Source organism: Streptomyces sp. NPDC051211 (assembly GCF_040689505.1).
GTDB lineage: Bacteria > Actinomycetota > Actinomycetes > Streptomycetales > Streptomycetaceae > Streptomyces.
In genome coordinates, this window is record NZ_JBFBAV010000027.1 from 1 (window position 1) to 57,671 (window position 57,671).

The following is a 57,671-nucleotide window of genomic DNA, read 5'->3' on the forward strand; positions in this document are numbered from 1 at the left end:
TTCCACCGCCCGTGCGTACGACCGCTCTGGCTGGCTGGACCACGTCTCCTACGGCCTGCGCAGCGACAACCTGTTCGCCTCCGCGCCCGCCGAGGCCCGGTTCAAGGTCGAAGAGCGCTGCCTGAAGACCGCGACGTTCGACTGCGACCCGGCCAAGCTGAAGCCCGAGGTCGACTGGACCATCGCCAAGGAATGGCCCGACACCCCCGGCGACCAGCTCTGCGCCGCCGGCGAGGAATGCAAGGGCCGGTTCACCCCGACCTTCTTCACCCGCAAGCGGCTGACCGAGGTCAACACCTTCGTCTGGAACGGCACCACCCACAAGCCCGTCGACACCTGGGCTCTCACGCAGTCGTTCCCGATGACCGGTGACGGCACCGACTACCCCCTGTGGCTGTCAGAGATCCGCCACATCGGTAAGAACGGCACCGCGATCGAGCTCCCGCCGGTGAAGTTCCGTGGCAAGCAGCTCGACAACCGTGTCGACGGCCAGGGCGACGGCAAGCCGCCCTACCGCCGCTACCGCATCGAAGCGATCGACACCGAAACCGGCTCCACCATCCGGGCCAACTACGCGCCCACGCAATGCAAGGCTGCCGACCCGCGCGTGATGCCGGCCTCGCCGGAGACCAACACCCTCCGCTGCTACCCGGTCATCTCCGAGCTCCCGGACCCGACGGATCCCGAGCGTGAGCGGAAGATCTACTCCACCGACTGGTTCCACAAGCACATCGTGGACTCCGTCCAGGAGGAAGACCGCAACGGCAACTCCCCCACCCGCCGCACCGAATACCAGTTCATCGGCGACCCCGCGTGGGCGTTCGACGACGAGACCGAAATGATGCGCCCCAAGACGCGCACCTGGTCCCAGTGGCGCGGCTACGAGCGAGTCCGGACCTACATCGGAGTCGCCCCCGACAAGCGCTCGAAGACAGAAACCCTGTTCTTCCGCGGCCTCGACGGCGACCGAGCTGGCCCGGACGGCGGCAAGAAGTCCGTCACGGTCAAGGACTCCGAAGGCAACGGCATAGCCGACCACCGCCTCTACGCCGGCCAGACCCGCGAGGTCCTGGCCTACAACGGCGAAGGCGGCGCCCTCGAAGCAGCCACCACCTACACCCCCTGGCTCCACGGCCCCACCGCCACCCGCCTCCGCAAGGGCGAAACCGCGGCGGAGGACATCGAACCGCAGCAGGCGTTCGTCCAGCAGACCACGGGCGTCCAGTCCCGGATCCTGCTCTCCGACGGCCGCGGCTGGCGCCGCACCGCGATGAAGACGGACTACGACACCCGGGGCTTCGCCCAGCAGGTGTCCAGCCTCGGTGACATTGCGGATCCTTCCGATGACAGCTGCACCCGCTACGAGTACGACGCGGACGAAACCCGCTGGATCATCGCTCGCCAGAAGCGGATTGAGACAGTCGCCAAGGCCTGCGACACCACCGTCCAGCGTCCCGCGGACGTCATCTCCGACGTCAAGATGTCTTACGATGCCGCCGGCAACCTGAAGTCGACCGAGTCGCTGACGGGCTACAGCGGTAGTACTCCGCAGTATCAGGTGGACGGCAGCGCGACCTTCGACGTCTACGGCCGTCCGAAGACGAGCACGGATGTGTTCGGCAAGGTCAGCAAGGTCGACTACACCCCGGCCTCCGGCCAGATCGTCACCAAGGTCGTCACCACCAACCACGCCGGCCACACCGAGACCACGGAGACTGATCAGGGTCGTGGTTCGATCCTGGCCAAGCAGGACACCAACGGCCGCCGCCAGGTGATGGAGTACGACGCCCTCGGCCGCCTCGCGAAGGTCTGGTCCCCCTCCAGGAACCCGCTGACCAAGTCGCCCAACGGCATCTTCTCCTACGACGTCCGTACCGACGGACCCGTCGTCATCACGAACAAGGCGCTGCTGGACGACGGCACTTACCGCACCAGCTACGACATCTACGACAGCAGCCTGCGGATCCGCCAGACCCAGATGGAAGCCCTCGCCGGCGGCCGCATCATCAGCGACACTTTCTACAACAGCCTCGGCCAGGTCTGGAAGAGCAACGGCGCCTACTACACCGCAGGCACCGCCTCCGGCGTCCAGTTCGCCCCGCTCGACAACCAGGTCCCGTCTTCGACGGTGACCGAGTACGACGGCTCCGGCCGCTCCACCGCCCAGATCAGCCGCAAACTCGGCGAGGAAACCTCCCGCACCACCACCACCTACGGCGGCGACAACATCACCGTCGACCCGCCCACCGGTGAAACCCCCACCCGAGCCTTCCTCGACGGAGCCGGCCGCAAGACCGAACTCCGCTTCTACCGCTCGGACTCTCCGACCGGCGCCTACGACAAGACGACCTACGCCTACAACCAGCGCGGCGCGCTGGAATCGGTCGTCAACCAGGCCGGCGACAAGTGGGCCTTCGAATACGACATCCGCGGTCGCCAGACCAAGCAGACGGACCCCGACAAGGGCACGGCGACCCTCACGTACGGCCAGGGCGACCGGCTGGCGGCCATGACCGACGCCCGCGGCATGACCGTCGCTCCCGAGTACGACGCGCTCGGTCGGGTCGTCGCCACGCATGAGGGCTCGGTGACGGGGCCGAAGCTGACCTCCACCACGTACGACACCCTGCCGGGCGCCGTCGGCCTGCCGGTGGCATCGACGCGGTACGTGGACGGCAAGGCCTACACCCAGGAGGTGACCGGGTACGACACCGAGTACCGTCCGACCGGGACGAAGATCACCATCCCGTCCTCCGAGGGTGCCCTCGGCGGCTCGTATGAGTTCACCACCGGGTACCGGGAGAACACCGGTCTGACCGAGTGGACGGAGCAACCGGCCGTGGCCGGTCTGCCCATCGAGCTGATGACGATGAAGTACAACCACTTCGAACTGCCCACGGTCATGGGCATCGAAGGCAAGACGTTCGTCGACAAGGTCGACTATTCGCCCATGGGCGATGTCCTGCGCACGTATGCGGGTCCTGCCGGAGCCCAGGTCTACACGTCGAACTTCTACGACGAGCAGACCCGGCGCCTGACCCGTAGCGTCAACAGCCAGGAAAGGTCGCCGAGCGCAATCAACGACACGTCGTTCAATTACGACGCGGTCGGCAACATCCTCAAGATCACGGACAAGGAAGGTACGGCCGCCACTGCCGACGTGCAGTGCTTCGCCTACGACTACCTGCGCCGGATGAACGAGGCCTGGACCGCCACGGACGACTGCGCGGCCAAGCCGAACGCAGCCGGACCGGGCTCCAAGCCGCTGGTCGGCGGACCGAACGCGTACTGGAGCTCCTACAGCTTCGACGCCGCAGGCAACCGCACCAAGGAAGTCCAGCACTCCCCGACCGGCGACCTCACCAAGGACGTCACCCGCACCTACACCTACGGCACCCCCGGCCAGACCGGCGCCAACGGCCTCAAGAAGGTCGACACCACCGGGCCCGGCGGATCCCGCACCGAGTCCTACACCTACGATGCGGCCGGCAACACCAAAACCCGCACCATCCAAGGCGACACCCAGACCCTGGACTGGAACGTTTCAGGCCAGCTGGAAAAGGTCACCAAGGGCACGGACACCACGGGATTTGTCTACGACGCCAGCGGCAACCGTCTCATCAAGCGTGACAAGACCGGCACGACGCTGTACCTGCCGGGTACCGAGGTCAAGCTGACGGCGGCGGGCAAGCTGGAAGGCACGCGGTACTACGCCCACCCGGCTGGTCCCGTGATGGTCAAGACGGCCAAGGACGGCGTGATCACCACGTCGTACCTAATGGGTGATCACAACGGCACGGCAACCACCGCGGTGGACACCAAGACCGGAGCCGTCACCCGCCGCAAGTTCACCCCGTACGGCGAGGTCCGTGGCACCGCCCCGTCGGTGTGGCCGGGCAAGAAGGGCTTCATCGGCGGCGAGGTCGACGAGACCATCGGTACCGTCCACCTCGGCGCACGCGAATATGACCCCGCGACCGGCCGATTCCTTTCCGTCGACCCCGTCGTCGACTACAGCGAGCCGAAGCAGCAGAACCCGTACGCCTACGCGAACAACTCGCCGGTCACGTACAGCGACCCCAGCGGCCTCTCCATCGCGCCTCCCACGATGCCGGTCAAGGACTTCACGGACGCCGAAGCCGCCTGGGCCCGCATGATCCAGGGCAAGAGCGCCCTGGACGTCGCACTCGACATCGCCCTCGGCATTCTCAAGGACGCCTCCGGCTACAACGACATCCGCGACTGCCTCAGTGGATCCTGGGGCGCCTGCGCTGGTCTTGCACTGGATGCGGCACTGCCCTTCGCGGGCCGCGCCAAGCGCATCATCAAGGCACTCGACCGAGCCTGGGAAGCCTTCAACAGCTGGTCCCAGAAACTCGCCCAGGCTCGCGACATCCTGAACCGCGTCGAGCGCTACCAGCAGGCGATGGCCAAGTACGCCGAAGACCTGGCCGAGTGGAAACGCCAGATGGAAGAAGCCGCCGAACGAGCAAGAAAACTCGAGGAAGAAGCAGCAGCAGCAAGAAGAGCCGCACAAGAAGCAGCAGCCGCAGCCGCCAAGCGAGCCGACGAAGCCAAGGCAACCGCGGCCAAGCAGGGCAAGGCATCCGCCTCCAAAGCCAAGAAGGCCGATGGCGACGGAAAGTCGTCGAAGGCCTCCGAGACAAAGAAGTCCGACGGCCCGAAGAAGTCCGCAACCAAGGACACCGACAGCGGCAGTTCGGAAGGCGCCAGCTGCAAGATCGGGAACAGCTTCGTCCCGGGGACGAAGGTCCTCATGGCGGACGGGTCCTCCAAGTCCATCGAAGATGTCGCGATCGGCGACAAGGTGGTAGCGACGGATGAGGAGTCCGGGACGACAACACCCCGGTCGGTCGTTGCACAGATCGTCGGTGACGGCCATAAGAAGCTGGTCGAGCTCACGATCGACATCGACGGCAGAGAGGGCGACGCCTCGGAGAAGCTGACCGCGACCGACGGCCATCCCTTCTGGGTTCCCGCTCTCGACAGCTGGGTGAAGGCCACGGACTTGACGGCCGGCCAGTGGCTTCAGACGTCGGCTGGCACCTGGGTCCAGGTCACCGAGGTCAAGCGCTGGACCCAGCAGAAGCGGGTTCACAACCTCACCGTCGCCAGTGATCACACGTATTACGTTCTCGCAGGCACCACGCCCGTCCTTTCCCACAACTGTGGGGAGGACCCGCAGAGCGCGCCCGGAGGAAAGAACGGCGCTGCTCTCAGCATCAAGCAAGTGAAGATGGCGCTGGGCCGAGCCGGCATGAGTGTTGCCCGGTACGACATCGTGCACGTGCCGGAGATCAACACCAGCGGAGATGGCGTCCCCTCGTTCGGCAACAGCCCCCACGACGGTAAGGGGAAGCCGAACCTCGGCCCGCGCAAACGTCCAATCATCCAGATCTCCAACATGGGGCTGGCTGATATGGATACGGCCGTAGCCACGATCTTCCACGAGATCTATCATCACCGAATGTTCGCCACTTGGCCGAAATCCATGGGCGGAAAGGAGTCCGCTGCGGAGGAATACGGACAGGCTATGCTGGGGGTCTTCAGGCGCAGAACAGGGGGATGACTCGGATGAAACGTTTCGAGCCTTCCGAGATCGCAGCTATGGGGCGAGACCGCAATTTCCTCCGTGATCAGTCGGAGTGGCCCTGCCCTGCGTGCGGTGCGGTATCGATCCGCACCTACCTCAGGGAAACGGCGCGTGGCGATCGGCCAGTCGTCATCAGCTACACATGGTGCGCTGCTTGCCGCAAGATGTGTGGCTCGACCGGCCCTCTGCCACCAGGCCTGCTGATCTCCGACCCATGGCGGGAATTGGATCCAGCCGCATGGCAGGAGTTCGACACGAGCTTCACCAGGTTCTTCGCCAGGCTGGACCGATTGTGGGACAGCGGCGTTCTGCCTCAGCGGTTCGACTGGACCAGAGGAAAGAAGACTGGGAGGCCGTGAACCGGGTGCCCTGCCCGAATCAGTTCCATCGGAAGGCGATTTCGCGAAGATCACCCATGTTGGTTCTTGAGTCGGATGTAGTGCGAAGCTGAAATACAGATGCCCTTCCGGGCCTCCCGGAAGGGCATCTGCCTTGGACGAGGTTGCCGGCTCGATGGCCACCCGCCGAGGGTGCCGTCGGATGCCCTTCAGCGGCATCCGAAGGTGACCCGAGCAATCCGACGGCTACTCACCGCCGCCGCAAGTCCGCCACCCGCACCCGTTCCCGTTCCCCCGCCTCCGACAGCACCGGCGCGCTCCGTAGCTGTGCGCTCGGCCCGCCCCGGCGCTGGACCGGCAGCGGGGATTCGCGGCGGGTCTGGCGGCGGCCCGGGAGGGGGTCGGTTGAGGAGCTGGGGTGGGTTGAGCCGGCGACCGTGACCTGGACGCCCTGGTCCGCGAGGGCCTGGAGTTCTGCCGCGGCGCGGTCGTCGTGCGGCGGGGGTTCGTCCGTGACCAGGCGGGTGATGACGTCCGTCGGGACCGTCTGGAACATGGTGTCGGTGCCGAGCTTGGTGTGGTCCGCCAGGACCACCACCTCCGCGGCCGCCTGGACCAGGGCCCGGTCCACGCTCGCCGAGAGCATGTTGGACGTGGACAGGCCCCGCTCCGCGGTCAGGCCGCTGCCCGACAGGAAGGCCCGGGAGACCCGCAGGCCCTGGAGGGACTGCTCCGCTCCGCTGCCGACCAGCGCGTAGTTGGAGCCGCGCAGGGTGCCGCCGGTCATCACCACTTCGACCCGGTTGGCGTGCGCCAGTGCCTGGGCGACCAGCAGGGAGTTGGTGACGACGGTGAGCCCGGGCACCCGGGCGAGCCGGCGGGCCAGCTCCTGGGTCGTGGTGCCCGCGCCGACGACGACGGCCTCGCCTTCTTCGACGAGGCCGGCCGCGACATCGGCGATGGCGGTCTTCTCCGCCGTCGCGAGATGGGACTTTTGCGGAAAGCCGGACTCCCGCGTGAAACCGCCCGGCAAGACCGCACCGCCGTGCCGGCGGTCGAGGAGTCCTTCTGCCTCCAGTGCCCGCACGTCCCGCCGTACGGTCACTTCGGAGGTCTGGACGACGCGGGCGAGCTCACGGAGCGACACGGCTCCGTTGGCGCGCACCATTTCGAGGATCAACTGGCGACGTTCTGCAGCGAACACGAAACAGACGGTAACGCGGACGACCGTCTGCTTTCAGCTCTTTGCGCCGGAATACCGAAGTTGTCCGCAAGGTGGGGTGACTAGTGGTATACGCGGCCCGAGATGTTCGTGAACATCCGGGGCCGCCCCGACCGCCCGCCCCAACTCCCCTGCGGCAGGCGGTCGTTCCGGTCGGTCAGCCCTCGCCCGACGCCTTGCGGGTGTGCAGCTGGCGGGCCACCTCGGCGATCGAACCCGACAGCGAGGGGTACACCGTGAACGCGTTTGCGATCTGCTCGACCGTCAGGTTGTTGTCGACCGCGATCGAGATCGGGTGGATCAGTTCGCTCGCGCGCGGGGACACGACCACGCCGCCGACCACGATGCCGGTGCCCGGACGGCAGAACAGCTTCACGAAACCGTCCCGGATGCCCTGCATCTTGGCGCGCGGGTTGCGCAGCAGCGGCAGCTTCACCACCCGGGCCTCGATCTTGCCCGCGTCCACGTCCGCCTGGGTGTAGCCGACGGTGGCGATCTCGGGGTCGGTGAAGACGTTCGAGGAGACCGTCTTGAGGTTGAGCGGGGTGACCGCGTCGCCGAGGAAGTGGTACATCGCGATCCGGCCCTGCATGGCGGCCACGGAGGCCAGGGCGAAGATGCCGGTGACGTCGCCGGCCGCGTACACGCCGGGCGAGGAGGTGCGGGAGACCTTGTCGGTCCAGATGTGCCCGGACTCCTTGAGCCGGACCCCGGACTCCTCCAGGTTCATGTTCTTGGTGTTCGGGATCGCGCCGACCGCCATCAGGCAGTGGGTGCCGGTGATGACCCGGCCGTCGGAGAGGGTGACCTCGACCCGGTCGCCGACCCGCTTCGCGGACTCGGCGCGGGACCGGCCGATGACGTTCATGCCGCGGCGCCGGAACACGTCCTCCAGGACGGCGGCCGCGTCCGGGTCCTCGCCCGGCAGCACCCGGTCCCGGGAGGAGACGAGGGTGACCCGCGAGCCGAGCGCCTGGTACGCGCCGGCGAACTCGGCGCCCGTGACACCCGACCCGACCACGATGAGCTCCTCGGGGAGCTCCTCCAGGTCGTAGACCTGGGTCCAGTTCAGGATCCGCTCGCCGTCGGGCTGGGCGTCCGGGATCTCGCGCGGGGTCCCGCCGGTCGCGATCAGGACGGCGTCGGCGGTCAGGATCGTTTCCGTGCCGTCGGCGGTGGTGACGATGACATCGCGGGTGCCGTCGATGCCCTGCGGGCCGCCGAGCTTGCCGCGGCCGCGCATGACCTTGGCGCCGGCCCGGGTGACCGAGGCGGTGATGTCGTGCGACTGGGCGAGCGCGAGGCGCTTGACCCGGCGGTTGACCTTGCCGAGGTCCACGCCGACGACGCGGGCGGCCTGCTCCAGGTGCGGGGTATCGTCGGCGACGATGATCCCGAGCTCCTCGTAGGAGGAGTCGAAGTTCGTCATGACCTCGGCGGTCGCGATGAGGGTCTTCGACGGCACGCAGTCGGTGAGCACCGACGCCCCGCCCAGACCGTCGCAGTCCACGACGGTCACCTCCGCGCCGAGCTGGGCGCCCACGAGCGCCGCCTCATACCCGCCGGGTCCGCCGCCGATGATCACGATCCGGGTCACGAAAAGTCCGCCTCACGTCTACCCGGTCGGCTGCCGCCCCGGCCGGTGTGTCCGGGGGGTCTCCCCGGGGGATGCATTCCGTGCTCCATTGTCCCGCACGCTTCAAGGTGCTTCCGCCCGGGGCGCCCCCATCCGGGAACCTGACCGGGGAACCGGCCGGGCACGCGTACACCGGCAGCCCTCCCGTACCCTCGACCTCATGTCGCTCTACGCCGCGTACGCCGGCAACCTCGACCCGCGGCTGATGACGCGCCGCGCTCCGCATTCGCCGCTGCGCGGCACGGGCTGGATCAACGACTGGCGGCTGACCTTCGGCGGCGAGCAGATGGGCTGGGAGGGCGCCCTCGCGACCATCGTCGAAGCCCCGCGCCACCAGGTCTTCGTCGCCCTCTACGACATCGCGCCGCTGGACGAGGAGTCCATGGACCGCTGGGAGGGTGTCGGCCTCGACATCTACCGCCGGATGCGGGTCCGCGTGCACACCCTGGACGGCGAGGAGGCGGCCTGGGTGTACGTCCTGAACGGCTACGAGGGCGGTCTGCCCTCCGCCCGCTACCTGGGCGAGATCGCCGACGCGGCCGAGTCCGCGGGCGCCCCGCACGACTACGTGATGGAACTCCGCAAGCGGCCCTGCTGACCCGGCACCCCGCCGCGGAGCACCACGCGCCCGAAACGCACTCCGCCGCACTCCGGCCCGCACTCCGGCCCCGCCGGCAGCGGTCCGTCCCGGCGCCGGGCAGACGCAAATCGTCGGAAACGACAAGGCAACGATCCGAACACCGTGAGCTGTGCCATCTACGCGCGTAGGCCATGAGCGGCTACGCTCGTCTGCGTGAACGCATCTGTTACCGATCCCCACGCCGCCGCCGACGCCGCGGCCGCGCGTCTGCGTGAGCTCACCGGCGCCGAGACCCACGATGTCGCCCTGGTCATGGGCTCCGGCTGGGCCCCGGCCGCCGAGGCGCTCGGCACCCCCGACGCCGAATTCCTGATCACCGAGCTGCCCGGCTTCCCCGCAGCCGCCGTCGCCGGACACGGCGGCAAGGTCCGCTCGTACAAGATCGGCGACAAGCGCGCGCTGGTATTCCTCGGCCGCACCCACTACTACGAGGGCCGCGGCGTCGCCGCGGTCGCCCACGGCGTCCGCACCGCCGTGGCCGCCGGCTGCAAGACGGTCGTCCTCACCAACGGCTGCGGCGGCCTGCGCGAGGGCATGCGCCCCGGCCAGCCGGTCCTGATCAGTGACCACATCAACCTCACCGCGACCTCGCCGATCGTCGGCGCGAACTTCGTGGACCTCACCGACCTGTACTCGCCGCGCCTGCGCGCGATGTGCAAGGAGATCGACGCCACCCTCGAAGAGGGCGTGTACGTCCAGTTCCCCGGCCCGCACTACGAGACCCCGGCCGAGATCAACATGATCCGCGTCATGGGTGCCGACCTGGTCGGCATGTCCACCGTGCTGGAGGCCATCGCCGCCCGTGAGGCCGGCGCCGAGGTCCTGGGCATCTCCCTGGTCACCAACCTGGCGGCCGGCCTGTCCGGCGAGCCGCTCAACCACGAAGAGGTCCTCCAGGCCGGCCGCGACTCGGCCGCCCGGATGGGCGAGCTGCTCACCCAGGTCCTCGCCCGGATCTGAACCGAGTGGTAGGACGAGGCGTACGCGACGCGAGAGGTTAGGCGGAAGTAGTGCAGGACGATCTGATCGCACGGGCCGAGGCATGGCTGGCCGAGGACCCCGACCCCGAGACCGCCGCGGAACTCCGCGGGCTCATCGAGGCCGATGACCTCGCAGAGCTCGCGGACCGGTTCGCCGGCACCCTGCAGTTCGGCACCGCCGGACTGCGCGGTGAGATCGGCGCGGGTCCGATGCGGATGAACCGCTCGGTGGTCATCCGGGCCGCGGCCGGCCTGGCGGCGTACCTGAAGGCGAAGGGCCACGAGGGCGGCCTGGTCGTCGTCGGCTACGACGCCCGCTACAAGTCGGTGGACTTCGCCCGCGACACCGCGGCCGTGATGACCGGCGCCGGGCTGCGCGCGGCCGTCCTGCCCCGGCCGCTGCCGACCCCCGTGCTCGCGTACGCCATAAGGCACCTGGGCGCCGTCGCCGGCGTCGAGGTGACCGCGAGCCACAACCCGCCCCGGGACAACGGCTACAAGGTCTACCTCGGCGACGGCTCCCAGATCGTCTCCCCGGCGGACGCGGAGATCGCCGCGGAAATCGCGGCGGTCGACGCGCTGGCCGACGTACCGCGCCCCTCCGACGGCTGGCTCCAGCTCGACGAGGAGGTCCTGGAGGCGTACCTGGCGCGTACGGACTCCGTCCTGAGCCCCGGGTCCCCGCGGACCGTGCGGACCGTTTACACGGCCATGCACGGCGTCGGGAAGGACGTCGTGACGGCGGCCTTCGCCCGGGCCGGGTTCCCGCCGCCCGCGCTCGTCGCCGAACAGGCCGAACCGGACCCGGCCTTCCCCACCGTGGCCTTCCCCAACCCGGAGGAGCCCGGGGCGATGGACCTCGCCTTCGAGGCGGCCCGGGCGGTGGCCCCCGACATCGTGATCGCCAACGACCCGGATGCCGACCGCTGCGCGGTGGCCGTGCCGGACGACGCCGTCGAGGGCGGCTGGCGGATGCTGCGCGGGGACGAGGTCGGCGCGCTGCTGGCCGCCCACCTGGTGCACAAGGGGGCCCGCGGCACCTTCGCGGAGTCGATCGTCTCCTCCTCCCTGCTGGGGCGGATCGCGGAGGCGGCGGGCCTGCCGTACGAGGAGACCCTGACCGGCTTCAAGTGGATCTCCCGGGTCGAGGGCCTGCGCTACGGCTACGAGGAGGCGCTCGGCTACTGCGTGGACCCCGAGGGCGTCCGCGACAAGGACGGCATCACCGCCGCCCTGCTGGTGGCCGAGCTGGCTTCCGAGCTCAAGGAGCAGGGCCGCACGCTGACCGACCTGCTGGACGACCTGGCGATGGAGCACGGCCTGCACGCCACCGACCAGCTGTCGGTCCGGGTCCAGGACCTGTCGGTGATCGCCAACGCGATGCAGCGGCTGCGGGACGAGCCGCCGACGGCGCTGGCGGGCCTGCGGGTGACCTCCGCGGAGGACCTCACCCGGGGCACCGACACGCTGCCGCCGACCGACGGCCTGCGCTACTACCTGGACGGCAACTACAAGGCCCGGGTGATCGTCCGCCCGTCCGGCACCGAGCCCAAGCTCAAGTGCTACCTGGAGGTCGTGGTCCCGGTCGCGGACGCCTCCGACCTGGCCGCGGCCCGCAACCGCGGCGCCGACGTGCTGGCGTCGATCAAGAAGGACCTGGCCGCGGCCGCCGGAATCTGAGTTCCGGCCCGCTCCGCCGAAGGCCCCCGGACCCTCTCGGTCCGGGGGCCTTCGCGTGCCCGGCCCCGTCCCGGCCCCCGGTCCCGGACCGCCCCGGCTGCGCCCCGGCGCGCCGGGTGCGGCCATTCGTGCTGTGCTCGTAGAGGGAACGAGGGAACGAAGGACCGAAGGAACGAGGCAACGAAGGAGGAGCAGCCATGACCAAGAACATGCGGTCCCGGGACATCATGAGCAAGGGTGTGCAGTGCGTCGGTGAGCACCAGTCCCTGCTGGAGGCCTCGCGCATGATGCGCGACCTCAACGTCGGCTGTCTGCCCATCTGCGGCGACGACCAGCGCCTCCAAGGCCTGATCACCGACCGCGACATCGTGGTGAAGTGCTGCGCGGAGGGCAAGGACCCGGCACAGATGCAGGCCGGCGAGCTCGGCGGCACCCTGCACTGGGTGGATTCCGAGGCCGACGCGGCCACCGCGGTGGACACCATGGAGATGCACCAGATCAAGCGGCTGCCGGTGATCGACGTGAAGAACGGGCACCGGCTGATCGGCCTGATCACCGAGGCCGATCTCGCGAAGAACCTGTCCGACGAGCAGATCGCGGAGTTCGCCGTCCGCGTGTACGCGGCCAACTGACCCCGCACCCCCCGAACGCCCGGTGGCGGAACCTGAGCGGCCCCGCCATCGGGCCCGGCGGCATCGTCACGTCGTCGCGTCGCCCGGCATCCTCGCTTCATCGGGCGACGGGGTCACGCCTCAGGCGCGGGCCGGCACCGGGGAGACCTCCCGGACCACCCGGTAGGTGGGCGCCCCGGTCATCCGGGGTTCGGCCGTGCCCGACAGCCCGGTCAGGGCCGCCCGGATGGCGGCCATCCGGCCCTCGGTGTCCGAGTTCTCCACGAAGTGGCGGTAGTCCGCCTCGCTCGCCCAGGTGACCACGTTGTAGACCCGGGTGCCGTCGGTGCTGGTGTGGAACCGGGCCGAGAGGTAGCCGGGGTAGTGCGCCACCCACTGCTCCAGCAGTGGAGCGAAGGCCTCCACCAGCTCCTGCTGGGTCCGCGGTCCGTCCACGGTGTAGTCGATGATCGAGGCGAACTCGGTTGCGCTGCTCATGGCCTGGCCCCTGCTCTCGTACGCGGTGATGTGCTGCCGCGTACGATCCTGGAGCCCCAAGCGCACTTGAGGTCAACCCCGGATCGACCCCGCTCGGCCCCCGGTCGGCCCCCGGGGCGTCACGGCGTCGGCGTGGCCGACGGCGGGGGGGTCGGGCGGGCGATCTCGCCCAGGGTCGGGACGGATTCCGGCCGGGCCCGCATCGCGTCCGTGCACTCCCACTTGCGCGGCGGGTCCGCGTCCGGGCCGCCCAGGATGATGGGGCCGGGGCCCGCCGAGACGGCCTCGCTGCCCGCCAGCGTGCACACGATCTGAGCCAGGGCCACCGGCGGCAGGTCCTCCGGCCGGCGGCTCAGCCGCAGGGTGCCCTGCGGGTCGCCGGTCCGGGCCCGTACGGAGGTCAGACCGGCCGGCACGCCGGTGGTGAAGCCGGCCTCCCGCTCCTCCGCCGACGGATTGCGCTCCAGCGCCTCCAGCAGGGCCTGCGCGACCAGCGCCTCCGGTTCCTTCACGGGCCGCTTCTCCGGGACCGGCACCACCCGTTCCACACCGACCAGCTGCGATCCGCAGACCAGTTCCACGGTGGCCCGGAAGCCCTGCACGGGCGCGGAGGCGGACTGCGCGGGGGTGTCGCAGGACACCCGCGAGGGCGCCGCGCCCACGTCCACCGGGACGGTGGTGGCCCGGATGCCGCAGCCGGAGAGCAGCAGCACCCCGCTCAGCGCCAGCACCCCGGTCACGGCCGGCATCCGTACCCGCATCGGCACCGGCACCGGCATGCGCATCCGCATCCGCATCCGCATCGGCATCCGCGTCAGCGCCCGCATCGGCATCCGTTCCTGCATCCGCTCACGCATCCGTATCCGCGCCCTCGCCACCGGCGTTCACCCTTCCCACCTCGACCGGCAGCCGCAGCGTGAACAGCGCCCCGCCCTCGGGCGAGTTGGCCGCAGTGATGTCACCGCCGTGGATGTGCGCGTTCTCCATCGCGATGGACAGTCCGAGCCCGCTGCCGTCCGACCGCGGCCGCGAAGCGCTGGCCTTGTAGAACCGGTCGAAGACGTGCGGGAGCACCTCCTCCGGGATGCCCGGCCCGTTGTCCTTGACCGCGATCACCAGCCACTGCTCGTCCAGCCGTACCGAGACCCGGACCGGGGATCCGCCGTGCTTGAGCGCGTTCCCGATCAGGTTGGCCAGGATCACGTCCAGCCGGCGCGGGTCCAGCCGGGCCACGATCCCGCGCTCCGCGTCGAGTTCGACCGCGTCCAGCCAGGCCCGCGCGTCGATGCAGGCCGTCACCTGGTCGGCGACGTCCACGTCGTCGACCACCAGCCGGGCCGTGCCCGCGTCGAAGCGGGTGACCTCCATCAGGTTCTCGACGAGGTTGTTGAGCCGCCGGGTCTCGCTCACCACCAGCGCCACCGCCGGCGCGATCATCGGGTCGAGGCCGTCGACCTCCTCCTCCAGCACCTCGGTCACCGCCGTCAACGCGGTGAGCGGGGTCCGCAGTTCATGCGACATGTCCGCCACGAACCGCCGGCTGGACTCCTCCCGGGCGCTCATGTCGGCGACCTTCTTCTCCAGCGCCTCCGCCGTCTTGTTGAACGTGTGCGAGAGGTCGGCGAGTTCGTCGGTGCCGGACACGTCGAGCCGGGTGTCCAGCTCGCCCTCGCCGAGCCGGCGCGCCGCGTCGCCGAGGCGCTGCACCGGCTTGAGGACGGTCCGCGCGGCCGCCTGCGCCAGCAGCGCCGAACCCAGCAGGGCCAGGGCCGTCGCGATGCACAGCGACCAGGCCAGCGCGTTCAGGTCGTCCCGCTCGGTGGCCAGCGACTTGTACATGTATCCGGTCGGCCCGCCGCCCACGATCCGGGTACCGCCCACCAGGTACGGGTTCCCCTCGGGCTTCGTCCGCTGCCAGTACATGTGGTACTCGGCGTCGTTGGCCGCGGTCACCTTCTGGCGGTCGTTCACCGCGTGCTGGAGCGACTTCGGTACGTCGTCCAGGGTGAACGCGTCGGGCCCGGCCGAGCCGGACACCTTCTGCCCGTTCTTGCGCTCGTCCACCAGCAGCACGCTGTAGCCGGGGGCGCTACCGGCCATCAGCTCGGCGGTGCGCTGCAGTTCCTGCGGGGTCGGGTCGCCGGGCAGCGCGGCCGCCCGGTTCTGCATCTCCTGCCGGAAGTCACCGAGGGCGGCGTCCTGGGTACGGGTGAGCACCGCTTCCCGGTTCAGCCAGTACGCGATCCCGGACGCCGACACGGCGGCGGTCAGCGCGACCAGCGCGAACACGATCAGGAGCCGCAGCCGCAGGCTGGTCCAGCGCCGGCCCGCGAGCAGCGCGCGGATCACTGCGGGGAGTCCAGGCGGTAGCCGACGCCGCGCACGGTCCGGATCAGGGTCGGCGAGGAGGGCACGTCCTCGACCTTGGCGCGCAGCCGCTGCACACAGGCGTCCACCAGCCGCGAGTCGCCGAGGTAGTCGTGCTCCCACACGAGGCGGAGCAGCTGCTGCCGGGACAGGGCCTGGCCGGGCCGGCGGCTGAGCTCCAGCAGCAGCCGCAGCTCGGTCGGGGTCAGCTGGAGGTCCTCGCCGTTCTTGGTGACCGTCATCGCGGCCCGGTCGATGACCAGGGACCCGAAGCTCGCCGAGTCGCTGGCCTCGCGCTCTCCGCGGCGCAGCACGGCCCGGATGCGGGCGTCCAGCACCCGGCCCTGGACGGGCTTGACAACGTAGTCGTCGGCGCCGGACTCCAGCCCGACGACCACGTCGATGTCGTCGCTGCGGGCGGTCAGCAGGATGATCGGCAGCTGGTCGGTGCGCCGGATCCGCCGGCACACCTCGAAGCCGTCGATCCCGGGCAGCATGACGTCCAGCACGATCAGGTCCGGCCGCTGCTCGCGCAGCAGTTTCAGGCCGTCCTCGCCCGTCGCCGCGGTGGCCACACGGTGGCCCTGGCGTGACAGGGAGAGTTCGAGGGCCGTGCGGATGGCGTCGTCGTCCTCGATCAGCAACAGGAAAGGCACGCGCTCATTCTGTCCCATGGCCCGTTCCGACTTCGACCGTCCGACCGCACCGATCGCCGGACCCGTCGCCGGACCCGTCGCCGGACCGTCACCGGACCGGCAGGCGGGCGACGGGCGGGCGGGGCCGGCCGGGGATCGCAGGCGGACAGGGGAGGGCGGCTGTGACAGCCCTGTGACAGTCGGCGGACACCGCGGTTATGTCGGCGGGGCAATCTTTTTCGTGTCGGACCGAAGACCTAGCAGACTCCACGACGGGGGGCGCGAGATGAACACGCTGAACAGCACCACGACCAGCGCGGTTGTCACGCGGCTGCACGATGTGAACCGCCGGGCGGGTGTCCGTACGGTCGCCCGGCCGCGTCCGGTACACGTCACAGCCATTGACGCGAACCAGTACCAGGCGGTTCCCGCGCAGCGGACGCCGGCTCCGGCCGCCGCCGCTCCGGCCGCGCCCTCCGCTCCCTCCGCTGCTTCCGAAGCCGAGTTCACGGCGTACGTACAGGAACGCCGGGCCGCGCTCTACGCGACCGCGTTCCACCTGACCGGCGACCGCTACGAGGCCGAGGACCTGCTGCAGAGCGCGCTGTTCTCGACGTACCGGGCCTGGGACCGGATCACCGACAAGGCTGCGGTCGGCGGCTACCTGCGCCGCACCATGACGAACCTGCACATCAGCGCCTGGCGCCGGCGCAAGCTGAACGAGTACCCGACCGAGGAACTGCCGGAGACGGTGGGCGACTCGGACGCGATGCGCGGCACGGAACTCCGCGCGGTCCTCTGGCAGGCCCTGGCCCGGCTGCCCGAACCGCAGCGCACCATGCTGGTGCTGCGCTACTACGAGGGCCGTACGGACCCGGAGATCGCCGAGATCCTGGACATCAGCGTCGGCACCGTGAAGTCGAGCATCTGGCGCTCGCTGCGCCGGCTGCGCGAGGACGAGGTGCTGAGCTTCGGCCGCGACGAGGCGGAGTCCTTCGAGGAACTCGTCGCCTGAGGACCACCGGCCACGGGGGACCGTCCTGCGGGGGTGGGACGGCGGCCATGGGGGAACGCGCGGGATCAGTTGGCCGGGGGTCCGACTGATCCCGCGCTGTTCCGTTTCCGGACGCCGGACTCCGTCCGTCGGCCGGCGGGCGAGTGGCGAGTCCACTGCCCACCTGATGCACGTCCGTATCCGGGCACGGGTTCAACCACGTACGGCCCCACGGGCGATGGAGGCGCGGCAGCAGGGCCCGGGGGCGGAGCCCCGGGGCTATGCCGTGGCGGCGGTCGGCGTGCGGTGGCGGCCTGCGGCTGCCGCCGCGAGGCGGCCCAGCGCCTCGTCCCGGCCGCACGCGTGCGCGCCCAGCGCGACGTGCCGGGCCACGATGCCCCGCTCGGCCCGCATCAGCCGCCAGCCCCTGCGCAGCAGGAACAGCACGGACTTGCGGCCCTCGCGCAGGTCGCGGGCGAGCCGCCGCCGGAAGGTGGTGGACGGCCGGCCGCGCAGGCAGATCGCGTCGGCGAGCAGCCCCAGCTCCTGGCAGCGTGCCGCGATGTCCGCCGCGAAGATCCCCTCCGCGATGAACAGCGGGGTGCGGGAGATGTCGAGGGCCTCGGTGCCGGTCCGGGAGCTGGTGGCGATGTCGTACACCGGCACCTCGGTCCGCCCGGCCCGGCACAGCTCGGCCACGGCGGCCACGGCCGCTTCCGCGTCCCAGGACAGCGGGGAGTCCCAGTCGATGTCGGAGCTGCCGTCGACCAGCGGGAGGGTCGGGTCGGACCCTTCCTTGTAGAAGTCGTCGAGGCGCAGCACGGGAAGCCCGGACCGGGCCGCCAGGGAGGACTTTCCGGAACCCGAAGGACCCGTCAGCAGGACGACGCGCGTCGGAAGGGGAGATGAACAGCTCACGGGACACCAGTCTGAACCATTCCCCCGGGTAGGGGATCCCCACGGAGGCCCATTGGTATTGAGCATCACACCTCAACTACGCTGAGTGCATGGGACGTCACGCATCTTCCGCACCCCGGCAGCCGCTCCGTACCGCCGGCCTCACCGTTTCGATGGCCGGCGCCGCCCTGGCGATGGCCGCGGGCGGTGCCCAGGCGAGCGAGGTCTCGCTGCCCCACGCGCTGGCCGGGGTCACCGAGCCGATCGCCGATCTGAAGGTGAATCCGCTCGCCAACACCGGCGTGGATCCCCTGGACAACGGCATCGGAACCCAGGTCGCGGACTTCCCCGCGGTCGGCACCACCATGGTCACCGGCACCCTCACCCAGGGCCCCTCGGTCGGCGAGCTCCCCACCGCCGCCGTCTCCTCCCTGCTCGGCCCGCTCACCGGCGGCCGCTGACCGGCCCCGGGGTACGCGAAGGCCCCGGCAGCGCGGGGGTTCGCTGCCGGGGCCGGTCTCGCCGTGGCTCGTCCTAGTAGGAGGAGCCGGACGCGCCCAGCGAACCCGTGGGGTGCCAGACGGTCTTGGTCTCCAGGAACGCCGTCATGCGGTGCGTGCCCGGGTCGGCGGTCCAGTCGTCCACAGGCTGTGGACGCAGGACGCGCTTGAGGTTGTCGGCCGCCGCGATCTCAAGCTCCTTGGCGAGCGCGGCGTCCGCGCCGGCCAGGTCGATCGCGTTGACGTCCTGGTGGGACGCCAGGTGCGGGCCCATCTCGGCGGCCTTGCCGGACAGGATGTTGACCACGCCGCCCGGCAGGTCGGAGGTCGCCAGTACCTCGCCCAGGGAAAGGGCGGGCAGCGGGGACTTCTCCGAGGCCATCACCACGACGGTGTTGCCGGTGGCGATCACCGGGGCGATCACCGAAACCAGGCCCAGGAAGGACGAGGCCTGCGGGGCGACGACCGTGACGACACCGGTCGGCTCCGGTGTGGAGAGGTTGAAGAACGGGCCCGCGACCGGGTTGGCCCCGCCCACGACCTGGCCGATCTTGTCCGTCCAGCCCGCGTACCAGACCCAGCGGTCGATGGCGGCGTCCACGACGGCGCCGGCCTTCGACTTGGACAGGCCCTCCGCCTCGCCGACCTCGCGGACGAACTGGTCGCGGCGGCCCTCGAGCATCTCGGCGATGCGGTAGAGGATCTGCCCGCGGTTGTAGGCGGTGGCGCCGGCCCAGCCGCCGAAGGCCTTGCGGGCCGCGACGACCGCGTCACGCGCGTCCTTGCGGGAGGACAGCGGTGCGTTGGCCAGCCAGTTGCCCTTGGAGTCCGACACCTCGTACACCCGGCCGCTCTCGGAGCGGGGGAACTTGCCCCCGACGTACAGCTTGTAGGTCTTGAAGACGTTCAGGCGCGTCGCAGAAGACTCAGACATCGAGGTAGCCCTCCAGGCCGTGGCGGCCGCCCTCGCGGCCGAAGCCCGACTCCTTGTAACCGCCGAAGGGCGAGGTCGGGTCGAACTTGTTGAACGTGTTGGCCCAGACGACGCCGGCGCGGAGCTTGTTCGCGACCGCCAGGATGCGGGAGCCCTTCTCCGTCCAGATGCCGGCGGACAGGCCGTACTGGCTGTTGTTGGCCTTGGCGACGGCCTCGTCCGGCGTACGGAAGGTCAGCACGGACAGCACCGGGCCGAAGATCTCGTCGCGGGCGATGGTGTGCGCCTGGGTGACGTTCGTGAAGAGCGTCGGGGCGAACCAGTAGCCGGCGGACGGGAGCTCGCAGGCCGGGGACCAGCGCTCGGCACCCTCGGCCTCGCCGGTCTCGGCCAGCGCGGTGATCCGGGCCAGCTGCTCGGCGGAGTTGATCGCGCCGATGTCGGTGTTCTTGTCCAGCGGGTCGCCCAGGCGCAGGGTGGACAGGCGGCGCTTGAGGGAGTCCAGCAGCTCGTCGTGGATCGACTCCTGGACCAGCAGGCGGGAGCCCGCGCAGCAGACCTGGCCCTGGTTGAAGAAGATCCCGCCGACGATGCCTTCGACGGCCTGGTCGATGGGGGCGTCGTCGAAGACGATGTTGGCGCCCTTGCCGCCCAGCTCCAGGGTGACCTTCTTGTCGGTGCCGGCGATCTGGCGGGCGATGGCCTTGCCGACCGCGGTGGAACCGGTGAAGGCGACCTTGTTGACGTCCGGGTGCGCGACGAGCTCCGCGCCGGCGTCCCCGTAGCCGGGAAGGATGTTGACGACACCCTTGGGCAGGCCGGCCTGGCGGCAGATGTCCGCGAAGAACAGGGCGGACAGCGGGGTGGTCTCAGCGGGCTTCAGAACGACCGTGTTGCCGGTGGCGAGCGCCGGGGCGATCTTCCACGCGAGCATCAGGAGCGGGAAGTTCCACGGGATGACCTGGCCGGCCACGCCCAGCGGCCGCGGGTTCGCCCCGTAGCCGGCGTGGTCGAGCTTGTCGGCCCAGCCCGCGTAGTAGAAGAAGTGCGCGGCGACCAGCGGGAGGTCCGCGTCGCGGGTCTCCTTGATCGGCTTGCCGTTGTCCAGGGTCTCCAGGACGGCGAGCTCGCGGCTGCGCTCCTGGATGATCCGGGCGATGCGGAAGAGGTACTTGGCGCGCTCGGAGCCGGGCAGCGCGGACCACTTCTCGAAGGCCTTGCGGGCGGCCTTCACGGCGCGGTCGACGTCGGCGGCGCCGGCCTGGGCGACCTCGGCCAGCACCTCCTCGCTGGAGGGGCTGACGGTCTTGAAGACCTTGCCGTCGGCCGCGTCGGTGAACTCACCGTCGATGAACAGGCCGTACGAGGGCGCGATGTCGACGACGGAGCGCGACTCGGGAGCCGGTGCGTACTCGAAAACAGATGCCATGGTGATCAGTCCACCGTCACGTAGTCAGGGCCGGAGTAACGCCCGGTGCTCAGCTTCTGGCGCTGCATGAGCAGGTCGTTGAGCAGGCTGGAGGCGCCGAAGCGGAACCACTCGTTGGTCAGCCAGTCCTCGCCCACGGTCTCGTTGACCAGGACCAGGAACTTGATCGCGTCCTTGGTGGTCCGGATGCCGCCGGCCGGCTTCACACCGATCTGGATTCCAGTCTGCGCCTTGAAGTCGCGGACGGCTTCGAGCATGAGGAGGGTGTTGGCGGGGGTCGCGTTGACCCCGACCTTGCCGGTGGAGGTCTTGATGAAGTCGGCGCCCGCGAGCATGCCGATCCAGGAGGCGCGGCGGATGTTGTCGTAGGTGGACAGCTCGCCGGTCTCGAAGATGACCTTGAGCCGGGCGGCGGTGCCGTCCTCCCGGCCGCAGGCCTCCTTGACGGCCTTGATCAGCTCGTACGTCTCCAGGTAGCGGCCGGCGAGGAAGGCGCCACGGTCGATGACCATGTCGATCTCGTCGGCGCCGGCGGCGACGGCGTCCCGGGTGTCGGCCAGCTTCACGGGGAGGGCCGCGCGGCCCGCCGGGAAGGCGGTGGCCACGGAGGCGACCTTCACGTCGGCTCCGCCCAGGGCGGCCTTCGCGGTGGCCACCATGTCCGGGTAGACGCACACGGCGGCGGTCATCGGGGTGGTGCGGTCGGTCGGATCGGGATGGACGGCCTTGGCGGCGAGCGCCCGGACCTTGCCCGGGGTGTCCGCGCCTTCCAGCGTCGTCAGGTCGATCATCGAGATGGCCAGATCGATGGCGTACGCCTTGGCCGTGGTCTTGATCGAACGCGTGCCGAGGGCGGCCGCGCGGGCCTCCAGGCCGACGGTGTCGACGCCGGGCAACCCGTGCAGGAAGCGGCGCAGCGCACTGTCGGACGTCGTCACGTCAGCGAATGCGGTGAGGGTGGTGGGCATGGTCACCAGATGAGCATATCTACGCGCGTAGCGACCTGTCACCCCCTCCACCGGATCCGAGCTCGGAATTGGTGGTTCCGCCGATGGCCACCCGTGTGCAGCGAGTAACCGGAGCGGGCCCCCGGGGGCGCGACGGCCGCCGGGGCGCAGCGGCCCGCCGCGCCTCCGGCGCCCCGGGCTGCGCCACGGGCCCATGCCGATCTCGTGGGCTGAGACGGCGTGGGGCACAATCGGCGGCATGACGAGCCCCTCCCCCGCGTCCTCCTCCGACGAGCCGGTCTACCAGGACCGCGTCTACCGCTCCCCGATGGCCATCGTCGGCGGGGTGCTGCTGCTCGCCCTGCTGGCCTGGCTGTGCGGGGACGCCATCGTGCGGGGCAAGGGGAACGCCCCCTGGTTCGGGGTGGCGGGGGCGCTGCTCACCGTGCCGCTGACCGTGGCGTTCACGCTGCGGCCCGCCGTGTTCGCGGGCCCCGACCGGATGCGGGTGCGCAACCCCTTCCGGAGCATCGAGCTCCCCTGGGCCGCGGTGGACACGGTGCGCTCCGGGTACTCCGCCGAGGTGCTGACCGAGAACGCCAAGTACCAGCTGTGGGCGATTCCGGTCTCGCTGCGGGACCGCAAGAAGGCCAACCGGCAGATCGCGCGCCGTGAGGCGCTGGCCCGGAAGGGCGAGACCGATCCGGAAGTGCTGGGCACCGGGACCCCGCGCGCGCAGGCCGACCGGCACGTGGACGAGCTCCGCGAGCTCGCCGAGCAGGGCGCGAAGCGCGAGGGTGCGCAGGGTCCCGCCACGGTCCGCTGGGCGTACGAGATCATCGCGCCGGCCGTGGCCGGGGCCGTCCTGATGATTGTGCTGCTCGCCACCCGGTAGAGGGCCGACCGACCGGAACCGGAGCCACCGGGGACCGCGTCATCCCAGGTGTGCAGCGTCATGAGGCCGGCGGCAGCGCCGCCATCGATCACCGGCTCCGAGTGCTGGGCGGCGTACTCCTGGCCACCCATCTCCTGCTCGTCGGCTGGCTGACCCTCCGGCCCCTGGACGTGCCCTGGGCCGCCGCGCCCAATCTGACCCCGCTGGCCGGGATCCGGGTCGATCTGGCGTACGGGCCGCTGGAGGCGGCCCGCCGGATCGGCTGCGCGCTCGCGCTGCTGGCCCCGCTCGGGGTGCTGTTGCCGCTGGTCAGCGGCCGGCTCGCACCCTCTCCACTGGCGGCCTGGTCCTCGCTGGCCCGGACCACCGCGGCGGGCACGCTGGTCTCCCTGGTGATCGAGCTGCTGCAGACCGCCGTGCCGGGGCAGGTGGTGGACGTGGATTCGGTGCTGCTGAACACGGCGGGCGTGGCGCTGGCCCATCTGGCCGTCGTTCCGGCCCTGCGGGCCCGGTTGCGGCGGGCCCGGGTGGCGCGGGATACGGCAGTGAAAATGGAGGCGCCGGGATCTCAGGGACGGACCCCGAGAATTCCCAGGGTCGGGCTCGATCCGTGGACCGAGGTTTTGTCGGCGGTACCGCGGGAGTATTGAGGCATCGCAGAAAGCGGTCCTCGATAAGGAGAAATCATGAGCGCGCTGGTACGCCCCCGGGAAGGACGAATGATCGGCGGAGTCTGTGCCGGTCTCGCGCGGCGCTTCGGAATATCGTCCTTCATGATGCGGACGATATTCGTGGTCTCGTGCCTGCTGCCCGGGCCGCAGTTCCTGATCTATCTGGCCCTGTGGGTACTGCTGCCGAACGAGAAGAACGCGAAGAGCGAGTCCACCGCCTGGTGATCCGGCCGCGTCGTCAGCCGATTCGGCGTCGGCGGGTACGTCGTCAGCGGGTACGTGGTCAGCGGATGTTCTGCCGGACCTTTTCCAGCTGCTTGTCCGCGACCTCGTGCGGGACTTCGGCGGCGGTTTTCGCGCCGGCCACGTTGAGGGCCATGAGCCGTACGACGGTCGACCCCTGGCGTACGACGACCAGGTGGACCTGCGCCGTGACGCCCTCGGCGGCGGCGACGGTGGTCCAGCTGACGCTCTCGTCGCCGCCCGTCTTGTAGGCGGCGGGCTTGACCTGGCGGTAGCTGCCGGACTGCTTCTCGACCGTCGCGGTGAATCCCGCCCCGCAGGCGGCCACGGCCTGCCGGAGCCGCGACATCAGCTTCTTGGCGTCGCCCTCGGTGTACCCGCTGAGCGACGCGGAGACGGCGAGGCCGATCTGCTTCTGCGAGCCGATGCCCCGGTTCACGGTCTCCTTGGCCGCCGGGTCGGGCTTGTCGCCCATGATGTCGGCGAGCGGCTGGCAGGGCTTCTTGTCGGCCTGCGGCTGGCCGTCGGGGGCGTTCGGGTTCTTGCCCTGGGCGGAGATCTGGTAGTCGGCTAGGTCGCCCTGGGCGAGCGCGGCCTTCTCCAGCGGCGTGCGGGGAGCCGGCGGTGCGCCGGGGGCTCCCGGGACGGCCGCGGACCCCTTGGGGTCGGGGCTCTTGTCCGCGGCCGAGCCGCTGTCCGAGCCGCCGCAGCCGACCGCGCCGAGCAGCAGGACGGGCACCAACGCGGCGGCCGCCGCCTGTGACTTCACTTGCCTGACGTGCACGACTCGCATGACCGAGACCTCGTACCCCGTGTAGTAGAGCGGAAGTTGGGGTGATCGTGGCACACGCCACGGCGGGGCGCCCACCCGATCGAAAAGGCGTGCGCCGCGCCGAGCGCGCGTACGGATCTCCGGACGGGTCAGCCGCCGACCGGGACCGGGAGCGGCAGGCCGCCGAGCACCTGGGTCACGCCGCCGAGCGCCTGGCCCGGGTCGCTCGCCTCGCCCTCCGCCGCCGCGCTCTGGTTGGTGATCGACTCGGCGGCGCCGGCGACCACGCCGAGCGCGTCGGCGGCGCCGATCGCGGGCACGGCGGCCGAGGCGGAGCCCGCGGCGGCAGCGGCGAAGGCGGCGCCGAGAACGGCGACACCGAGGGTCTTGGCAGCTGACTGCTTCATGAAAAATCGTCCTTGCGACAGGGAATTTTGAGCGGCTCCGCAAACTAGCCACTTAAAACGCCGCCCCGCAAACATCCTTAAATATGAGAAGGCGCCCGGTGGATGATCCAGCCGGGCGCCTTCTCTTGTGTGATGCTGTGGCCTAGACGGCGACAGAACCGCTGGTCGAAGCGGTCTGGCGGAACAGCCACTCGGACTTCAGCTCCGCATAGCCCGGCTTGATCACGTCGTTGATCATCGCCAGTCGTTCATCGAAAGGAATGAACGCGGACTTCATCGCATTGACGGTGAACCACTGCATGTCGTCGAGCGTGTAGCCGAAGGTCTCGACCAGGTGCTCGAACTCGCGGCTCATGCTGGTGCCGCTCATCAGCCGGTTGTCGGTGTTGACCGTGAGCCGGAAGTGCAGCTTGCGCAGCAGGCCGATCGGGTGCTCGGCGTAGGAGGCCGCCGCGCCCGTCTGCAGGTTCGAGGTGGGGCACATCTCCAGCGGGATGCGCTTGTCCCGGACGTACGAGGCCAGCCGGCCCAGCGTCACGCTGCCGTCCGCGGCGACCTCGATGTCGTCGATGATCTTCACACCGTGGCCGAGCCGGTCGGCGCCGCACCACTGCAGGGCCTGCCAGATCGACGGCAGGCCGAAGGCCTCGCCCGCGTGGATGGTGAAGTGGTTGTTCTCGCGCTTGAGGTACTCGAAGGCGTCGAGGTGGCGGGTGGGAGGGAACCCGGCCTCGGCGCCGGCGATGTCGAAGCCGACCACGCCGTTGTCGCGGTAGCGGTTGGCGAGCTCGGCGATCTCCAGCGCGCGGGCCGCGTGCCGCATGGCGGTCAGCAGGGCCCCGACCCGGATGCGGTGGCCGCCGGCCTTGGCGCGCCGCTCACCCTCGCGGAATCCGGCGTTGACCGCCTCGACGACCTCTTCGAGGGTCAGGCCGGCCTCCAGGTGCTGCTCGGGGGCGTAGCGGATCTCGGCGTACACGACGCCGTCCTCGGCCAGGTCCTCGGCGCACTCGGCGGCGACCCGGAACAGGGCCTCCTTGGTCTGCATGACGGCGCAGGTGTGCGCGAACGTCTCCAGGTAGCGCGGGAGGGAGCCCGAGTCGGCGGCTTCGCGGAACCAGATGCCGAGCTTGTCGGCGTCGGTCTCGGGGAGGTTCTCGTAGCCGGCCGCCTGGGCCAGCTCGATGATGGTCCCGGGTCGCAGGCCGCCGTCGAGGTGGTCGTGCAGCAGCACCTTCGGGGAGCGGCGGATCTGGTCCGGGGTGGGCAGGTTGGGGGTCTCGCTCGTCATCTGCGCACTCTACTCCTACGCGCGTAGAGCACCAGACCGCTCACACCCGTCGATACGTAACAGTGACCGTGCGGACGGGTGGCGTACACCTCTGCGTCTGAGACTGTTCCGCCATGGCACAGCATGCGATGCCGGAACGCGGCGCGCGCCTGGGACGGGCGAGCGGCGCGAATGGGTCCGGCTCGACGGTCACCGGCGTGGTGCTCCTGCTCCCCGGGCGCCCCAGATTGTCACCCTTATCCCCCGGGCCGGTGCGCCCGCTGGCGCGGGCACTGACCCGGGCCGGCGGCGGCGCGGGCCTCGCCACCCACCTGGTGCACGGGGCGGACGGCTGCCAGGAATGGGCGGCGGACGAGGTGGTGCGCCGTTACGGCGACGTCCCGGTCTGCCTCGCCGGGTACGGCGCGGGCGGCGTGACCGCGCTGCGCGGTGCGGGGCACCCGGCGGTCAACTCGGTTCTGGCACTGGCCCCCTGCCTGCCGGAGGGTGCCTCGGACGGGTCACCGGAACCGGTGAAACAGCTCGCGGGGCGGCAGGTGTTGATCGTGCACGGCACGAACGACGCCTGCACCGACCCGGAGTTGTCGTTCCGGCTGGCGGCGCGGGCGAAGAAGGCGAATCGTTCGACCTGCCGGTTCGAAGTCCACTCGGACGGCCACGGACTCCGCGAGCACCGCGCCGAAGTGGTCGCACTGGCTGTGGACTTCATCCTGGGGGCGGTCCTGGGCAACCGGTGGTCCCGGCCGGTCCAGGACGCGCTGGCCGCTCCGCCGCCGTTGGGGCTGCGGATGCCGCTCGCCTCCGGGTTCGGGCGCTCACTGCGGGGATGACCGGCGTATCGTGAGATACGGACTCGGGGCACTCCTCCCGGGAGGCGATGGCTGTGGCCAAGCTGGTGATCAAGAACTTCGACGGCGCGGACGAGACCCGTCCCTTCGAGGCCGACAAAGGCCGGCTGGATCTGATCACGACGGACGGCGGGCCGGTCGGCCGCGCCGTCTTCGAGCCCGGGTGGCGCTGGTCCGAGCACGTGAAACCCCTGGCGGGCACGGACAGCTGCCAGTCGGCGCACACGGGGTACGTGGCGAGCGGCCGCATGAAGATCGTCATGGATGACGGGGAGACCGCAGAGTGCGGAGCCGGCGACTTCATGCAGGTGGCGCCGGGCCATGACGCGTGGGTCGTCGGCGACGAGCCCTGCGTGATCGTGGACTGGACGGGCTTCGGCGGATACGCGAAGAAGTCGGGCGGCTGACCGGGCCAAGGACCGAGCGGCCCACGCGGCCGGGGCGGCCCACGCGTCCGGGCGACGCAGGCGGCCGGGGCGACGCAGGCGGCCGGGGCGACGCAGGCCTCCGGGGCGACGCAGGCATCCGGGCGACGCACGTGTCCGGGCGACGCAGGCGTCCGGGGCGACTCGCGCGGCCTACGCGCCGATCCAGATCGGGTTCGTGAACGCGGCCGGCGGGCCGGGCAGCGGTGGTGCCTGGGGCGGGTGGCGGACCTCGGCGCGGACGTACGCGGCCCGGTCGGGCGTGGTGCGCCACTCCAGGGAGCGGGCCCCGGGTGCGGTGAAGGCGAGCCCTTGGTCCGTGACCAGGCGCAGGTCGCAGCCCTCGACGCCGGTCACCGACAGCCGGACGAGGACCACGGTGGACGGGTCGTCGGCCCTCAGCCGCTCGCCGATGCCCGCGTGGGCACCGCGCGGGGTGACGGCTGTGAACTCGACGGAGACGGCGGCGGACTCCGCGGCGTAGGAGCGGCCCGCGCGCAGGCCCGCCAGGATCGCGTCCCGGGTCAGGTCCTCGGCCAGGACCACGGTCTGCGGGGTGCCGATCCGGTCCGGGTCGCGGTGGTAGTCGCTGTTGGCCACGGCCGGCAGCGGGCGGCGGCCGTGCTGGAGCTGCGCGTCCCAGGCGGCGAGGGACACCTCGTCGTCGGGGGTCCACGGGCCGTTCCACACTTCCACCGCGTCCGCGTCGGCGAAGCCGAACTTCCAGGCGCAGCCCAGGCAGGCGGCGTGCGGGTGGGCGGGCACGACCAGGCCGCCCGCGCCGTGGACGGTCTGCGCGAACCGGCCGAAGCGGTTGTCCCGCGCCCGGTAGCGCCAGTCCACGAAGGTGCCGGGGTCGGTGCCGACGGCCAGCACGTGTCCGGTGCGGGTGGTGACCTCCTCGCCGGTGAGGATCAGCAGGTCCGGGCCGGCCGGGCCGCCCCAGGCGGCGTGCGCGGAGGTGGTGTTGTGCTCGGCGGAGTTGATGAAGTCCAGGCCGGCCGCGCGGGCCAGCGCGGCGATCTCGGCCGGGGTGCGGCGGCCGTCCGAGTGCACGGAGTGGATGTGACAGTCGCCCCGGTACCAGGCGCGGCCCCGGCCGCGGGCGCGGTGCGGCGGGTAGGAGGGGGCGGGGGCCGGGCCCGGGTCTCCGTACGTGAAGGTCGCGGTGATCTCGTACGGCAGGCCGGCCGGGGCCACCGTGTACGGGCCGAGCGCGATGTGCCAGCGGCCGGGGGTGAGGGGGCCGGGCAGATAGCCGGGGGTGGCTTGGTCCGCGCGCAGGAAGAACTCGGTGCGGGCGCCGCCCGACCAGCCGCGGAAGCCGCGTCCGCCGAGGGCGGTGCCGCGCCGGTCGAAGATGCCGATGTCCAGGGCGTTGCCCGGGGTGCCGGGGGGTACCGGCGGTTTCTCGTAGCGGTAGGAGATCCGTAACTCGCGTATGTCCTGGGGCACTTCGAGGGGGACGTAGACGAAGTCCGGGGCGCCGGGCGGGATGGTGCCGTGCAGGGTCCGGGTCTCGGTGCGGTCGCCGGGGCGGGGATCGGGACCGGGGCCGGTGTCGGTGTCGGCGGGGCCGGCGCCGGTGGCGCCCGGGGCCGGCGTGGCGGCGGCGGCCGCGGCCGCGCCGGTGGACAGGAGGTCGCGCCTGCTGAGGGCCATGCGGGCCAGGCTGGCACCGGCATGTGACATGACGGTGAATCAGGTGTGGAGGAGGGACACCGCCCGGGCAAGGGCGTGGTCGAGATCGGCGGGGGTGGGGGCGGCGGCCAGGACGTAGGCGTGGTGCAGGGTGCCGGTCGGGGGCCGGCGGACGGTGGCGTTCGGCGGGACGGCCAGCCCGATGCGGAGCACGCCGGGCACGGCGCGGGCGGCGGCCAGTCCGGCGCGGCTGCCGGCGAGGCGGTGGCCGGGCGGGAAGTCCACGTACCGCAGACCGGCGTGGGCGGGTGTGCGTGGGCTGGGAGCCGGCCCCGGCAGTCCGAGCCCGGCGGCCACGGCCAGGGCGAGCACGTCGGTGCCGTGGGCGAGCCGGAGCAGTTGGGTGATCTCTGCGCCTCCGGGGCGGGCATGGGCCTCGACCAGGCGGGGGCCGTGCGGGGTGAGCACCACCTCGGTGCGGGAGGGCCCGTCGCGGTGGCCGGCGAGGTCGAGGACTCCGCGTACGAAGGACCGTACGGCCTCGGCGGTTGCGGCGGGCAGCGCCGTCGGCAGGTCGTGGCCGGCGGGGGCGAGGCGGGTGTCGTCGGCGGGGCGCAGGCTGCGGGTCCAGCCGAGGATGCGGTGGCGGCCGTCCCGGGAGAGGGCCTCGACGCCGAGCTCCGGGCCCTCGAGGAACTCCTCGACGAGGAGGTCGGTGACGGCGGGGTAGGAGCGGGCGGCGAAGGCTGCCTCGGCGGGGTCGCGGACCAGCCGGACGCCTTCGCCGTCGGCGCCGGCCCGCGGCTTGATCACGCAGGGGTGGCCGATGAGGGTGGCGAGGAAGGGCAGCAGGGAGGCGTGGCCGCAGCGGGCGAAGGACACCGGCCGGGTGCTGTGCAGGGTGTTGGCGCGGGCCCGCAGGGCGGCCTTGTCCATGAGCGCGGTGACGGCGGCGACGGGGGTGCCGCGAAGCCCGAGGGCCTCGTTGGCCCGGGCGGCGGCCAGCGCCCGGGCTGCGTCCCCGAAGCCGAAGACGGCCGCCCGCCGTTCCCGGACGGCGTCGAGCCGCGAGAGGGCCCGGACCAGCTCCCGGTGCTCCCGCCAGTCGACGACGAGGTACCCGTCCACGGCGCTCCCGGCCGGGCCGTGCGCTTCCCGCCCGGCCGGGGGCGTCGCCCGGAGCCCGTACGCGTCCCCGCAGAACGGGCCGAACGGCCGGCCGACGGCCGCGTCACAGGCGGCCGGGGCCGACGGGGCGTCGGGGCCCGCGGCCCGGCAGGCGGCCGACGCGGCGTCGGGGCCCGCCGCCCGGCAGGCCGCCGGGCGACAGCACACCGCAACCACGGCCCCGAACGCCGCCGCCCCACCGGAAACGGCCCTGTCGGCCGTGCCCCGAACCGCCCCTGGCAGGCGGGCACCGCGCGGGCCGCAGCACGGTACGGGGCAGCGGTCGTGGCCGGTCCAGGACGTGCCGCAGGCGGGATCGGGGAGGGCCGGTGCCCACGCAGGGCAGCGGTCGAGGTCCGTGCGGGGCGACGGGCCGGAGTCCTGCCGGGACGGGCCAGGGGCGAGATCGGCGGCGGTGGCTGACGCCGATGCGGGGCAGCGGTCGGGGGCCGGCCGGGACGGCGGGTCGGAGTCCGGCCGGGACGGGTCGCGGGTGGGATCGGTGGTGGTGGTGGGCGGTGCGGCCGGGTGGTCGCGTCGGTTCGGGTGGGCCTGCCGTACCGCCCCCTCACGGTCGGATGGCTCCGGTGGAACCGGCGCGACCACCACGGTGCGCGCCCCCGCGCGCCGCGCGGCGGCGATGTCGGCGGGGCGCGGGCTCAGCAGCACCGCCACGGGTGTCGGCCGTCCCATTCCGCGCTCCCCCCTCACGCCGTGGTCCCACTGTGCCGGTCTGGCATATGCGTACGGCCGCCGGACGGGCGACGTGTTGCCGCCTTGCGGGAACACGAGGGGTTTATGAACAGGTGCATGAAGGGACGAATAGGCATATGCCCGCCGAGGACCACGTGAACGGAGAACTGAGCCCCGCCGCCCGGCGGCTGTACGCGTACGCCGTCGAGCGGCACGCCTTCGCCGCCCGGGACGCCACCGAGGCGCTCGGCGCCCGCGCCGCCGCCGCGATCACCGAGCTGGCGGCGGCGCACCTGCTGCAGCGGGCCCCGGACGGCGGCCCCGACCGGTGGACGGCGGTGGCGCCCCGGGCCGCCGTGGCCCGCGCCCTGGCGCCGCTGGCCCTGCGGGTCCGGGAGACCCACGACGAGATGGACCGGCTGCGGGAGCGGCTGGAGGCGCTGCTCCCCGCCTACGAGGCGGGGGCGGCCCAGCGCGACCGGGCCGCCTCGGACGGGCTGGAGGTGGTGACCGACCTGGGCGCCGTACGGGGGCTGATCGCCGAGCTGGTGGCCTCCTGCGAGGAGGAGCTGCTGACCTCGCAGCCGGGCGGGGGCCGGCCGCAGGAGACCCTGGAGGAAGCGATCGGCCGGGACGAGTCGCTGCTGGCGCGCGGCGTAAGGATGCGGACGATCTATCAGCACACGGCCCGCTACTCGCGGCCGACCGCGGCCTATGTGGAGCGGGTGACCGCGCTCGGAGCGCAGGTGCGGACGCTGGGGGACGGGCTGATGCGGATGCTGGTCTTCGACCGGTGCACGGGGCTGATGACGGTGCGGGGCGTCAGCGGCGGGGCGCTGGTGGTGCGCGAGCCGAATGTCGTGCACTTCATGGCGGAGGCGTTCGAGCGGTCCTGGCTGGCGGCGGAGCCGTTCGCCACGACCACCGGCCCGGACCAGGCGCGCTCCCTCTCGGACGAGTTGCGGCAGACGATCGTGCGGATGCTCGCGGAGGGGCTGGAGGACAAGGTGATCGCCCGGCGGCTGGGCATGTCGGAGCGGACCTGTCAGCGGCACATCGCCGAGGTCATGCGGGCGGTGGGCGCCAAGTCCCGCTTCCAGGCGGGGTATGCGATCGCCACCGCAGCCGCAGCCGCAGCCGCCACGGCCACCACCACCGCAGCCGCAGCCGCAGCCGCCGCCGCCGCGGCCGCCCCGGTGACCACGCCCGCACCTGCACCCACATCCACACCCGCGCCGGCGCACCCGCCCTCGCCCAAGGCGCCGCCGCCGGAACCGCCCCCCGTCAAAGCTCCGGGATGAGCCGCCCCCGGCGGGACAGCAGGAAGCGCTTGAACGCGGCCACCGGCGGGGTGTCCGGGTGCCCGTCGAGCCAGGCGACGCCGATCTCGCGGACCGCGCGCGGCGCGGTGACGGTCAGTTCGACCACGCCCGGCCGGGCCACGGCGGGCGGTGGCAGCAGGGCCACGCCCAACCCGGCCGCGACCAGGCCGCGCAGGGTCTCGGCCTCCTCGCCCTCGAAGGCCACCCGGGGCGTGAACCCGGCCTCGGCGCACAGGTCGTCGGTGATCCGGCGGAGCCCGTAGCCGGGTTCGAGGGTGACGAAGGTTTCGTCCGCGGCCTCCGCCAGCCGGATCCGCTTGCGGCCCGCGAGGCGGTGGTCGTCCGGCACCACCAGCCGCAGCCGCTGCTCGTCGAGGCGGCGGGTGACCAGATCGGGAGCGTCCGGCACCGGCGAGGTCAGGCACAGGTCCAGCTCCCCGGCGCGCAACCGCTCCAGCATGGCCTCGCCGTAGTTCTGGACGAGGGAGAAGCGGACGTTGGGGTGGTCCACCCGGAAGCCGCGGATCAGTCCGGGAACGGTCTCCGACCCCATGGTGTGGAGGAAGCCGAAGGCGACCTTGCCGGAGGCCGGATCGGCGTCCTGCTGTACGGAGTCGGCGGCGCGGGCGATCTCGCCGAGCGCCCGCTCGGCGGAGGCGAGGAAGGTGCGGCCCGCCGTGGTGAGTGAGACGGTCCGGCCGATCCGGGCGAACAGCGCGACGCCCAGGTCCTGTTCGAGCCGGACGATGGCCCGGGACAGGGTGGACTGTGGAATGCCCAGCTCGTGGGCGGCCCGGGTGACGTGCTCGTGCCGGGCGACCGTGACGAAGTAGGTCAGCCGCGGAGCCAGCAGACTTGTCACGGCGATGTCTTCTTCGTAACGGCTCATTGACAGGCACCTCTGTGAGCTGTGCTGATGCACCAGCGGATTGATTCCGAAGATTCTACGCATTGGACGCATGAAAGGAGGAGGCCTACCGTCGCAGGTATGCCTCCCGCTCATACCGGGGCGGCCACCACCGTGGCCGCCTCCACGCCGTCGTTCCCCGAGACCTCCGAGACCCACGAGCCCCTCTCCCCCGGCGGCCCCGGCTACCGCCGTATGAGCTTCGCGCTCTTCGCCGCCGGACTGGCGACCTTCGCCCTCCTCTACTCCACTCAGGCCCTGCTGCCCGCGGTCTCCGCCGGCTTCGGCGTGACGGTGGATCAGGCCAGCTGGACGGTGTCGGCGGCGACCGGCGCGCTCGCGCTGTTCGTACTGCCGCTGAGCGCCCTGTCCGAGCGGTTCGGCCGGACCCGGATGATGACCTGCTCGATGGCGGTGGCCGTGGCGGTCGGCCTGCTGGTGCCGTTCGCGCCCAGCCTGGAGTGGCTGATCGCGCTGCGCGCGGTGCAGGGCGCGGCGATCGCCGGCATCCCGGCCTCCGCGATGGCCTACCTCGCCGAGGAGGTGCAGCCGAAGGCGCTGGTCTCCGCCATCGGACTGTTCGTGGCGGGCAACTCCATCGGCGGCATGAGCGGCCGCGTGGTCACCGGCTGGGCGGCCCAGCTGTGGGGATGGCGGGCCGGCCTGCTGGCCGTCGGCCTGATGTCGCTGGCCTGCGCGCTGGTGTTCCTGGCACTGCTGCCCCGGGCCCGGTTCTTCCGTCCCGCCTCGCTGAACCCGCGGGCGGTGGGCTCGACCGTCGCCGGGCACCTGCGGGACCCGCTGCTGCTCCGGCTGTACGGGATCGGCGCCCTGTTCATGACGGTCTTCGGCGCGGTCTACACGGTGATCGGCTACCGGCTGGTCGAGGAGCCCTTCTCGCTGGGCCAGGGTGTGGTCGGCTCGGTCTTCCTGATCTACCTGGTGGGTACGGCGGCCTCGGCGGCGGCCGGGCAGTTGGTGGCCCGGCTCGGCCGGCGCGGCGCCCTCTACCTCGCCGTCACCACCACCGCGCTCGGACTTCTCGCCTCCCTGTCGGACTCGCTCGGCGCGATCCTGCTCGGCCTGGTCCTGATCACCGCCGGCTTCTTCGCCGGGCACGCGGTGGCCTCCTCCTCGGTGAGCCGCACCGCGAAGACCGGCCGCGCACAGGCATCGGCGCTCTACCAGTCCGCGTACTACCTCGGGTCGAGCGCGGGCGGCACGCTGGGCGCGCTGGCCTACCACTCCGGCGGCTGGCCGGCCACGGCCGCGCTGGCCCTGGCAGCCGTGCTGGGCGTCGTCACGATCACCCTGTACGGCTCCGGGGTGGCGCGGGCGGAGCGGCGGCTCGCCTCCGCGTAGGGCGGGCGGATCCTCCATCCGTACCAGACGGTTTACGGCGGCCCGGGCGCAACCGCGCCCGGGCCGCCGCGCGTCCACCGGCCGACGGCGAACAACGGAGTTCGGGAGGCCGACTTGACGAACGCGGACACGAGGACGAGCGCGAAGACGAAGTCGACGCGGATACGCACGGCGCGCAGGCGCATCGCGGTGACCGGCGGGGCGCTGGCCCTGGCCGCGCCGCTGGTGGTCATCGGGGGCGGCGGCACCGCCCAGGCCGCCTCCTGCAACCTCAGCACCGGGCCGTACCAGCGGCAGGTGGAGCAGTTCCTGGGACGGCCGGTGGACGGCCGGCAGTCGGCGGCCGACTGCAAGGCCATCAAGGCCTTCCAGGCCACCCACGGCATCACCCCGACCCAGGGTTACGCGGGGCCGCTGACCTGGCGGACGATGAGCACGATGCTCGCCCAGCGGGCGGCCGGCTCCAACCCGAACAAGGCCGGGAACTGCCCCGTCAACCGGGGCCGGATCGCCTGCGTCGACCTGACCCGGCAGCTCAGCTGGATCCAGGACGGCGGCAAGCTCGTCTACGGGCCGGTACCGGTACGCACCGGCAAGGACGGTACGGAGACCCGGACCGGCCTGAAGAAGATCTACTACCGTTCCATCAACCACTGGTCGACGATCTACAACGTGTCGATGCCGTACTCGCAGTTCTTCGACGGCGGCATCGCCTTCCACTCCACGACCAAGAGCATGTGGAACCCGCCCGGGTCGGGGGGCTGTGTGAACATGCGGTCCGGCGACGCCAAGGCGTACTGGAACCTGCTCGCCAAGGGCGAGGACGTGTACGTCTACGGCCGCAAGCCCGGTACCTGATCGGGGCAGAAACGCGTTCCGGCTGCCGTTGTCAGTGCCCTCCGGTAGTTTCCGAGGTATCGGGAACTACCTGGGGGACGACGGATGAGTGACCTCGGCGAACTCACAGCGCGGCCGGAGCTGGACTCCGCGCTGGACCGCTACCGGACCGAGCTGACCGGCTACTGCTACCGGATGCTCGGCTCCTCCTTCGACGCGGAGGACGCGGTCCAGGACACGTACATCCGCGCGTGGCGCAGCTACGACAAGTTCGAGGGCCGCGCCTCGCTGCGCTCCTGGCTGTACCGGATCGCCACCAACGTCTGCCTGGACCTGCTGAACGCCGGGAACAAGCGGGCCCGCCCGATGGACCTCACCGCCCCGCAGGCGCAGGCCTCCGCCGTGCTCAACCAGCGGCCCGAGGTGACCTGGCTGGAGCCGGTGCCGGACGGGCGGGTACTGCCGCAGACCGCCGACCCGGCGGAGATGGCCCTCGCCAAGGAGTCCGTCCGGCTGGCGTTCGTGGCGGCGCTTCAGCACCTGCCGGCGAAGCAGCGGGCCGTGCTCATCCTGCGGGAGGTGCTGGCCTGGAAGGCGGACGAGGTCGCGGAGCTGCTGGACACCACGGTGGCGTCGGTGAACAGCGCGCTCCAGCGGGCGCGGGCCACGATGGCCGCGCACCCGCCGCGGGACAGCAGCCCGGCCGACCCGCTGGACGCGGACCAGGCCGAGCTGCTGAAGCGCTACCTGACGGCCTTCGAGACGTACGACATCTCCTCGCTGACCGCGCTGCTGCACGAGGACGCGGTGCTGTCGATGCCGCCGTTCGACCTGTGGCTCCAGGGGCAGGCGGACATCGCGGCCTGGCACCTCAACCAGGGCATCGGCTGCAAGGGCTCGCGCCTCGTTCCGACCACGGCGAACGGCCTGCCCGCCTTCGGGCAGTACCGGCTCGCGGAGGACGGCTCCGGGCACACGCCGTGGGCGCTCCAGGTGCTGGAGATATCAGACGGCCGGATCGTCGGCCTGAACGCCTTCCTGGACACGGCCCGGTGGTTCCCGCTGTTCGGACTCCCGGAGCGGCTCGCCTAGCCCGGCGGGGCCGGTCAGTCCGGTCAGTCCGGTCAGTCCGGCCAGGGTGAGCAGGGCGCGCAGCCGCCCGTCGGCCAGCACCCGGAAGGGGGTGCCGTGGCGGCGGGCGGTGAGCGCGGCGCGAGCCAGCGCGTCCACCGTCGCAAGGGTGGGCTCGGTGACGGCCCGCGCATCGCAGACCAGCTCGCCGGGGCCGTCCCGGCAGAGCGCGCGCACGCGTGCGCTCAGGTCGGCGATGTCCGGCTCGGGGCCGTCGAGGGCCAGGGTTCTCGTCTCCACGGGAGGATGACCCCCGGGCGGCCCGGAACTCATCGGTAGGACCGGGTCCCGCCGCGCGGAGCCTTCCCCCTCCCCGCCCCTTCCCGAACTGGGGGCAAGCCCCCAGGCCCCCCGTCCGGCGCTCCGCGCCGGGTGCGCTCAAACGCCGCGCGGCGTGTACCTCCCCAGCCCCGCCGGCGTTTGAGGCGCGGGGTCTGGGGCGGAGCCCCAGTTCGGGAAGGGGCGGGGAGGGGAAAAACCCCGCAGGGCAGCCCCAGCCCCGCCGGGGGGAAGCCCGCTGCTAGGCGATGCGGTCCAGGACGATCGGGGAAGCCGAGAACGGGGTGCCCGCCGGGGCCACGTCGAAGGCGCCCTCCAGAGAGGCCAGCGCGTACTCGAACTTCTCCGGGGTGTCCGTGTGCAGGGTCAGCAGCGGCTGGCCCGCGGTCACCGTGTCGCCCGGCTTCGCGTGCAGCTCGATGCCCGCGCCCGCCTGCACCGGGTCCTCCTTGCGGGCCCGGCCGGCGCCGAGGCGCCAGGCGCCGACGCCCACCGCGTACGCGTCCAGCCGGGTCAGCACGCCCGAGGCCGGGGCGGTGACCACGTGCTGCTCGCGGGCCACCGGCAGCTTCGCGTCCGGGTCGCCTCCCTGCGCGGCGATCATGCGGCGCCACACGTCCATCGCCGACCCGTCGGCCAGCGCCTTCGCCGGGTCCGCGTCCTTGACGCCGGCCGCGTCGAGCATCTCCCGGGCCAGGGCCAGGGTGAGCTCCACGACGTCCGCCGGACCGCCGCCCGCCAGGACCTCCACGGACTCGCGGACCTCCAGCGCGTTGCCCGCGGTGAGGCCGAGCGGGGTGGACATGTCGGTGAGCAGGGCGACCGTCTTGACGCCCGAGTCGGTGCCCAGGCCGACCATGGTGCGGGCCAGCTCGCGCGCGTCCTCGATGTTCTTCATGAAGGCGCCGGAGCCGACCTTCACGTCCAGGACCAGCGAGCCGGTGCCCTCGGCGATCTTCTTCGACATGATCGAGGAGGCGATGAGCGGGATCGCCTCCACGGTGCCGGTGACGTCGCGGAGCGCGTACAGCTTCTTGTCGGCCGGGGCGAGGCCGTCGCCCGCCGCGCAGATCACCGCGCCGGTGGTGTCCAGGACGTTCAGCATCTCCTCGTTGGAGAGGAGTGCGCGCCAGCCCGGAATGGACTCCAGCTTGTCCAGGGTGCCGCCGGTGTGGCCGAGCCCCCGGCCGGACAGCTGCGGCACGGCCGCACCGCAGGCCGCGACCAGCGGGGCCAGCGGCAGGGTGATCTTGTCGCCTACGCCGCCGGTGGAGTGCTTGTCGGCGGTGGGGCGGGACAGCGACGAGAAGTCCATGCGCTCGCCGGAGGCGATCATCGCGGCGGTCCAGCGGGCGATCTCGGCCCGGTTCATCCCGTTCAGCAGGATGGCCATCGCCAGCGCGGACATCTGCTCGTCGGCGACGACACCGCGCGTGTACGCGTCGATGACCCAGTCGATCTGCTCGGGGCTCAGTTCGCCGCGGTCACGCTTGGTGCGGATGACGGAGATGACGTCCATGGCATTTCCTTCCGACAAAATTCGGTACGTTGCGCGACTCTACGCGCGTTGAGGGGGGAAATGGCGGCGGCCCCCGCAGCGTATGCGGGGGCCGCGTGCCTGACTAGCGCAGGTGATCGGGGCCGAAGGCCTGCGGCAGCATCGCCGAGAGCGGCAGGATGCCCTCCGGCGTCTCGACCAGGAGCCCCGGCCCGCCGAACTCGAACAGCAGCTGCCGGCAGCGCCCGCAGGGGACGAGGATGTCGCCCTTGCCGTCCACGCAGGTGAAGTGGGTCAGCCGGCCGCCGCCGGACAGCTGCAGGGCGGAGATCAGACCGCACTCGGCGCACAGCCCGAGCCCGTAGCTGGCGTTCTCCACGTTGCAGCCGGTCACCACCCGGCCGTCGTCGACCAGCGCGGCGACCCCGACCGGAAAGCCCGAGTAGGGGGCGTAGGCCCGGGACATGGCGTCCCGGGCTGCCTCCCGCAGGGCCTCCCAGTCGGGCGTGGTCGCCGTCGTCACTTGCCCTGGCCCTTGCGGTACGGCATGCCGTCCGCCTTCGGCATGCGCAGGCGCTGCGCGGACAGCGCGAGCACCAGCAGGGTGGTGACGTACGGGGCCGCGTCCACGAACTGGCTCGGGATCTCGTCCGTCACCGCGTAGAGGAGGAAGAGGATCGCCGCGAAGACGCCCGAGACGGCGGCCTTCACGTGCTGCTTCCGGTACAGCTGCCAGGCGGCGAACAGCACCAGCAGGATCGCGATCAGCAGCACCATCGCGAGGACGTTCTCGGCACCGCCGCGCAGCTTGAGGCTGTCGGTGAAGCCGAAGAGGCCCGCGCCCAGCGCCATGCCGCCCGGCATCCAGTTACCGAAGATCATCGCGGCGAGACCGATGTAGCCGCGGCCGCCGGTCTGGCCCTCCTGGTAGATGCCGGTGGAGACGATCGCCAGGAAGGCGCCGCCGAGTCCGGCCAGACCACCGGAGACGATCACGGCGATGTACTTGTACTTGTAGACGTTGACGCCCAGCGACTCCGCCGCGATCGGGTTCTCACCGCAGGAGCGCAGGCGCAGGCCGAAGGAGGTCCGCCACAGCAGCCACCAGGTGCCGGGGATCAGCAGCAGCACCAGGACGGTCAGCAGCGACAGGTTGGTGACCAGGCCGCCGACGACACCCGCGATGTCCGAGATCAGGAACCAGTGCTTGCCCTGGAGGTCGGCCATCCAGTCGGACAGTCCCGGCACCGTGATGTTGGTGATCGGCTCGATGCGCGGGGACTGCTTGGAGGAGCCGCCCTCGGCCTCGGCGAAGGTGAAGTTGGACAGGTACTGGGTGAAGCCCAGCGCCAGGATGTTCACGGCCACACCGGAGACGATGTGGTTGACGTTGAAGGTCACCGTGATGATCGCGTGCAGCAGGCCGCCGATGGCGCCGCCGGCGATGCCCATCAGGACACCGGTCCACGGACCCCACTGGTAGCCCGCCCAGGCACCGAACCAGGTGCCGAGGATCATCATGCCTTCGAGGCCGATGTTGACCACGCCGGCACGCTCGGCCCAGAGGCCGCCGAGACCGGCCAGGCCGATCGGGATGGCCAGCTGGAGCGCGCCGGAGACCTGGCCGACCGAGGTCAGGTCGTCGGCGCCGGAGATGACCCGGACCAGCGAGACCAGGGCGAGGCCGCCCGCGATGATCAGCAGGATCCAGGGGAGAGTCAGCTTCTTGCGGCCGTTGCCCGGCGTCTTGGGCGCGGCGCCCGTCGCGGAGGCGGTGTGGGTGCTCACGCCGCGACCTCCTTCTCGGTCTTGATGGCGTGGCCCGCGGCCAGCTCCTCGCCGACCTTCTGCTGCTGGCGGCGGATGCCGTAGCGGCGTACGAGCTCGTAGGAGACGACCACCGCGATCACGATCAGGCCCTTCATGATCGTGCCGATCTCCTTGGCGTAACCGGCGGTGTCGAGGCCGGCGGACGCCTTGTCGATGAACGCGATCAGCAGGGCGGAGAAGAAGATGCCGACCGGGTGGTTGCGGCCGAGCAGCGCGATGGTGATGCCGGTGAAGCCGACACCGACCGGGAAGTTCAGGCTGTACGTGTGGCTCTCGCCGAGCAGCACCGGCATGCCGGCCAGGCCCGCGACGGCACCCGAGATCAGCATCGAGGTGAGGATCATCTTCTTGGCGTCCACACCGGAGGCCTGGGCGGCGGACTCGCTGGCGCCGGTGGCGCGCAGGTCGAAGCCGAACCGGGTGCGGTTGAGCACGAACCAGTAGACGATGCCGAGCGCGAACGCGACGAAGGTGAAGCCGTAGATCTCCAGGCCGTCACCCATGTCCACGGCCGGGAACCAGCCGGACTGGGCGATGTCGCCGGTGGTCAGGTCGTTGGAACCCTCCGGCTGGACGCCGAAGTTGTCCGGCAGGATCAGCCAGGCGATCAGGCTGGTGGCGATGGCGTTGAGCATGATCGTGGAGACGACCTCGCTCACTCCCCGCTTGGCCTTCAGGACACCGGCGATGCCGGACCAGAAGGCGCCGACCAGCATCGCGACGAGCACGATCAGCAGGATGTGCAGCGGGCCGGGCAGCTCGATGGCGGCGCCGGCCACGGCGGAGACCATCGCGGCGAGCCGGTACTGGCCGTCCACACCGATGTTGAAGAGGTTCATCCGGAAGCCGATGGCCACCGCCAGCGCCGCCAGGTAGTAGGTGCCGGCCTGGTTCAGGATGAGGATCTGGATGTCCTCGTAGCCGGCGTTCTCCACCATCAGGCGCAGTGGCTCGATCGGGTTCACACCCGTCGCGGCCAGCACCAGCATGGTCAGCAGGAATGCGCTGACCAGGGCCAGCGCGGGCCCGGCGAAGCCGAGGATCAGCCGGTCCTTGTCGAATTTCTTCATCGGGCCTCGTCCTCCGTCGCATCGCCGTCGCCGGCGTCTCCAACGGGGTTCTCAGTGACTTCCAGGTGTCCGGAGGCCGCGCCCGTCATGGCGGTGCCCAGCTCTTCGGGGGTGATGGTCGCCGGGTCGGCGTCCGCGACCAGGCGGCCGCGGTAGATGACGCGCAGCGTGTCGGACAGGCCGATCAGCTCGTCCAGGTCGGCGGAGATCAGGAGCACGGCCAGGCCCTCGCGGCGGGCCTCGCGGATCGCGTCCCAGATCTGCGCCTGCGCGCCGACGTCCACACCACGGGTGGGGTGTGCGGCGATCAGGAACTTGGGGTTGTGGCTCATCTCCCGGCCGACGATCAGCTTCTGCTGGTTGCCGCCGGAGAGGGAGGCCGCGGTGACCTCGATGCCGGGCGTGCGCACGTCGTACTCGCGGACGATGCGCTCGGTGTCCTTGCGGGCGGCCTTCGGGTCGAGGATGCCGCGCTTGGAGTTGGGCGCCTCGGTGACGTGGCCGAGGATGCGGTTCTCCCAGAGGGGGGACTCCAGCAGCAGGCCGTGCCGGTGCCGGTCCTCCGGGATGTAGCCGATGCCGTCGACGCGGCGCTTGCGGACCGGGGCCTTGGTGATGTCCGCACCGTCCAGCACGATCACGCCCGCGTCGGGGGTGTTCATGCCCATCAGGGCTTCGATCAGCTCGGTCTGGCCGTTGCCCTCGACGCCGGCGATGCCGAGGACCTCACCCTTGTGGATGGTGAAGTTGATGTCGTCGAGCAGGAGACGGCCGACGGGCACGTGCTCCTGGACGTACGAGTCGTCGGTCGCGCCCTCCGGCGGGGCCATGGGCAGCGGTGCGGTCGGCACGCCCGACTCGGCCAGGGTCAGGCCCTTGACCTCCAGCATCGGGGTGGTGGTGACCGTGGACTCGCGGGTCTCCGGGGAGGGCAGCTCGGCGCCGACCATCAGCTCGGCGAGCTGCTTGGTGGTGGCCGTCTTCGGGTCGGCGGTGCCGACCGTGGTACCGCGGCGGATGACGGTGATGTCGTCGGCGACCTTCAGGACCTCGCCCAGCTTGTGCGAGATGAAGATGACCGTCAGACCCTCGGCCTTGAGCTCGCGCAGGTTGTCGAAGAGCGCGTCGACCTCCTGCGGCACGAGCACGGCGGTCGGCTCGTCGAGGATGAGGATGCGGGCGCCGCGGTAGAGGACCTTGAGGATCTCCACGCGCTGCCGGTCGGCGACGCCGAGGTCCTCGACCAGTGCGTCCGGACGCACGCCGAGGCCGTACGCGTCCGAGATCTCCATGATCTTCTTGCGGGCCTTGGCACCGATGCCGTACAGCTTCTCGCCGCCGAGAACCACGTTCTCCAGGACGGTGAGGTTGTCGGCGAGCATGAAGTGCTGGTGCACCATGCCGATACCGCGGGCGATGGCCTCGCCGGGGCTGTGGAAGGAGACCTGCTCCCCGTCGATGGCGATGGTCCCCTCGTCCGGCTTCTGCATGCCGTAGAGGATCTTCATCAGGGTCGACTTGCCGGCACCGTTCTCACCGATCAGGGCATGCACGGTGCCCTTGCGGACGGTGATCGCGATGTCCTTGTTGGCGACGACGCCGGGGAAGCGCTTGGTAATGCCGTGCAGTTCTACGGCGGGGGGCGGGCTGGACGCGTTGATGACGCACTCTCCTTGGCCGGAAGGAGTCGAAGGCAGGGGGACAGGGCGGGGGGTGACGCTATCGCGTCCGCGGGCTCTCTACGCGCGTAGCACTGTCAGAAGTGAAAAGTTTGGACGGTAAAAGATCGAGGTCGTTCAGGAAATGCGGGTGGGGGCCCGGGAGGCTGCTCAGCGCAGCCTCACCGGACCCCGGCCGACCGCGTCCTTACGGAGTGGTCTTGACCTTGATGGTGCCGGCGATGATGTCCTTCTTCGCCTTGTCGACGGCGGCGGTCAGCTCCGTCATCTTCTTGTACTCCGGGTTGGAGTCGGCCAGGCCGACGCCGTCCTTGTCCAGGCCGTAACGGACCTCACCGACCTGCGGCTTGCCGTCCTGGACCGACTTGATCAGGTTGAAGACCGAGTCGGAGACGTCCTTGGTGACCGAGGTCAGGATCTTGTCCTTGTACTTGGCCAGGCCAGCCTGGTTGTACTGGTCGGAGTCGACGCCGATCGCCCAGGCGCCCTTGGTCGCGGCAGCCTCGATGGCACCGGAGCCCGCCAGGCCGGCGGCCGCGTAGATCACGTCGGCGCCGTTGTCCAGCTGGCCCTGAGCGGCGGCCTTGCCGAGGTCGGGCTTGGCGAAACCGTCGAAGTTCGGCGGCTGGGTCAGGTACTTGGTGAGGACCTTGGCGTTCGGGTTGGTGTCCTTGACGCCCTGCGCGAAGCCCGCCTCGAACTTCTTGATCAGCGGAACCTCGACACCGCCGATGAAGCCGACCGTGCCGGACTTCGACGCCTTGGCGGCGGCGACGCCGGCCAGGTAGGAGCCCTGCTCCTCGTTGAAGACCATGTTGGCGACGTTCGGGCCGGTGACCGAGGTGTCGTCGATGATGCCGAAGGTGGTCTTCGGGAACTTCGGAGCGACCTTCTTGATGGCCGGGGCGTAGGCGAAACCGACACCGATGACCGGGTTCGAGCCGTTGCGCGCGAGCTCGGTGAGGCGCTGGACCTTGTCGGCCTCGGACTCACCCTCGGTGGGCTCGGCCTCCTTGCCCTTGACCTTCAGGTCCTTTTCGGCCATCTGAAGACCCGCGTAGGCGGCGTCGTTGAACGACTGGTCGCCGCGGCCGCCGATGTCGTACGCGATGGCAGCGGTGGCTTCCTTCGAGTCCGAGGACCCGGTGTCCCCGGACTTCTTCCCGCCACATGCGGTGGCGGAGAGAGCGAGGGCCGCGGACGCAATGCCCACGGTTGCGATCCTGGTGATCCGGCGCAAGGGGAGGCTCCTTCAAAACCTGACCGAAGCGCCACGACCGGCGCTGGTTTCGCGGCGATCGTAACGCGCGTAGATGTCAGTTAAGGGCCCGTTCATGAGTCGTTATCGGATCGTCGCGAACCGGACAGTGACCGATCAGTAACTCCGGACATGCCCGACCCTTGTGTACCAAGGGCTGGACACGTCCGGCATCGGACGCGCCGATGTTGTACAGAGCTCTACCCGATCGGCCGGGCGCGCCTTCCGTCGAGCAGTGCGGCGGCGGTGAAGAACTCCACTCCGACGGCGATCGCGGACTCGTCCACGTCGAAGTCCCCGCGGTGCAGATCACGCTTGGCGGTGTCCCCCGGAGTGCGGACCCCGAGGCGGGCCATGGCGCCCGGCACGTGTTCCAGGTACCAGGAGAAGTCCTCGCCGCCCAGGCTCTGCTCGGTGTCCTCCACCGATTCGGCGCCGCAGCGGGCCGCCATGGCCTCCCGGAGCAGTTCGGTGATCACCGGGTCGTTGACCACCGGCGGCACCCCGCGCACGTGGTTGATCTCGAACTTGGCCCCGTGCATCGTGGCGACCTCGTCGATGGCCGCGTGGATCTGGTCCGGCGCCTCGTGCCAGGCGTTCAGGTCCAGGCAGCGCACGGTTCCGGACAGTTCGGCGTGCATCGGGATGACGTTGCAGGCGTGCCCGGCCTCGATGCGGCCCCAGGTGATGGACATGCCGGCGCGGGCGTCCATCCGGCGGGACAGCAGGGCGGGTACGTCGATGGCCACCCGGGCGGCGGCGGTCACCAGATCGGTGGTCAGGTGCGGGCGGGCGGTGTGCCCGCCGGCCCCGTCCAGGCTGACTTCCAGCCGGTCGCAGGCCGAGGTGATCGGGCCGGCCCGCAGACCGATCCGTCCGGCGTCCACCCGCGGGTCGCAGTGGACCGCGATGATCCTCCCCACGCCGTCCAGCACCCCGCAGGCGACGGCCTCCGTGGCGCCGCCCGGAAGCACCTCCTCGGCGGGCTGGAACAGCAGCCGGACCGGCCGGGGCAGCAGTCCCTTGCGGTCCAGGTCGGCCAGCACCAGGCCGGCACCGAGCACGGTGACGGTGTGCACGTCGTGCCCGCAGGCGTGGGCGCGGTCGGGGACCGTGGAGCGGTACGGGACGTTGGTCTTGGCGTCGGGAATGGGCAGTGCGTCGATGTCCGCGCGGAGCGCCAGCATGGGGCGTTCGCCGTCCCAGGTGCCGATGTCACAGATCAGGCCGGTGCCGGAGGCGAGGACCCGTGGCCGGAGCCCGGCTTTCTCCAGTCGGGCCTTGATCGCGGCGGTGGTCCGGAACTCCTGGTGACCGAGCTCGGGGTGCATGTGCAAGTCCCGGCGGAACGCGATCAGTTCGGTTCGCAGGTGTTCCGGGAGCTTGCCGGGCAGCTCGGGCTGGGCGGGCTTTCCGGGCAGGGCGGTCTGGGACTCGCGGGACATCAACTGGTTCACCCGTTGAAGGGTAGGCGCACCTAACGGCCAACTGGGCGGAGATCAGGAAAACTTCAACCCTATCGGGGAGAAAATCCCGTCCTCCGGACGCATGACCCCCTGCACCTGGGGGTAAACTCCGCCGCTCATCCGGCCGCGGGGGCCGCCTGGGCGGGAAGTCTGTGCACGTCCCGGGCTGTGTCGGTGACCCCGGCGAGGAAGCTGCGGGCCCGCGGGGAGGCGGTTCCGGTCAGCCAGGCCGGGTCGATGTCACAGACGGCGACGGTGACCCCGGTGCCGACGAGGGCGTAGGGCAGGGTGTGGACGACCGTGGACGGAAAGCTGACGATCGTACGGCCGATGGGGCCCCGCCGGGCGATCAGCTCCAGCGGCAGGTCCGGACGTACGATCTCCAGCCCGGTGGCCTCGCTGAGCGCGCGCAGCTTGTCGGTGGACTCGCGGCGGTGGGCGAAGTAGCGGGTCGCGCCGTGCACCCGGGTGAGGCGGCCGACGGCCTCCAGGTAGCGGTCCGCGTCGACCACCCCGGTCTCCACCAGGGAGGTGCCGACCAGGTCGGTGCCCTTGGTGAGGCGGGGCGGGCCGAAGCGGGAGCGGGTCCAGCCGAAGTCGTTGACCCGCAGCTCCATGCCGGGCAGCGGGCTGACCGGCATGGAGCTGAACACCTCCACCCGGCGGCCCGGGGACGGGGTGAGCCGGCGCCGGGCGTTGCCGGACACCGGCGCGTACGCCAGCTCCTTGACCCGGCCGAGGGCGCCGCCGCCGTTGCGGTGCCAGCGGCGCAGCCGCTCGCCGCGGCCGAGCTGGGACAGGAACTCCATGGTGGCGGTGCCGTCGTCGACGACGACGAGCTCCTTCGGCCGGGCCGGGACCAGCAGCAGCTGGACGAACCGGGAGAAGGGGTCGCCGACGACGATCCGCTCGGCCCGCCGGACCTCTCCGAGGAGCGCGGCGAGCGCCTTGAAGGGGGCGCCGGAGCCGCCGCGGGCCTCCTGCCACTGCACGGTGTGCCCCTCGTCCCGGGCGATGCCGGCGACGCGGCGCAGTTGGCCGCGGGACATGGGGTCGGTGGGGGGCAGGACGACGATGCGGAACGGGCGGGCTTTGCCGGCGTCGTTGCCGGTGCCGGTGCCGGCGTCGTTGCCGGTGCCCGCGTTGCCCCCGTTGCCCGCGGTCGGCGGCCGGCGTTCGGGCTGGCTGGGTACGCCGTTCAGGACCGGGCCGGGGTCCGGGGTGGCGGAGTCCGCGTGGGCCCACTCCAGGACGTTGAGGAGCTGGACCGGGCTCTCTACGAAGGCCAGGGTGGAGGCAGGGGGGTTCACGACGCGACTCCTCTTCGGGGGAGTGGAGTCCGCTGCGCGGGGCCCTTCCCTGCCCGCCCCTTCCCGAACCGGGGCTCCGCCCCAGACCCCGCGCCTCGAACGCCGGCGAGGCTGGAATGTGCGGGAAGGGGCGGGGTGGGGAAGGCCCCGCGCAGCGGACCGGGGGTCAGACGGTGGCGAGGTCGCCCTGGACGCGGCGGAGCTTCTTCATGGGGCCGAGCTCGGACTCGTAGACCTTCTTGACGCCGTCGCCGAGCGCGGTCTCGATGGTGCGGATGTCGCGGACCAGGCGCTGCAGGCCGCCCGGCTCGACGGACGCGGCCTGGTCGGAGCCCCACATGGCGCGGTCGAGGGTGATGTGCCGCTCGACGAAGGTGGCGCCGAGGGCGACCGCGGCGAGGGTGGTCTGGAGGCCGGTCTCGTGGCCGCTGTAGCCGATCGGGACGTTGGGGTACTCGTCCTGCAGGGTGTTGATCACCCGCAGGTTGAGCTCCTCGGCCTTCGCCGGGTACGTCGACGTGGCGTGGCAGAGCAGGATGTTGGCGCTGCCGAGGACCTCGACGGCGTGCCGGATCTGGCGCGGGGTGGACATGCCGGTGGACAGGATCACGGTCCGGCCGGTGGCGCGCAGGGCGCGCAGCAGCTCGTCGTCCGTCAGGGAGGCGGAGGCCACCTTGTGGCAGGGGACGTCGAACTTCTCCAGGAAGGCGACGGCCTCGGTGTCCCACGGGGAGGCGAACCAGTCGATGCCGCGGGTCTTGCAGTGCTCGTCGATGGCGCGGTACTCGTCCTCGCCGAACTCGACCCGGTGCCGGTAGTCGATGTAGGTCATGCGGCCCCAGGGGGTGTCGCGCTCGATGTCCCACTGGTCGCGCGGGGTGCAGATCTCCGGGGTGCGCTTCTGGAACTTCACGGCGTCGCAGCCGGCTTCGGCGGCGGCGTCGATCAGGGCGATGGCGTTGGCCAGGTCGCCGTTGTGGTTGATGCCGATCTCGCCGACGACGTAGACGGGCTGACCGGGGCCGGCGGTGCGCGATCCGAGGGGGCGGAGGCGGGCGTTCGGGGTGGCGGTCATTGCAGGTGACGTCCTTCGGTTGGTACGGGGTGTCGTACGGGGGTGGGAACGGGGATGGGTGTGCTCGGGTCGAGCAGCGGGGCCAGGGCGCGGGCGCGGGCCAGGTCGTGCGGGTCGTCGATCTCCAGCACGCGGGCCGGGTCGGTGAGGACGGGCACGGTGTGCCCGAAGAAGCGGTGGCGGGCGCGGCGGAAGCCGGCCGTGTCCATGGCGTAGGCGGCGCCGGTCTCCAGGAGGTCCTGGGGACGGTCCTGGCGGCGGGGGCGGGTGGCCTTGTCGTGGTTGACGCCGTTGCCGCCGTCCTCGGTGTGGCGCCAGAGGAAGCCGTGGAAGGGGGCCACGGTGAGGGCCGAGTCGGCCGGGCCGGTGGCGACGGCGGCGGCGACCGACTCGACGTCGGAGGTGGTGAGGAACGGGCTGGTGCACTGGACCAGCAGGACCACGTCCACGTGGACGGAGTGGAGTTCCTCGAAGGCGTCCAGGGCGTGCAGCAGGGCCGATTCGCTGGTGGCGGTGTCGTCGGCGAGGGCGGCCGGTCGGCGGACGACGCCGGCGGAGGCGGTGCGGGCGGCTGCGGCGATGTCCTCGGAGTCGGTGGAGACGACCACGTCGGTGACGGTGGGTGCGGCCAGGCAGGCGCGGATCGCGCGGGTGACCAGCGGGACGCCGGCCACCTCGGCGAGGTTCTTGCCGGGGACGCCCTTGGAGCCGCCGCGGGCCGGGATGACGGCCAGGACGCGGGGGGTTGTCGTCGGCGCGGTCACAGTTCCCCCAGCCGTCGGATGATGGGGGCCACCCGCTGGACCCCGTGGCGGTAGGTGCCGCGGGCGGCTTCGCGCAGGTAGGAGCGGAGGTAGCGGCGCAGCCGGGAGCGTTCGGCCAGGGGTTTCGCGGCGCCCGGCTGCACGGTGCCGTCGGGGGCGAGGTGGTGGCGGGCCAGGATGCCGGGGAGGTAGCCGGGCGCGGTGACCGGTGTGTAGTACGGGGCGACGGGCGGGAGCCGGTCCAGGGCGGCGAGCGCGGTGATCCGGGTGCGGGCGGCTTCGTAGGGGGCGTCGGAGGTGACGCCCTGGGCGGCCAGCCAGGCCGGGTCCCCGGTCGGGCGCAGCCCGGTGTCGAGCTGGTCCCAGGAGGCCAGGCAGCCGGAGCCGAGGAAGTGGTGGTTGCCGAGGGCCTCGCGGATGCCGAGGTCGGTGAGGACGGCGGTGGGGATGCCGCGGGCCAGGGACTCCAGGGCGGCCGTGGAGGAGACGGTCACCAGCAGGTCGGTGCGGTCCAGGACCTCGCCCATGTTCCCGTACACCAGGCTGCAGTTGGCGGGCAGGCCGTCCGGGAGCTTCTCGGCGAGGCGTTGGTAGGGGAGTTCCTCGATGTGCGTGGTGTGTTCGCCGGGCTTGCTCCGCAGCTTGACCAGGACTTCCCGGTCCGGGTGCCGGCGGGCGTGCTCGGCGGCCCGGCGCAGCAGGTAGGTGCGGTCGGCGGCGCTCTCGGGCACGGAGGGCTGGGCGGCGAAGACGACCGTGTGGGCGCGGCTGCCGGCCGGGGTGTAGGCCGGGCCGTCGAGGAAGGGCAGGGCGGTCTCGGTGACGGCGGTGGCGTCGGCGCCGGCGCCTTCGTAGACGGCACGGAAGCGTTCCGCGTCGGCGCGCGAGTTGGCGAGGACGATGTCGGCGCCGTGGCGCAGCAGCAGGCCGTCGGCGAGTTTCTCGTATACGACGCCCACGTATCCGGTGACGAGGACGGGGCGGCGGGCCGGTTCGGGCCAGAGGGCGCGGATGCCGTGGAGGACGGCCTGGACGGCCCCGCCGACGAGGGCGAGGACGACCACGTCGTACGGTTCGCGGCGGAGCTCGGCGAGGAACTCGGCGCAGGTGACCTCGTCCAACCGGTCGGCCTGCACCCCGACTTCACCGAGCTGTCGCGCGGTGGGGGTGGCCCGGCCGCGGAGGAGGAAGCCGGTCAGGCTGCCGTCCTCTGCTGCGCAGTCGGGGGCGATGCGGTGCGCGGTGAGTGCGCCCCATTTCCATCGCGTATCGGAATCGGCGAGCACTGCGACCCGCTTGCTTACTGGCACGGGCCAGAAGCTATGCCGGAATTCCGGTGATCGGCCCAACGAACGCACAACAGAGGGTTAACAACCCGTCGACGAAATGAGAATCCGTCGGAGATCGGCGGAATATGGGGGCAGGTTAACAAGGACGTCGCTCGCCGTTCACGTAAAATCTTCGCCCGGTCCATGGTGAATGCCGCACCACGCCCTAATGTCTCCCGGGTGGTCAAGCTCTCTGTTGTCGTGCCGTTCTACAACGTGCAGACATACGCACCAGATGCCCTGAAAAGCCTCGAACTCAACGCGCGGGACGACTTCGAGTTCCTGCTCGTCGACGACTGCTCGACGGACGGGACGCCCGAGCTGCTGGAGACGGCGGCGCGCGAGCTGCCGGGGGCGGTGCACCTCAGACACGAGAAGAACGGCGGGCTGGCCACCGCCCGCAATACCGGGCTGGACGCGGCGTCCGGCGAGTACCTGGCCTTCATGGACGGGGACGACTGGCTGGCCCCCGGCCACCTGACCCGGGTATTGGCCGCCATCGAGGCCCTGAGCTGCGATTTCGTCCGCACCGACCATGTGCAGGTGACCGGGCGGACCCGGGCCGTGCAGCGCATCCCGTACGGCCCCCAGGGCGTGCCGGCCGACCCGCGGACGGCGATCCTGCCGCCGGAGCGGCCCACCTCGGTCGACTATCCGTACGCCTGGGCGGGGATGTACCACCGGCGGCTGCTGGACCGGGGGCTGCTGCACTTCACCGACGGGCTGCGGACGGCCGAGGACCGGCCGTGGATCTGGCGGCTGCACCGGGAGGCGGAGTCATTCGCCGCAGTCGGAATGCCCGGAATCTTCTACCGGCGCGGGGTTTCCACCTCACTGACGCAGATCGGCGACATCCGGCAGCTCGATTTCATCCGGGCGTTCGACCAGGTGATCTCGGAAACGGCGGCCGACCGGGATTCGGCCACACTGCTCCCGAAAGCCGTTCGCACATATTGTGCAATTATCTCGCACCACATCGGATCCATTGAAAGGTTCGAACCGGCCGTGGCCAAAAAACTCCGTTCGATGAGTGCGGCCGCGCTCGGACGAATGCCGCAGGACGTGCTGGACGCCGCCCTCGACTCGATGGACGTCGAACGGTCGGTGCTGCTGCGCCGGCTCCGCCGGCGGGCCGGCGACGGGGCGGCCGCCTGATGAACGGCCGCACCACCCAGATCTTCCTCGCCTCCACCCTCTACGGGATGGCCACGCTCGCCGCCGCCATCGACGCCGGCAGCTTCGGCCCCGCCTCCCGGCGGGTGCTGCTGACCAGCAACAACGCCGTGATCCCGGAGATCTCCCCCGGGCTCGACGCGATGCCCGGCTTCGCCGCCCTGCGCACCCGCTTCGACGACCACCTCGACTGGAACCGGACCATCGAGCCGTTCCACCCCAGCACCTGGTCCCCCCGCCCCGAGGACGCGCCGCTGTGGGAGCGGCAGTTGCGGACCCTGTGGGGGCTGGGCGAGGACCGGATCGAGCTGATCGTCGAGTCCATCCAGGTCTCCCCCGCGCAGGCGCTCTGCCAGCTCTTCCCGGGCGCCTCCGTCGAGGTCTACGCGGACGGTCTGATGAGCTACGGGCCGACCCGGTTCAAGCTCGACGCCCAGCTCGGCATGCGCATCCGCCGGGTGCTGCACCTGGACCTGGCGCCCGGCCTGGAGCCGCTGCTGCTCACCGAGTTCGGGGTGCCCGCCGAGCTGGTGCCCGGCGAGGCCTTCCTCAAGGTGCTCGGGGAGCTCGCCGAACTCACCGAGGACACAGAGGGGCTGCTGTCCACGTCGGCGGAAGCACCGGCCCTGCTGCTCGGCCAGTACCTGGCCGCCCTCGAACTCCTCACCCCGGAGGAGGAGGACGAGCTGCACCTGGCCATGGTCCGCGGCGCCCACGCCCTCGGCCACACCGAGATCGTCTTCAAGCCGCACCCCAGCGCGCCCGCCCGCTCCTCCCGCGCCGTCCGGGAAGAGGCCGCCCGGCTCGGCGTCCGGCTGACCATACTGACCGCGCCGGTCCTGGCCGAGGTGGTCTACCAGCGGCTGCGCCCCGCGCTGGTGGTCGGCTGCTTCTCCACCGGGCTGCTCACCGCCGCCACCCTGTACGGCCTCCCGGTCGCCCGCACCGGCACCGGCCGGCTCCTGGACCGGGTCGCCCCGTATCAGAACAGCAACCGGGTCCCGATGACCGTCGTCGACGCCCTGCTGCCGGACCTGGCCGACGCCGAGGCGGTGCGCTCCTGGACCCCACCGGGCCCGGAGCAGGTCCGTACGAAGCTCTCCGGCCTGCTGACCGCCGTCGGGTACGCGATGCAGTCCCAGGTGCTCGCCGCCCGCCGCGCCGAGGCCGAGGCCTACCTGGCCACCCACCTGGACGAGCACACCTGGCGATACTTCAAGCGGCGCCGCCTCACCACGCTCGGCCTGCCCGGCGGCATCCCCTCCCAGCTGTCCTTCCTGCCGAACAACCCGGCGCTGCGCCGGGCCGTGCGCCGGATCCGCCGGCTGCAACGGGCCGCGATGGGCCGGGCCAGGTGAACCCCGCTGCAAGCACCGGCTCCACCGGAGCGGCTTACGCCGCGCAGTACCCCACGCCGCTCCCGGAGCCGCGTACGGCCGGCACCGCGGCCCCGGCCGACACCGCGGCCACGGCGGCGCCCGGGACGGCGGCCCCGGACCGTGCCCGGCTGCGGGCCCTGGACGGGCTGCGGCTGCTGGCCGCCCTGATGGTCGCCCTCTACCACTTCGGCGGGCGCAACGGAGACGTCTCCAAGGCCTGGGGTGCCTCCCCGCGCGAGCTGTTCCCCGATGCCGCGCCCTGGTTCGCGTACGGGCCGCTGGGCGTCCAGTTCTTCTTCGTCATCAGCGGGTTCGTCATCTGCATGAGCGCCTGGGGGCGGCCGCTGCGGTCCTTCCTCGCCTCCCGCATCGCCCGCCTCTACCCGGCCTACTGGGTGGCGCTGGTGCTGGTCACGGCCGTGTTCGCGCTGCCGTGGGTGGCGTACGAGGCCGTCTCGCCGACGGACTTCCTGGCCAACCTGACCATGCTCCAGCAGCCGGTGGGCGCCGAGCGGGTGCTGGGGGTGTGCTGGACCCTCTGGGCCGAGCTCCGCTTCTACGTGCTCTTCGCGGTCTTCGTGATCCTGCCCGGCGGCGGAAGGCAGCGGACGCTGGTCTTCTGCGCGGTCTGGGCGGTCGCCGCGGTGATCGCCGACGGTGCGGAGAACGAGCTGCTCCAGCTGGCGCTGATGCCGGAGTACGCGCCGTTCTTCATCGGCGGCATCGGCCTCTACCTGGTCCACCGCGACCGCCGCGACGCGGCGGGCTGGGGCATCGCGGTGCTCGGCTGGCTGATGGGCCAGCACTACGCGGTGGCCGGGCTGTGGCACGCGCCGAACCCGAAGTTCTTCTCGTACCGCGAGACCTGGGTGATCATCGCGCTGGTCACCCTGGCGTTCCTGCTGATCGCCCTGGTCGCGGTGGGCCTGTTCCGGTGGATGGACTGGCGCTGGCTGACCGTGGCCGGAGCCCTGACCTACCCCTTCTACCTGGTGCACGAGCACCTGGGCTGGGTGGTCATCCACACCCTGCACCGGAAACTGGACGTCCCGCCGGCGGCCGCCTTCGCGGCGACCGTCGGGCTCATGCTGGTGCTGGCCTGGCTGATCCACCGGCTGGTGGAGCGCCCCCTCACCCCGAAGCTGCGGCGCGCCCTCGACCGGCAGATCGACTGACCGTGGATCGGCTGACCGCGGATCAGCCGGTCGCGATCAGCCGGCCCCGATCAGCCGGCCCCGATCAGCCGGTCGCGAGCTTCGCCGCGAAGCCGAGGAAGACCACGCCCGCGGCGGAGGTGGCTCCCGCGGAGAGCCGCCTGCGCCGCCGGAAGGCGGCCGACAGCCGGGTGCCGGTGAAGATCAGGGTGCTCAGGTAGAGGAAGCTGGCCAGCTGCACCAGGCTGCCGAGGAGCAGGAACGACAGCGCCGGGTAGGCGTAGTCCGGGTCCACGAACTGCACGAAGAAGGACAGCAGGAACAGGATCGCCTTCGGGTTCAGCAGGCTGACCACCAGCGCGCGCCGGTACGGCCGCTCGGCGGCGGCCACGGCGGACGCCGTCGGCCGCGCATCCGCCAGCAGCTCCTCCTGCCGGGCCCGGCGGTCCCGCCACATGGCCCGCGCGGCCCGCAGCATCCCGAACGCCATCCAGGCCAGGTAGCCGGCGCCGAGGAACTTCACGATGCCGAACAGCAGCGGGCTGGCCTGGAGCAGGGCTCCGGCGCCGACCGCGGTCAGCAGCATCAGCACCGCGTCGCCGGTGAACACTCCGGCGGCGGCCCGGTAGCCGTCCCGCACCCCGCGCCGGGCGGCGACGGACAGCACGTAGAGGGAGTTCGGCCCGGGCAGCAGGATGATCAGCACCAGGGCGGCGAGATAGGTCGGAAGGTCGGTGACACCCAGCATGCACAGGAGTGTCACCCACTACGCACCTGTCCCGCCACCTGTTTCACCATGTGGAATCGGCCGGGACGTACGCCCCCCAGACCTCCCGCAGCGCCGTGCAGACCTCCCCGACCGTGGCCCGGGCCCGCAGCGCCTCCCGCATCGGGTAGAGCACGTTCTCCGTCCCCGCCGCCGCCGCCCGCAGCCCGGCCAGAGCCGCGTCCACCGCCGCCCCGTCCCGGCCGGCCCGCAGCCGGGCCAGCCGGTCCCGCTGCCGGGCCTCGATCGCCGGATCGACCCGCAGCGGCTCGTACGCCTCCTCCTCGCCCAGGGTGAACCGGTTGACCCCGACCACCACCCGCTCCCCGCTGTCCGTCTGCTGCGCGATCCGGTAGGCGTTCCGTTCGATCTCGCCCTTCTGGAAGCCCTGCTCGATCGCCGCGACCGCCCCGCCCATCGCCTCGACCCGGTCCATCAGCTCCACGGCGGCCGCCTCCAGCGCGTCCGTCATCGACTCGACGGCGTACGACCCGGCGAACGGGTCGACCGTGTGCGGCACGTCCGTCTCGTACGCCAGCACCTGCTGGGTGCGCAACGCCAGCCGGGCGGACTTCTCGGTGGGCAGGGCGATGGCCTCGTCGAAGGCGTTGGTGTGCAGCGACTGGGTGCCGCCGAACACCGCCGCGAGGGCCTGGACGGCCACCCGTACCAGGTTGGCCTCGGGCTGCTGGGCCGTCAGCTGCACCCCGGCGGTCTGCGTGTGGAAGCGCAGCATCAGCGACTTCGGATCGCGGGCCCCGAACTCCTCCCGCATGACACGGGCCCAGATCCGGCGGGCGGCCCGGAATTTGGCCACCTCCTCCAGCAGGGTGGTGCGGGCGACGAAGAAGAAGGAGAGCCGGGGCGCGAACTCGTCCACGTCCATGCCGGCGCCGAGGGCGGTACGGACGTACTCGATGCCGTCGGCGAGGGTGAAGGCGACCTCCTGCGCGGGCGAGGCCCCGGCCTCCGCCATGTGGTAGCCGGAGATGGAAATGGTGTTCCACCGGGGGATCTCGTCCCGGCAGTACCGGAAGGTGTCCGCGACCAGCCGCAGGGAGGGGCCGGGCGGGAAGATGTACGTCCCGCGCGCGATGTACTCCTTCAGTACGTCGTTCTGCACCGTCCCCGTCAGACGGTCGGCCGGAATGCCCTGTTCCTCCGCAACCAGTTGGTAGAGGAGCAGCAGCAGGGCGGCCGGAGCGTTGATGGTCATCGAGGTCGAGACCCGGTCGAGCGGGATGCCGTCGAACAGCACCCGCATGTCCTCGACCGAGTCCACGGCCACGCCGACCTTGCCGACCTCGCCGTGTGCGAGCGGTGCGTCGGAGTCGTGTCCCATCTGGGTGGGCAGGTCGAAGGCCACCGACAGTCCGGTGGTGCCGGCCTCGATGAGCTGTCGGTAGCGGGCGTTGGATTCGGCGGCGGCCCCGAAGCCAGCGTACTGGCGCATCGTCCAGGGCCGGCCCGTGTACATGGACGGGTAGACGCCCCGGGTGAAGGGATAACCACCGGGTTCGCCCAGTTTGACCGCGGGGTCCCAGCCCGTCAGAGCCTCGGGCCCGTAGACCGGTTGCAGGGGCAGTCCGCTCTCGGTGTGTGACATCCGACAGAAACCTCCGTAGTGCCGGCCGGTGCGGCACTGGTAGAACGGCTCCGCGCAGACCGACCGGCAACGGCCGTCGGTCACAATGGCGCAACATCCCGGGACTGTGCGCAACTATCCACGCCCGCCCGGCATCGTTCTCATTACACGCCGCAGAAAATCGGGGGACGAACATGTACCGCCAGAACCGTCAGAGAGTCATAGCCCGCGCCCTCGGGCTGGCCACCGCAGTCGCGCTCGCCGCAACGGCGACCGCCTGCGGGCCGCAGGAGAAGAACCCGGCGGCGCCGGCCGCGCTGGCCCCGTCCTCCTCCGCCGGCACCAGCGCCTCCCCGGAGGCCTCGGCCTCGGCCTCGGCCTCGCCCTCGCAGGACGACAAGTCCGGCGAGTCCGCCTCGCCGACGCCGTCCGCGTCGAAGTCCGCCTCCCCGTCGGCCTCCGCCTCCCCCACCGTCAGGTACGTGATGGCGAACGGCGACGAGAGCGAGAAGGTCCGCGAGCTCCAGGCCCGGCTCAAGCAGCTCGGTCTGCTGAAGACGGCGCCCACCGGTTTCTACGGCTCCAAGACCACGGCCGCGGTCAGGTCCTTCCAGGGCAAGCACGGGCTCACGGTCTCCGGCGGAGTGGACGAGGCCACCTGGAGGAAGGTGCAGAGCGTCAGCCGGAAGCCCACCGCCGACGAGCTGCGCCCGCCGACCACCAACGAGGTGGACGCGCCGCACCCGAGCTGCATGGAGGGCCGGGTGATGTGCATCAGCAAGGAGAGCCGCACCCTGGCCTGGATGGTCGACGGCAAGGTCCTCTCCACCATGGACGTGCGCTTCGGTTCGGAGAACACCCCGACCCGCGAGGGCGTCTTCAAGGTGGACCGGAAGGAGAAGGACTGGACGTCCACGCTCTACCACACGGCCATGCCGTACTCGATGTTCTTCAGCGGCGGCCAGGCGGTGCACTACTCGGCGGACTTCGCGGCGCGCGGCTACAACGGGGCCTCGCACGGCTGCGTGAACGTCCGGGACAAGGGCAAGCTCGCGGCGCTGTTCGGCCAGGTGAACGTGGGCGACAAGGTCGTCGTCTACTGGTGAGCCGCCGGGTGGTCCGCCGCCGCGTCGCCGGCGGCGGACCGCAACGGTGACCTAGGGGGGAAGTAGGGGGCGCGGGCAGGGCCGGGGGAACGTGCCCCGCCCGCGCCGGGTGCGCAGAGCCCAGGGGTACGGGGGGAACCCCGGCTCATGCGCGGCCGATGACCAGTCGGCTCGATATGTACTGCGCCGCCGGTTCGAAAAGTGTTACAGCCGGGTGTCCGGGGTCAGTTTCAGCGAGCCGTCACCGGCCGTCGGGGCCGGGAGCGCCGGCTTCAGCGGCGGCGCCTCCAGGATCCCGTCGCCGTCGTCCCGGTTGTCGGTGTCGCGGCCGCTGTCGCCGCTCGTGCCGGTGCCGCCGGTGTTCAGCAGCCGGTCGCAGTACTGGGCGATGCGCTGGCCCTTGGCCTCGCGGGCCAG

The 57,671-nt window shown here is 71.4% G+C and carries 50 protein-coding genes and 1 pseudogene (1 of these 51 running past the window's edge); 20 read left to right on the forward strand and 31 right to left on the reverse strand.

Annotated features, from left to right (window positions below):
* The coding region (locus AB0447_RS23980; RefSeq protein WP_366478773.1) for a polymorphic toxin-type HINT domain-containing protein at positions 1-5,590 on the forward strand (5,590 nt) is incomplete at its 5' end.
* Between the two features lie 612 nt (positions 5,591-6,202).
* Here the strand turns inward: AB0447_RS23980 and AB0447_RS23985 are convergent.
* Entirely contained in the window at positions 6,203-7,156 is a 954-nt protein-coding gene (locus AB0447_RS23985) for a DeoR/GlpR family DNA-binding transcription regulator (RefSeq protein WP_366478774.1), read from the reverse strand.
* A 175-nt stretch (positions 7,157-7,331) separates the two neighbouring features.
* Entirely contained in the window at positions 7,332-8,771 is a 1,440-nt protein-coding gene (locus AB0447_RS23990; RefSeq protein ID WP_366478775.1) for an NAD(P)H-quinone dehydrogenase, read from the reverse strand.
* 199 nt (positions 8,772-8,970) lie between these two features.
* On the opposite strand from AB0447_RS23990, the gene AB0447_RS23995 reads away from it, so the two are divergent.
* The 4 genes from AB0447_RS23995 to AB0447_RS24010 all read left to right on the forward strand — a co-directional run bounded on the left by AB0447_RS23995 (position 8,971) and on the right by AB0447_RS24010 (position 12,742).
* Complete coding sequence (locus AB0447_RS23995; RefSeq protein WP_366478776.1) at positions 8,971-9,408, forward strand: gamma-glutamylcyclotransferase; 438 nt, start codon at positions 8,971-8,973, stop codon at positions 9,406-9,408.
* 195 nt (positions 9,409-9,603) lie between these two features.
* Entirely contained in the window at positions 9,604-10,410 is an 807-nt protein-coding gene (locus AB0447_RS24000; RefSeq protein WP_366478777.1) for a purine-nucleoside phosphorylase, read from the forward strand.
* 50 nt (positions 10,411-10,460) lie between these two features.
* On the forward strand, positions 10,461-12,110 hold the full coding sequence (locus AB0447_RS24005; RefSeq protein WP_366478778.1) for a phospho-sugar mutase: 1,650 nt from the start codon (positions 10,461-10,463) through the stop codon (positions 12,108-12,110).
* A gap of 197 nt (positions 12,111-12,307) precedes the next feature.
* On the forward strand, positions 12,308-12,742 hold the full coding sequence (locus tag AB0447_RS24010; protein WP_366478779.1) for a CBS domain-containing protein: 435 nt from the start codon (positions 12,308-12,310) through the stop codon (positions 12,740-12,742).
* Between the two features lie 120 nt (positions 12,743-12,862).
* Here AB0447_RS24010 and AB0447_RS24015 read toward each other — a convergent pair whose 3' ends face one another.
* From AB0447_RS24015 to afsQ1, 4 genes are all read right to left on the reverse strand, one after another.
* A complete protein-coding gene (locus AB0447_RS24015; protein ID WP_366478780.1) occupies positions 12,863-13,219 on the reverse strand; it encodes an antibiotic biosynthesis monooxygenase in 357 nt (118 codons plus the stop codon).
* 119 nt (positions 13,220-13,338) lie between these two features.
* Positions 13,339-14,076, reverse strand: coding sequence for a hypothetical protein (locus AB0447_RS24020; RefSeq protein ID WP_366478781.1), 738 nt, complete (start codon positions 14,074-14,076; stop codon positions 13,339-13,341).
* Positions 14,069-15,568: a HAMP domain-containing sensor histidine kinase gene (locus AB0447_RS24025; RefSeq protein ID WP_366478782.1), complete on the reverse strand. Its 1,500-nt coding sequence runs from the start codon at positions 15,566-15,568 to the stop codon at positions 14,069-14,071. Before AB0447_RS24025 ends, AB0447_RS24020 begins: the two co-directional genes overlap by 8 nt.
* Positions 15,565-16,242, reverse strand: a complete 678-nt coding sequence (gene afsQ1, locus AB0447_RS24030) for a two-component system response regulator AfsQ1 (protein ID WP_366478784.1) — start codon at positions 16,240-16,242, stop codon at positions 15,565-15,567. Before afsQ1 ends, AB0447_RS24025 begins: the two co-directional genes overlap by 4 nt.
* Before the next feature lie 265 nt (positions 16,243-16,507).
* On the opposite strand from afsQ1, the gene AB0447_RS24035 reads away from it, so the two are divergent.
* On the forward strand, positions 16,508-17,236 hold the full coding sequence (locus tag AB0447_RS24035) for a SigE family RNA polymerase sigma factor (protein ID WP_366478785.1): 729 nt from the start codon (positions 16,508-16,510) through the stop codon (positions 17,234-17,236).
* A gap of 258 nt (positions 17,237-17,494) precedes the next feature.
* Here the strand turns inward: AB0447_RS24035 and AB0447_RS24040 are convergent, their stop codons facing one another.
* Entirely contained in the window at positions 17,495-18,199 is a 705-nt protein-coding gene (locus AB0447_RS24040; protein ID WP_366478786.1) for a uridine kinase, read from the reverse strand.
* Between the two features lie 23 nt (positions 18,200-18,222).
* Between AB0447_RS24040 and AB0447_RS24045 the strand changes: the two genes are divergently transcribed.
* Complete coding sequence (locus tag AB0447_RS24045; RefSeq protein WP_366478787.1) at positions 18,223-18,573, forward strand: hypothetical protein; 351 nt, start codon at positions 18,223-18,225, stop codon at positions 18,571-18,573.
* Between the two features lie 73 nt (positions 18,574-18,646).
* Here AB0447_RS24045 and AB0447_RS24050 read toward each other — a convergent pair whose 3' ends face one another.
* From AB0447_RS24050 to deoC, 3 genes are read right to left on the reverse strand one after another with little or no spacing between them, the layout of a single operon-like run.
* Positions 18,647-19,546: an aldehyde dehydrogenase family protein gene (locus AB0447_RS24050; RefSeq protein ID WP_366478788.1), complete on the reverse strand. Its 900-nt coding sequence runs from the start codon at positions 19,544-19,546 to the stop codon at positions 18,647-18,649.
* Positions 19,539-20,975, reverse strand: a complete 1,437-nt coding sequence (locus AB0447_RS24055) for an aldehyde dehydrogenase family protein (RefSeq protein WP_366478789.1) — start codon at positions 20,973-20,975, stop codon at positions 19,539-19,541. Before AB0447_RS24055 ends, AB0447_RS24050 begins: the two co-directional genes overlap by 8 nt.
* Positions 20,976-20,980: 5 nt before the next feature.
* Positions 20,981-21,943 carry a deoxyribose-phosphate aldolase gene (gene deoC / locus AB0447_RS24060; RefSeq protein WP_366478856.1) on the reverse strand — a complete coding sequence of 321 codons (963 nt, stop codon included), beginning with the start codon at positions 21,941-21,943 and terminating at the stop codon, positions 20,981-20,983.
* Between the two features lie 238 nt (positions 21,944-22,181).
* On the opposite strand from deoC, the gene AB0447_RS24065 reads away from it, so the two are divergent.
* From AB0447_RS24065 to AB0447_RS24075, 3 genes are read left to right on the forward strand one after another with little or no spacing between them, the layout of a single operon-like run.
* Positions 22,182-22,817, forward strand: a complete 636-nt coding sequence (locus tag AB0447_RS24065; protein ID WP_366478790.1) for a PH domain-containing protein — start codon at positions 22,182-22,184, stop codon at positions 22,815-22,817.
* Positions 22,818-22,867: 50 nt separating this feature from the next.
* Positions 22,868-23,467 carry a VanZ family protein gene (locus AB0447_RS24070; protein WP_366478791.1) on the forward strand — a complete coding sequence of 200 codons (600 nt, stop codon included), beginning with the start codon at positions 22,868-22,870 and terminating at the stop codon, positions 23,465-23,467.
* A 36-nt stretch (positions 23,468-23,503) separates the two neighbouring features.
* Positions 23,504-23,713: a PspC domain-containing protein gene (locus AB0447_RS24075; protein WP_366478792.1), complete on the forward strand. Its 210-nt coding sequence runs from the start codon at positions 23,504-23,506 to the stop codon at positions 23,711-23,713.
* Between the two features lie 58 nt (positions 23,714-23,771).
* Here the strand turns inward: AB0447_RS24075 and AB0447_RS24080 are convergent, their stop codons facing one another.
* From AB0447_RS24080 to AB0447_RS24090, 3 genes are all read right to left on the reverse strand, one after another.
* Entirely contained in the window at positions 23,772-24,500 is a 729-nt protein-coding gene (locus AB0447_RS24080; RefSeq protein WP_366478793.1) for a hypothetical protein, read from the reverse strand.
* 152 nt (positions 24,501-24,652) lie between these two features.
* Positions 24,653-24,910, reverse strand: coding sequence for a hypothetical protein (locus AB0447_RS24085; protein ID WP_366478794.1), 258 nt, complete (start codon positions 24,908-24,910; stop codon positions 24,653-24,655).
* A gap of 142 nt (positions 24,911-25,052) precedes the next feature.
* Positions 25,053-26,201 (reverse strand): adenosine deaminase, encoded by a 1,149-nt coding sequence (locus AB0447_RS24090; protein ID WP_366478795.1) that lies wholly within the window; start codon positions 26,199-26,201, stop codon positions 25,053-25,055.
* A gap of 113 nt (positions 26,202-26,314) precedes the next feature.
* Here AB0447_RS24090 and AB0447_RS24095 point away from each other — a divergent pair, with 113 nt between their 5' ends.
* On the forward strand, positions 26,315-27,031 hold the full coding sequence (locus tag AB0447_RS24095) for an alpha/beta hydrolase (RefSeq protein ID WP_366478797.1): 717 nt from the start codon (positions 26,315-26,317) through the stop codon (positions 27,029-27,031).
* Between the two features lie 53 nt (positions 27,032-27,084).
* Positions 27,085-27,456, forward strand: a complete 372-nt coding sequence (locus AB0447_RS24100) for a cupin domain-containing protein (protein ID WP_366478857.1) — start codon at positions 27,085-27,087, stop codon at positions 27,454-27,456.
* 171 nt (positions 27,457-27,627) lie between these two features.
* On the opposite strand, the gene AB0447_RS24105 is transcribed toward AB0447_RS24100, so the two are convergent.
* Together AB0447_RS24105 and AB0447_RS24110 are read right to left on the reverse strand one after the other, a co-directional pair.
* Positions 27,628-29,136, reverse strand: a complete 1,509-nt coding sequence (locus tag AB0447_RS24105; RefSeq protein WP_366478798.1) for a CehA/McbA family metallohydrolase — start codon at positions 29,134-29,136, stop codon at positions 27,628-27,630.
* Positions 29,137-29,175: 39 nt separating this feature from the next.
* On the reverse strand, positions 29,176-30,975 hold the full coding sequence (locus tag AB0447_RS24110; protein WP_366478799.1) for an ATP-grasp domain-containing protein: 1,800 nt from the start codon (positions 30,973-30,975) through the stop codon (positions 29,176-29,178).
* Between the two features lie 155 nt (positions 30,976-31,130).
* Between AB0447_RS24110 and AB0447_RS24115 the strand changes: the two genes are divergently transcribed.
* Positions 31,131-32,276: a helix-turn-helix transcriptional regulator gene (locus AB0447_RS24115; RefSeq protein WP_366478800.1), complete on the forward strand. Its 1,146-nt coding sequence runs from the start codon at positions 31,131-31,133 to the stop codon at positions 32,274-32,276.
* Here the strand turns inward: AB0447_RS24115 and AB0447_RS24120 are convergent.
* On the reverse strand, positions 32,260-33,222 hold the full coding sequence (locus AB0447_RS24120; RefSeq protein ID WP_366478858.1) for a LysR family transcriptional regulator: 963 nt from the start codon (positions 33,220-33,222) through the stop codon (positions 32,260-32,262). The two genes, AB0447_RS24115 and AB0447_RS24120, sit on opposite strands and share 17 nt — an antisense overlap.
* 63 nt (positions 33,223-33,285) lie before the next feature.
* Between AB0447_RS24120 and AB0447_RS24125 the strand changes: the two genes are divergently transcribed.
* The 3 genes from AB0447_RS24125 to AB0447_RS24135 all read left to right on the forward strand — a co-directional run bounded on the left by AB0447_RS24125 (position 33,286) and on the right by AB0447_RS24135 (position 36,495).
* Positions 33,286-34,566 (forward strand): MFS transporter, encoded by a 1,281-nt coding sequence (locus AB0447_RS24125; RefSeq protein WP_366478801.1) that lies wholly within the window; start codon positions 33,286-33,288, stop codon positions 34,564-34,566.
* Between the two features lie 189 nt (positions 34,567-34,755).
* Positions 34,756-35,424, forward strand: coding sequence for a L,D-transpeptidase family protein (locus tag AB0447_RS24130; protein ID WP_366478860.1), 669 nt, complete (start codon positions 34,756-34,758; stop codon positions 35,422-35,424).
* A gap of 84 nt (positions 35,425-35,508) precedes the next feature.
* A complete protein-coding gene (locus AB0447_RS24135; RefSeq protein ID WP_366478802.1) occupies positions 35,509-36,495 on the forward strand; it encodes a sigma-70 family RNA polymerase sigma factor in 987 nt (328 codons plus the stop codon).
* Here the strand turns inward: AB0447_RS24135 and AB0447_RS24140 are convergent.
* The 12 genes and pseudogenes from AB0447_RS24140 to AB0447_RS24195 all read right to left on the reverse strand — a co-directional run bounded on the left by AB0447_RS24140 (position 36,409) and on the right by AB0447_RS24195 (position 50,073).
* Complete coding sequence (locus AB0447_RS24140; RefSeq protein WP_366478803.1) at positions 36,409-36,774, reverse strand: hypothetical protein; 366 nt, start codon at positions 36,772-36,774, stop codon at positions 36,409-36,411. The genes AB0447_RS24135 and AB0447_RS24140 overlap by 87 nt on opposite strands.
* Positions 36,775-37,054: 280 nt before the next feature.
* Positions 37,055-38,332, reverse strand: a complete 1,278-nt coding sequence (locus AB0447_RS24145) for a thymidine phosphorylase (RefSeq protein WP_366478804.1) — start codon at positions 38,330-38,332, stop codon at positions 37,055-37,057.
* A 103-nt stretch (positions 38,333-38,435) separates the two neighbouring features.
* Entirely contained in the window at positions 38,436-38,834 is a 399-nt protein-coding gene (locus AB0447_RS24150; protein WP_366478805.1) for a cytidine deaminase, read from the reverse strand.
* Positions 38,831-40,099 (reverse strand): ABC transporter permease, encoded by a 1,269-nt coding sequence (locus tag AB0447_RS24155; protein WP_366478806.1) that lies wholly within the window; start codon positions 40,097-40,099, stop codon positions 38,831-38,833. The genes AB0447_RS24150 and AB0447_RS24155 overlap by 4 nt, the downstream gene beginning before the upstream one ends.
* Positions 40,096-41,211 (reverse strand): ABC transporter permease, encoded by a 1,116-nt coding sequence (locus AB0447_RS24160; RefSeq protein ID WP_366478807.1) that lies wholly within the window; start codon positions 41,209-41,211, stop codon positions 40,096-40,098. Before AB0447_RS24160 ends, AB0447_RS24155 begins: the two co-directional genes overlap by 4 nt.
* Positions 41,208-42,839 carry an ABC transporter ATP-binding protein gene (locus AB0447_RS24165; RefSeq protein WP_366478861.1) on the reverse strand — a complete coding sequence of 544 codons (1,632 nt, stop codon included), beginning with the start codon at positions 42,837-42,839 and terminating at the stop codon, positions 41,208-41,210. Before AB0447_RS24165 ends, AB0447_RS24160 begins: the two co-directional genes overlap by 4 nt.
* Positions 42,840-43,077: 238 nt before the next feature.
* Positions 43,078-44,130: a BMP family ABC transporter substrate-binding protein gene (locus tag AB0447_RS24170; protein WP_366478808.1), complete on the reverse strand. Its 1,053-nt coding sequence runs from the start codon at positions 44,128-44,130 to the stop codon at positions 43,078-43,080.
* Between the two features lie 218 nt (positions 44,131-44,348).
* Positions 44,349-45,593: an amidohydrolase gene (locus tag AB0447_RS24175; RefSeq protein ID WP_366478862.1), complete on the reverse strand. Its 1,245-nt coding sequence runs from the start codon at positions 45,591-45,593 to the stop codon at positions 44,349-44,351.
* A gap of 137 nt (positions 45,594-45,730) precedes the next feature.
* On the reverse strand, positions 45,731-46,924 hold the full coding sequence (locus AB0447_RS24180; protein WP_366478810.1) for a hypothetical protein: 1,194 nt from the start codon (positions 46,922-46,924) through the stop codon (positions 45,731-45,733).
* Positions 46,925-47,090: 166 nt separating this feature from the next.
* Positions 47,091-47,999, reverse strand: a complete 909-nt coding sequence (locus tag AB0447_RS24185; RefSeq protein ID WP_366478811.1) for an N-acetylneuraminate synthase family protein — start codon at positions 47,997-47,999, stop codon at positions 47,091-47,093.
* A gap of 68 nt (positions 48,000-48,067) precedes the next feature.
* Positions 48,068-48,763, reverse strand: a pseudogene (locus tag AB0447_RS24190) (acylneuraminate cytidylyltransferase family protein); the annotation flags it as partial.
* Positions 48,760-50,073, reverse strand: a complete 1,314-nt coding sequence (locus AB0447_RS24195; RefSeq protein ID WP_366478812.1) for a DUF6716 putative glycosyltransferase — start codon at positions 50,071-50,073, stop codon at positions 48,760-48,762. The pseudogene AB0447_RS24190 and the gene AB0447_RS24195, both read right to left, overlap by 4 nt.
* A 198-nt stretch (positions 50,074-50,271) precedes the next feature.
* On the opposite strand from AB0447_RS24195, the gene AB0447_RS24200 reads away from it, so the two are divergent.
* The 3 genes from AB0447_RS24200 to AB0447_RS24210 are packed head-to-tail and all read left to right on the forward strand — an operon-like array spanning position 50,272 to position 53,818.
* Positions 50,272-51,246, forward strand: coding sequence for a glycosyltransferase family 2 protein (locus AB0447_RS24200; RefSeq protein ID WP_366478813.1), 975 nt, complete (start codon positions 50,272-50,274; stop codon positions 51,244-51,246).
* A complete protein-coding gene (locus AB0447_RS24205) occupies positions 51,246-52,622 on the forward strand; it encodes a polysialyltransferase family glycosyltransferase (RefSeq protein ID WP_366478814.1) in 1,377 nt (458 codons plus the stop codon). Before AB0447_RS24200 ends, AB0447_RS24205 begins: the two co-directional genes overlap by 1 nt.
* Entirely contained in the window at positions 52,619-53,818 is a 1,200-nt protein-coding gene (locus AB0447_RS24210) for an acyltransferase (RefSeq protein ID WP_366478815.1), read from the forward strand. The genes AB0447_RS24205 and AB0447_RS24210 overlap by 4 nt, the downstream gene beginning before the upstream one ends.
* 64 nt (positions 53,819-53,882) lie before the next feature.
* Here the strand turns inward: AB0447_RS24210 and leuE are convergent, their stop codons facing one another.
* Together leuE and AB0447_RS24220 are read right to left on the reverse strand one after the other, a co-directional pair.
* Positions 53,883-54,545 carry a leucine efflux protein LeuE gene (gene leuE / locus AB0447_RS24215; protein ID WP_366478816.1) on the reverse strand — a complete coding sequence of 221 codons (663 nt, stop codon included), beginning with the start codon at positions 54,543-54,545 and terminating at the stop codon, positions 53,883-53,885.
* Between the two features lie 43 nt (positions 54,546-54,588).
* Positions 54,589-56,169, reverse strand: a complete 1,581-nt coding sequence (locus tag AB0447_RS24220; RefSeq protein ID WP_366478817.1) for a methylmalonyl-CoA mutase family protein — start codon at positions 56,167-56,169, stop codon at positions 54,589-54,591.
* 173 nt (positions 56,170-56,342) lie between these two features.
* Between AB0447_RS24220 and AB0447_RS24225 the strand changes: the two genes are divergently transcribed.
* Entirely contained in the window at positions 56,343-57,254 is a 912-nt protein-coding gene (locus AB0447_RS24225) for a L,D-transpeptidase family protein (protein WP_366478818.1), read from the forward strand.
* A gap of 204 nt (positions 57,255-57,458) precedes the next feature.
* Here the strand turns inward: AB0447_RS24225 and AB0447_RS24230 are convergent, their stop codons facing one another.
* Positions 57,459-57,671, reverse strand: partial view of a hypothetical protein gene (locus tag AB0447_RS24230; RefSeq protein WP_366478819.1) — the end only. It continues 861 nt past the right edge of the window; only the last 213 of its 1,074 coding nucleotides appear in the window; its start codon lies off the right edge, out of view; it ends in the stop codon at positions 57,459-57,461.

Bases quoted from the DNA above. Each gene is read 5' to 3' on its own strand.
- AB0447_RS24035 (WP_366478785.1), top strand. From the start codon at position 16,508: ATGAACACGCTGAACAGCACCACGACCAGCGCGGTTGTCACGCGGCTG.
- AB0447_RS24085 (WP_366478794.1), bottom strand. From the start codon at position 24,910: ATGAAGCAGTCAGCTGCCAAGACCCTCGGTGTCGCCGTTCTCGGCGCC.
- AB0447_RS24040 (WP_366478786.1), bottom strand. From the start codon at position 18,199: ATGCTCAATACCAATGGGCCTCCGTGGGGATCCCCTACCCGGGGGAAT.
- AB0447_RS24075 (WP_366478792.1), top strand. From the start codon at position 23,504: ATGAGCGCGCTGGTACGCCCCCGGGAAGGACGAATGATCGGCGGAGTC.
- AB0447_RS24090 (WP_366478795.1), bottom strand. From the start codon at position 26,201: ATGACGAGCGAGACCCCCAACCTGCCCACCCCGGACCAGATCCGCCGC.
- AB0447_RS24015 (WP_366478780.1), bottom strand. From the start codon at position 13,219: ATGAGCAGCGCAACCGAGTTCGCCTCGATCATCGACTACACCGTGGAC.
- AB0447_RS24205 (WP_366478814.1), top strand. From the start codon at position 51,246: ATGAACGGCCGCACCACCCAGATCTTCCTCGCCTCCACCCTCTACGGG.
- AB0447_RS24010 (WP_366478779.1), top strand. From the start codon at position 12,308: ATGACCAAGAACATGCGGTCCCGGGACATCATGAGCAAGGGTGTGCAG.
- AB0447_RS24145 (WP_366478804.1), bottom strand. From the start codon at position 38,332: ATGGACGTCATCTCCGTCATCCGCACCAAGCGTGACCGCGGCGAACTG.
- AB0447_RS24185 (WP_366478811.1), bottom strand. From the start codon at position 47,999: ATGACCGCCACCCCGAACGCCCGCCTCCGCCCCCTCGGATCGCGCACC.
- AB0447_RS23995 (WP_366478776.1), top strand. From the start codon at position 8,971: ATGTCGCTCTACGCCGCGTACGCCGGCAACCTCGACCCGCGGCTGATG.
- AB0447_RS24105 (WP_366478798.1), bottom strand. From the start codon at position 29,136: ATGGCCCTCAGCAGGCGCGACCTCCTGTCCACCGGCGCGGCCGCGGCC.
- AB0447_RS24050 (WP_366478788.1), bottom strand. From the start codon at position 19,546: ATGTCTGAGTCTTCTGCGACGCGCCTGAACGTCTTCAAGACCTACAAG.
- AB0447_RS24160 (WP_366478807.1), bottom strand. From the start codon at position 41,211: ATGAAGAAATTCGACAAGGACCGGCTGATCCTCGGCTTCGCCGGGCCC.
- AB0447_RS24125 (WP_366478801.1), top strand. From the start codon at position 33,286: ATGCCTCCCGCTCATACCGGGGCGGCCACCACCGTGGCCGCCTCCACG.
- deoC (WP_366478856.1), bottom strand. From the start codon at position 21,943: ATGCCCACCACCCTCACCGCATTCGCTGACGTGACGACGTCCGACAGT.
- AB0447_RS24065 (WP_366478790.1), top strand. From the start codon at position 22,182: ATGACGAGCCCCTCCCCCGCGTCCTCCTCCGACGAGCCGGTCTACCAG.
- AB0447_RS24225 (WP_366478818.1), top strand. From the start codon at position 56,343: ATGTACCGCCAGAACCGTCAGAGAGTCATAGCCCGCGCCCTCGGGCTG.
- AB0447_RS24045 (WP_366478787.1), top strand. From the start codon at position 18,223: ATGGGACGTCACGCATCTTCCGCACCCCGGCAGCCGCTCCGTACCGCC.
- AB0447_RS24020 (WP_366478781.1), bottom strand. From the start codon at position 14,076: ATGCGTGAGCGGATGCAGGAACGGATGCCGATGCGGGCGCTGACGCGG.
- AB0447_RS24095 (WP_366478797.1), top strand. From the start codon at position 26,315: ATGGCACAGCATGCGATGCCGGAACGCGGCGCGCGCCTGGGACGGGCG.
- AB0447_RS24110 (WP_366478799.1), bottom strand. From the start codon at position 30,975: ATGGGACGGCCGACACCCGTGGCGGTGCTGCTGAGCCCGCGCCCCGCC.
- leuE (WP_366478816.1), bottom strand. From the start codon at position 54,545: ATGCTGGGTGTCACCGACCTTCCGACCTATCTCGCCGCCCTGGTGCTG.
- AB0447_RS24220 (WP_366478817.1), bottom strand. From the start codon at position 56,169: ATGTCACACACCGAGAGCGGACTGCCCCTGCAACCGGTCTACGGGCCC.
- AB0447_RS24175 (WP_366478862.1), bottom strand. From the start codon at position 45,593: ATGTCCCGCGAGTCCCAGACCGCCCTGCCCGGAAAGCCCGCCCAGCCC.
- AB0447_RS24135 (WP_366478802.1), top strand. From the start codon at position 35,509: ATGAGTGACCTCGGCGAACTCACAGCGCGGCCGGAGCTGGACTCCGCG.
- AB0447_RS24055 (WP_366478789.1), bottom strand. From the start codon at position 20,975: ATGGCATCTGTTTTCGAGTACGCACCGGCTCCCGAGTCGCGCTCCGTC.